Source organism: Nocardia aurea (genome assembly GCF_003123685.1).
Taxonomy (GTDB): Bacteria; Actinomycetota; Actinomycetes; order Mycobacteriales; family Mycobacteriaceae; genus Nocardia; species Nocardia aurea.
This window is the reverse complement of record NZ_QCYJ01000137.1, coordinates 55,737-112,061: the sequence shown is the minus strand read 5'-3', so window position 1 is coordinate 112,061 and position 56,325 is coordinate 55,737. Positions and strand designations below refer to the sequence as shown.

Annotated in this window: 56 protein-coding genes and 1 pseudogene (2 of these 57 running past the window's edge); 37 read left to right on the top strand and 20 right to left on the bottom strand. The window is 66.8% G+C overall.

Annotated elements, in window-relative coordinates; all coding sequences use genetic code 11:
* The 8 genes from DAT37_RS36600 to DAT37_RS36565 form a co-directional block, all read left to right on the top strand.
* A protein-coding gene (locus DAT37_RS36600) for an acetyl-CoA acetyltransferase (protein ID WP_109529524.1) crosses the window boundary here: on the top strand, positions 1-1,341 show its 3' portion. 147 nt of this gene lie to the left of the window's left edge; the window shows 1,341 of its 1,488 coding nt (coding positions 148-1,488); its start codon lies off the left edge, out of view; the stop codon is at positions 1,339-1,341.
* 127 nt (positions 1,342-1,468) lie between these two features.
* Positions 1,469-1,783, top strand: a complete 315-nt coding sequence (locus tag DAT37_RS36595) for a hypothetical protein (RefSeq protein ID WP_109529523.1) — start codon at positions 1,469-1,471, stop codon at positions 1,781-1,783.
* Positions 1,780-2,235, top strand: a complete 456-nt coding sequence (locus DAT37_RS36590) for a Zn-ribbon domain-containing OB-fold protein (RefSeq protein ID WP_109529522.1) — start codon at positions 1,780-1,782, stop codon at positions 2,233-2,235. Before DAT37_RS36595 ends, DAT37_RS36590 begins: the two co-directional genes overlap by 4 nt.
* Positions 2,232-3,413, top strand: coding sequence for a thiolase C-terminal domain-containing protein (locus DAT37_RS36585; RefSeq protein WP_109529521.1), 1,182 nt, complete (start codon positions 2,232-2,234; stop codon positions 3,411-3,413). Before DAT37_RS36590 ends, DAT37_RS36585 begins: the two co-directional genes overlap by 4 nt.
* A 15-nt stretch (positions 3,414-3,428) precedes the next feature.
* Positions 3,429-4,877, top strand: a complete 1,449-nt coding sequence (locus tag DAT37_RS36580; protein WP_109529520.1) for an aldehyde dehydrogenase — start codon at positions 3,429-3,431, stop codon at positions 4,875-4,877.
* A 31-nt stretch (positions 4,878-4,908) separates the two neighbouring features.
* Positions 4,909-7,323, top strand: a complete 2,415-nt coding sequence (locus tag DAT37_RS36575; protein WP_198654616.1) for a CaiB/BaiF CoA transferase family protein — start codon at positions 4,909-4,911, stop codon at positions 7,321-7,323.
* A 478-nt stretch (positions 7,324-7,801) separates the two neighbouring features.
* Positions 7,802-8,626, top strand: coding sequence for a mycofactocin-coupled SDR family oxidoreductase (locus DAT37_RS36570; protein WP_109529518.1), 825 nt, complete (start codon positions 7,802-7,804; stop codon positions 8,624-8,626).
* Between the two features lie 13 nt (positions 8,627-8,639).
* Positions 8,640-10,127 (top strand): aldehyde dehydrogenase, encoded by a 1,488-nt coding sequence (locus DAT37_RS36565; protein ID WP_109529517.1) that lies wholly within the window; start codon positions 8,640-8,642, stop codon positions 10,125-10,127.
* Between the two features lie 72 nt (positions 10,128-10,199).
* On the opposite strand, the gene DAT37_RS36560 is transcribed toward DAT37_RS36565, so the two are convergent.
* The 9 genes and pseudogenes from DAT37_RS36560 to DAT37_RS36520 form a co-directional block, all read right to left on the bottom strand.
* Complete coding sequence (locus DAT37_RS36560) at positions 10,200-10,850, bottom strand: TetR family transcriptional regulator (protein ID WP_109529516.1); 651 nt, start codon at positions 10,848-10,850, stop codon at positions 10,200-10,202.
* Positions 10,851-10,886: 36 nt separating this feature from the next.
* Positions 10,887-11,798: an alpha/beta fold hydrolase gene (locus DAT37_RS36555; protein WP_109529515.1), complete on the bottom strand. Its 912-nt coding sequence runs from the start codon at positions 11,796-11,798 to the stop codon at positions 10,887-10,889.
* 21 nt (positions 11,799-11,819) lie between these two features.
* The gene (locus DAT37_RS36550; RefSeq protein WP_109529514.1) at positions 11,820-12,608 is read right to left on the bottom strand and encodes an SDR family NAD(P)-dependent oxidoreductase; all 789 of its coding nucleotides are present in this window, start codon (positions 12,606-12,608) and stop codon (positions 11,820-11,822) included.
* 116 nt (positions 12,609-12,724) lie between these two features.
* Positions 12,725-13,509: pseudogene (locus DAT37_RS36545) on the bottom strand (enoyl-CoA hydratase-related protein).
* 197 nt (positions 13,510-13,706) lie between these two features.
* The gene (locus tag DAT37_RS36540; protein ID WP_109529513.1) at positions 13,707-14,303 is read right to left on the bottom strand and encodes a TetR/AcrR family transcriptional regulator; all 597 of its coding nucleotides are present in this window, start codon (positions 14,301-14,303) and stop codon (positions 13,707-13,709) included.
* Positions 14,304-14,410: 107 nt separating this feature from the next.
* Positions 14,411-15,019 carry a TetR/AcrR family transcriptional regulator gene (locus DAT37_RS36535; protein WP_109529512.1) on the bottom strand — a complete coding sequence of 203 codons (609 nt, stop codon included), beginning with the start codon at positions 15,017-15,019 and terminating at the stop codon, positions 14,411-14,413.
* 188 nt (positions 15,020-15,207) lie between these two features.
* Positions 15,208-16,440: a cytochrome P450 gene (locus DAT37_RS36530; RefSeq protein WP_109529511.1), complete on the bottom strand. Its 1,233-nt coding sequence runs from the start codon at positions 16,438-16,440 to the stop codon at positions 15,208-15,210.
* On the bottom strand, positions 16,437-16,679 hold the full coding sequence (locus DAT37_RS36525; RefSeq protein WP_109529510.1) for a ferredoxin: 243 nt from the start codon (positions 16,677-16,679) through the stop codon (positions 16,437-16,439). The genes DAT37_RS36530 and DAT37_RS36525 overlap by 4 nt, the downstream gene beginning before the upstream one ends.
* Position 16,680: 1 nt before the next feature.
* A complete protein-coding gene (locus tag DAT37_RS36520; RefSeq protein WP_109529509.1) occupies positions 16,681-17,547 on the bottom strand; it encodes an SDR family NAD(P)-dependent oxidoreductase in 867 nt (288 codons plus the stop codon).
* Positions 17,548-17,874: 327 nt separating this feature from the next.
* Here DAT37_RS36520 and DAT37_RS36515 point away from each other — a divergent pair, with 327 nt between their 5' ends.
* The 5 genes from DAT37_RS36515 to DAT37_RS36495 all read left to right on the top strand — a co-directional run bounded on the left by DAT37_RS36515 (position 17,875) and on the right by DAT37_RS36495 (position 21,593).
* Positions 17,875-18,234 (top strand): hypothetical protein, encoded by a 360-nt coding sequence (locus DAT37_RS36515; RefSeq protein ID WP_157978875.1) that lies wholly within the window; start codon positions 17,875-17,877, stop codon positions 18,232-18,234.
* A gap of 154 nt (positions 18,235-18,388) precedes the next feature.
* The gene (locus tag DAT37_RS36510; protein ID WP_109529507.1) at positions 18,389-19,153 is read left to right on the top strand and encodes a crotonase/enoyl-CoA hydratase family protein; all 765 of its coding nucleotides are present in this window, start codon (positions 18,389-18,391) and stop codon (positions 19,151-19,153) included.
* Positions 19,154-19,161: 8 nt separating this feature from the next.
* On the top strand, positions 19,162-20,133 hold the full coding sequence (locus DAT37_RS36505; RefSeq protein ID WP_109529550.1) for an NAD(P)H-dependent flavin oxidoreductase: 972 nt from the start codon (positions 19,162-19,164) through the stop codon (positions 20,131-20,133).
* Between the two features lie 19 nt (positions 20,134-20,152).
* Positions 20,153-20,914 carry a 3-hydroxyacyl-CoA dehydrogenase gene (locus tag DAT37_RS36500; RefSeq protein ID WP_109529506.1) on the top strand — a complete coding sequence of 254 codons (762 nt, stop codon included), beginning with the start codon at positions 20,153-20,155 and terminating at the stop codon, positions 20,912-20,914.
* 46 nt (positions 20,915-20,960) lie between these two features.
* On the top strand, positions 20,961-21,593 hold the full coding sequence (locus DAT37_RS36495; protein WP_109529505.1) for a TetR/AcrR family transcriptional regulator: 633 nt from the start codon (positions 20,961-20,963) through the stop codon (positions 21,591-21,593).
* 61 nt (positions 21,594-21,654) lie between these two features.
* Here DAT37_RS36495 and DAT37_RS36490 read toward each other — a convergent pair whose 3' ends face one another.
* From DAT37_RS36490 to DAT37_RS36480, 3 genes are all read right to left on the bottom strand, one after another.
* Positions 21,655-22,821, bottom strand: a complete 1,167-nt coding sequence (locus tag DAT37_RS36490) for a thiolase family protein (protein ID WP_109529504.1) — start codon at positions 22,819-22,821, stop codon at positions 21,655-21,657.
* 97 nt (positions 22,822-22,918) lie between these two features.
* Entirely contained in the window at positions 22,919-24,070 is a 1,152-nt protein-coding gene (locus tag DAT37_RS36485; RefSeq protein WP_109529503.1) for an acyl-CoA dehydrogenase family protein, read from the bottom strand.
* A 43-nt stretch (positions 24,071-24,113) separates the two neighbouring features.
* A complete protein-coding gene (locus DAT37_RS36480) occupies positions 24,114-25,283 on the bottom strand; it encodes an aromatic ring-hydroxylating oxygenase subunit alpha (protein ID WP_109529502.1) in 1,170 nt (389 codons plus the stop codon).
* A 146-nt stretch (positions 25,284-25,429) separates the two neighbouring features.
* Between DAT37_RS36480 and DAT37_RS36475 the strand changes: the two genes are divergently transcribed.
* The 13 genes from DAT37_RS36475 to DAT37_RS36415 all read left to right on the top strand — a co-directional run bounded on the left by DAT37_RS36475 (position 25,430) and on the right by DAT37_RS36415 (position 39,035).
* The gene (locus DAT37_RS36475) at positions 25,430-26,428 is read left to right on the top strand and encodes a GNAT family N-acetyltransferase (RefSeq protein WP_109529501.1); all 999 of its coding nucleotides are present in this window, start codon (positions 25,430-25,432) and stop codon (positions 26,426-26,428) included.
* A 147-nt stretch (positions 26,429-26,575) separates the two neighbouring features.
* Positions 26,576-27,538, top strand: coding sequence for a PDR/VanB family oxidoreductase (locus DAT37_RS36470; protein ID WP_232840220.1), 963 nt, complete (start codon positions 26,576-26,578; stop codon positions 27,536-27,538).
* Between the two features lie 102 nt (positions 27,539-27,640).
* A complete protein-coding gene (locus DAT37_RS36465; protein WP_109529548.1) occupies positions 27,641-29,158 on the top strand; it encodes a class I adenylate-forming enzyme family protein in 1,518 nt (505 codons plus the stop codon).
* On the top strand, positions 29,155-30,018 hold the full coding sequence (locus DAT37_RS36460; RefSeq protein WP_109529500.1) for an enoyl-CoA hydratase-related protein: 864 nt from the start codon (positions 29,155-29,157) through the stop codon (positions 30,016-30,018). The genes DAT37_RS36465 and DAT37_RS36460 overlap by 4 nt, the downstream gene beginning before the upstream one ends.
* 569 nt (positions 30,019-30,587) lie before the next feature.
* On the top strand, positions 30,588-31,277 hold the full coding sequence (locus DAT37_RS36455) for an ABC transporter permease (RefSeq protein ID WP_232840219.1): 690 nt from the start codon (positions 30,588-30,590) through the stop codon (positions 31,275-31,277).
* Between the two features lie 2 nt (positions 31,278-31,279).
* The gene (locus DAT37_RS36450; protein WP_109529499.1) at positions 31,280-32,155 is read left to right on the top strand and encodes an MlaE family ABC transporter permease; all 876 of its coding nucleotides are present in this window, start codon (positions 31,280-31,282) and stop codon (positions 32,153-32,155) included.
* Positions 32,156-32,159: 4 nt separating this feature from the next.
* A complete protein-coding gene (locus tag DAT37_RS36445) occupies positions 32,160-33,248 on the top strand; it encodes an MlaD family protein (RefSeq protein WP_109529498.1) in 1,089 nt (362 codons plus the stop codon).
* Positions 33,245-34,264: an MlaD family protein gene (locus DAT37_RS36440; RefSeq protein WP_109529497.1), complete on the top strand. Its 1,020-nt coding sequence runs from the start codon at positions 33,245-33,247 to the stop codon at positions 34,262-34,264. Before DAT37_RS36445 ends, DAT37_RS36440 begins: the two co-directional genes overlap by 4 nt.
* Positions 34,246-35,271: an MlaD family protein gene (locus DAT37_RS36435; RefSeq protein WP_232840218.1), complete on the top strand. Its 1,026-nt coding sequence runs from the start codon at positions 34,246-34,248 to the stop codon at positions 35,269-35,271. Before DAT37_RS36440 ends, DAT37_RS36435 begins: the two co-directional genes overlap by 19 nt.
* A 1-nt stretch (position 35,272) precedes the next feature.
* On the top strand, positions 35,273-36,367 hold the full coding sequence (locus tag DAT37_RS36430) for an MlaD family protein (protein WP_109529496.1): 1,095 nt from the start codon (positions 35,273-35,275) through the stop codon (positions 36,365-36,367).
* Positions 36,367-37,377, top strand: coding sequence for an MlaD family protein (locus DAT37_RS36425; RefSeq protein ID WP_109529495.1), 1,011 nt, complete (start codon positions 36,367-36,369; stop codon positions 37,375-37,377). Before DAT37_RS36430 ends, DAT37_RS36425 begins: the two co-directional genes overlap by 1 nt.
* On the top strand, positions 37,374-38,333 hold the full coding sequence (locus tag DAT37_RS36420) for an MlaD family protein (RefSeq protein WP_109529494.1): 960 nt from the start codon (positions 37,374-37,376) through the stop codon (positions 38,331-38,333). Before DAT37_RS36425 ends, DAT37_RS36420 begins: the two co-directional genes overlap by 4 nt.
* Positions 38,334-38,387: 54 nt before the next feature.
* Entirely contained in the window at positions 38,388-39,035 is a 648-nt protein-coding gene (locus DAT37_RS36415) for a hypothetical protein (protein ID WP_109529493.1), read from the top strand.
* Positions 39,036-39,396: 361 nt separating this feature from the next.
* Here the strand turns inward: DAT37_RS36415 and DAT37_RS46305 are convergent, their stop codons facing one another.
* The 4 genes from DAT37_RS46305 to DAT37_RS36395 are packed head-to-tail and all read right to left on the bottom strand — an operon-like array spanning position 39,397 to position 42,638.
* A complete protein-coding gene (locus DAT37_RS46305) occupies positions 39,397-39,525 on the bottom strand; it encodes a hypothetical protein (protein WP_332873384.1) in 129 nt (42 codons plus the stop codon).
* A complete protein-coding gene (locus DAT37_RS36405; protein ID WP_109529492.1) occupies positions 39,506-39,886 on the bottom strand; it encodes a DUF742 domain-containing protein in 381 nt (126 codons plus the stop codon). The genes DAT37_RS46305 and DAT37_RS36405 overlap by 20 nt, the downstream gene beginning before the upstream one ends.
* Positions 39,883-40,320 carry a roadblock/LC7 domain-containing protein gene (locus tag DAT37_RS36400; RefSeq protein ID WP_109529491.1) on the bottom strand — a complete coding sequence of 146 codons (438 nt, stop codon included), beginning with the start codon at positions 40,318-40,320 and terminating at the stop codon, positions 39,883-39,885. Before DAT37_RS36400 ends, DAT37_RS36405 begins: the two co-directional genes overlap by 4 nt.
* A complete protein-coding gene (locus tag DAT37_RS36395; RefSeq protein ID WP_198654615.1) occupies positions 40,317-42,638 on the bottom strand; it encodes a sensor histidine kinase in 2,322 nt (773 codons plus the stop codon). Before DAT37_RS36395 ends, DAT37_RS36400 begins: the two co-directional genes overlap by 4 nt.
* Positions 42,639-43,413: 775 nt before the next feature.
* Here DAT37_RS36395 and DAT37_RS36390 point away from each other — a divergent pair.
* The 3 genes from DAT37_RS36390 to DAT37_RS36380 all read left to right on the top strand — a co-directional run bounded on the left by DAT37_RS36390 (position 43,414) and on the right by DAT37_RS36380 (position 48,101).
* Entirely contained in the window at positions 43,414-44,604 is a 1,191-nt protein-coding gene (locus DAT37_RS36390; RefSeq protein WP_109529489.1) for an ABC transporter substrate-binding protein, read from the top strand.
* Positions 44,605-44,674: 70 nt separating this feature from the next.
* Positions 44,675-45,397 (top strand): ABC transporter ATP-binding protein, encoded by a 723-nt coding sequence (locus DAT37_RS36385; protein WP_232840217.1) that lies wholly within the window; start codon positions 44,675-44,677, stop codon positions 45,395-45,397.
* A 1-nt stretch (position 45,398) separates the two neighbouring features.
* Positions 45,399-48,101 carry a branched-chain amino acid ABC transporter permease/ATP-binding protein gene (locus tag DAT37_RS36380; protein WP_109529488.1) on the top strand — a complete coding sequence of 901 codons (2,703 nt, stop codon included), beginning with the start codon at positions 45,399-45,401 and terminating at the stop codon, positions 48,099-48,101.
* A gap of 57 nt (positions 48,102-48,158) precedes the next feature.
* Here the strand turns inward: DAT37_RS36380 and DAT37_RS36375 are convergent, their stop codons facing one another.
* From DAT37_RS36375 to DAT37_RS36360, 4 genes are all read right to left on the bottom strand, one after another.
* The gene (locus DAT37_RS36375; RefSeq protein WP_109529487.1) at positions 48,159-48,476 is read right to left on the bottom strand and encodes a hypothetical protein; all 318 of its coding nucleotides are present in this window, start codon (positions 48,474-48,476) and stop codon (positions 48,159-48,161) included.
* 266 nt (positions 48,477-48,742) lie between these two features.
* Positions 48,743-49,621, bottom strand: coding sequence for an NAD(P)H-binding protein (locus DAT37_RS36370; RefSeq protein ID WP_109529486.1), 879 nt, complete (start codon positions 49,619-49,621; stop codon positions 48,743-48,745).
* A gap of 12 nt (positions 49,622-49,633) precedes the next feature.
* Positions 49,634-50,059, bottom strand: a complete 426-nt coding sequence (locus tag DAT37_RS36365; RefSeq protein ID WP_109529485.1) for a tautomerase family protein — start codon at positions 50,057-50,059, stop codon at positions 49,634-49,636.
* Positions 50,060-50,085: 26 nt separating this feature from the next.
* On the bottom strand, positions 50,086-50,787 hold the full coding sequence (locus tag DAT37_RS36360) for an SDR family oxidoreductase (RefSeq protein WP_109529484.1): 702 nt from the start codon (positions 50,785-50,787) through the stop codon (positions 50,086-50,088).
* A 93-nt stretch (positions 50,788-50,880) separates the two neighbouring features.
* Here DAT37_RS36360 and DAT37_RS36355 point away from each other — a divergent pair, with 93 nt between their 5' ends.
* The 8 genes from DAT37_RS36355 to DAT37_RS36320 form a co-directional block, all read left to right on the top strand.
* Positions 50,881-51,384, top strand: a complete 504-nt coding sequence (locus tag DAT37_RS36355; protein WP_109529483.1) for a winged helix-turn-helix transcriptional regulator — start codon at positions 50,881-50,883, stop codon at positions 51,382-51,384.
* Positions 51,385-51,703: 319 nt separating this feature from the next.
* Positions 51,704-52,141: an SRPBCC family protein gene (locus tag DAT37_RS36345; protein ID WP_109529544.1), complete on the top strand. Its 438-nt coding sequence runs from the start codon at positions 51,704-51,706 to the stop codon at positions 52,139-52,141.
* A gap of 423 nt (positions 52,142-52,564) precedes the next feature.
* Entirely contained in the window at positions 52,565-52,948 is a 384-nt protein-coding gene (locus DAT37_RS36340; protein WP_109529481.1) for a DUF6188 family protein, read from the top strand.
* A gap of 208 nt (positions 52,949-53,156) precedes the next feature.
* The gene (locus DAT37_RS36335) at positions 53,157-53,360 is read left to right on the top strand and encodes a zinc-ribbon domain-containing protein (protein ID WP_109529480.1); all 204 of its coding nucleotides are present in this window, start codon (positions 53,157-53,159) and stop codon (positions 53,358-53,360) included.
* A 197-nt stretch (positions 53,361-53,557) separates the two neighbouring features.
* The gene (locus DAT37_RS36330; protein ID WP_109529479.1) at positions 53,558-54,160 is read left to right on the top strand and encodes a hypothetical protein; all 603 of its coding nucleotides are present in this window, start codon (positions 53,558-53,560) and stop codon (positions 54,158-54,160) included.
* Positions 54,161-54,274: 114 nt separating this feature from the next.
* The gene (locus DAT37_RS44510; protein WP_157978874.1) at positions 54,275-54,424 is read left to right on the top strand and encodes a hypothetical protein; all 150 of its coding nucleotides are present in this window, start codon (positions 54,275-54,277) and stop codon (positions 54,422-54,424) included.
* A 500-nt stretch (positions 54,425-54,924) separates the two neighbouring features.
* Complete coding sequence (locus tag DAT37_RS36325) at positions 54,925-56,052, top strand: acyl-CoA dehydrogenase family protein (protein ID WP_109529478.1); 1,128 nt, start codon at positions 54,925-54,927, stop codon at positions 56,050-56,052.
* Positions 56,049-56,325 carry the start of an acyl-CoA dehydrogenase family protein gene (locus DAT37_RS36320; protein ID WP_109529477.1) on the top strand. The gene runs 983 nt beyond the window's last position, so the window shows 277 of its 1,260 coding nt (coding positions 1-277); its start codon is at positions 56,049-56,051; its stop codon lies beyond the right edge, outside the window. Before DAT37_RS36325 ends, DAT37_RS36320 begins: the two co-directional genes overlap by 4 nt.

Sequence of the window (56,325 nt, the reverse complement as noted above, 5' to 3'; positions counted from 1 at the left end):
GATTCGGTGCGACTCGTCGGCATGCTGTCCTGGCGCTACCGCGATCCCGGAGCGCTGGTCGGCGCGTTGGTCGGCGCGACGCCACGTCACACGGGATACACCGGCAGCGGTGGGAGCACCCCGCAGGTTCTGGTCAACGGGGCCTGCGAGGATATCGCGGCGGGCCGGGCCGAGGTCGTCCTGATCGGCGGCGCGGAATCCTGGCGTAGTCGGATGAAGTTGCGCGCCGAGGGCATTCGGCCCGACTGGACCATCCAGGACGAATCCGTCGCGAAGGCGCAGATGCTCGTCGACGAGGTGCCGATGCGATCGGTGACCGAGAAGCGGGCCCTGCTCGACCGTCCGGCGTATGTGTACCCGCTGTTCGAACAGGCGCTGCGGGTCAGCGCGGGCCGTTCGACGGACGAACACCGCGAGGTGATCGGCGCGCTGTGGTCGGGCTTCAGCAAGGTCGCCTCCACCAATCCGCACGCGTGGACCCGGCGCGAATACACCGCGTCCGAGATCGTCACGCCATCGCGGGACAACCGCTGGATCAGTTGGCCCTACACCAAACTGCTGAACTCGAACAATATGGTCGAACAGGGTGCCGCGCTGTTGCTGTGTTCGGTCGAGGTCGCCACCCGGCTCTGCATTCCACGCCAGAACTGGGTGTTCCCGCAGGCGGGCACCGAGGCGCACGACACCTACGACATCGCCGAACGCGCCGCATTGGACCGATCGCCCGCGATCCGCGTCGCCGGAGCGAGGGCGCTGGAATTATCCGGTATCGGCCTCGACGATCTCGCGCACGTCGACGTGTACTCCTGTTTCCCCTCCGCGGTACAGGTGGCCGCCGCCGAACTCGGATTGCCGCTCGACGATCCCGGACGTCGGCTCACCGTGACCGGTGGGCTGACGTTCGCCGGCGGCCCGTGGAACAACTACAGCACCCACGCGATCGCGACCCTCGCCACCCGATTGCGCGAATCGCCCGGCAGCTACGGCCTGCTCACCGCCAACGGCGGCTACCTGACCAAACACGCGTTCGGGGTCTACCGGACCGAGCCGCCGAGTGAGGGGTTCCGCCGGGAGAACGTGCAGCCGCTGGTCGACCGCGAATCCACGAGGGTGGCCCATCCGGAATTCGACGGCGCCGCGACGGTGGAGTCGTGGACGGTGGCGCACGACCGTCTCGGAGTCCCCGAGCGCGCGTTCGTCGCCGCCCGCACCCCCGACGGCGGCAGGACGCTGGCGACGACCGTCGAACCGGAAGCCCTGGCGCGCCTGGTGGAGGTCGATGTCGCGAGTGAGCCGATCGCGGTGACCACCAACGGGGAGTTCCGGTTCGCCCGGAGGTAGCGAAAAGTTCACCGGGTGGGCATTGCGCTATTCGGCATTGCTGTAAATAACCTAATGACATAAGGTTAAATGGGATCGATCCCGGGCGGTGGACGCCGCTCCGGGGTCGGGAAGAAGGAGTTTCGACATGTCCGCAGAGGACTTCCGCGAGGTGTACGAGCGGCACGTCGGCCATGTGGTGTCCGGCGATATGAAAGCCGCGCTGGCCGATATGGTCCAGGAGAATCTCGCCACGGTGTTCGACGGAGTGAGCGTCCCGCGCGGCGCGGTCGACGGTTTCGAGATCAAGGACGTCCGTGCCGAGGGCGACATCAGAATCGGCGAGACCGTCTACGCGACCCCCGAGGGCGTGATCGGTCTCCGTTCCATCTGGGAGTCGCGTGACGGGCAGTGGAAAGCCGCGCGCCTCGAGAACTTCCCGGCCACCGGAACGTCGGCATGAGCGACGACGCGGCCGCCGTGCTCGAACTCCCGTGGGGACCGGCCGAGGACGGCCTCGACCAGCCGTACTGGGACGGTCTGCGCGCCGGTGAACTGCGACTGCAACGTTGCACGCGGTGCCGCGAATGGATCTGGGGCCCGCAGTGGATCTGCGGCCACTGCCACACCTTCGACCCGGGCTGGGAACCGGTCGACCCGGTCGGCACCGTCTACAGCTGGTCGCGCAGCCACTACCCGTTCATCACCGAACTCGCCGAGCGGGTTCCGTACGTGACCGTCCTGGTCGCGCTGCCGAATGCCGGAAACCGCAGGGTGCTCGGCATCCTCACCGGCGAGGACACCGATCGGGTCCGCATCGGCGATCCGGTGACCGGACATATCGAACTCGACGAGGGCGCGACGTGGCCGCTGCTGCGCTGGCGCCGCGGCGCGGCACGAGGAGAACAGGTATGAGCATCGTCCTACGCGGCGCCGCCGCGGTCGTCGGCGTCTGTGAACTGCACTACCGGCGCGGCGAATCCCCGCACGGCGAACTGCGGATGACGTTGGAGGCCATCGTGGCGGCCTGTGCCGACGCGGGCGTCTCGCCGAGAGAACTCGACGGTTTCGTCTCCTACGCGGGCGGCGGCCACGACGGCGCGATCCTCGGCGGCGCGCTGATGGTCGAGGACGTGCGCTGGTCCACGATGATGTGGGGCGGCGGCGGCGGCGCCGTCGCGGCCGCGATCAACAACGCCGCGGTCGCGATCGCGACCGGGCAGGCCGAGACCGTCGTGGTGTACCGCTCGATGGCTCAGGAGAACACCGGACGCCTCGGCTACGCGAAGTACTTCTACGGGCCGCACTATCTCGCGCACGGCGTCGGCTCGCCCGCCCAGGTATGCGCGCTGCGCACCCAGCGGCTGCTCGAACACGACGGCGTGCCACGCGAGGCGATGCGCGCGCTGGTGCTCGCCGCCTACCGGCACGCCCAGAACAATCCCACCGCGGCGGGGTACGGCACGCCGCTGGACGAGGCGACCTACGAGGCCTCACGGCTGATCACCGAGCCGTTCCACCTCTTCGACTGCTCGCGCGAGAGCGACGGCGCGGTCGCGCTGGTACTGGTCTCGGCCGAGCGCGCCAAGAGTATGCGCCCGGACGCGGCCTACCTGCTGTCGGGAGCCCAGGGCGCGCCCGGCGGTTACTCCTCGATCATCGACAACGACGACCTCTACACCTCCGCCGGATTCTCCGGTCGCCCCGGGCGATCCGGGGTCGCGGACCGGCTCTGGGCGGGCGCGGGGCTCGGACCCGACGACATCGACGTCGTGCAGGTGTACGAGAACTTCAGCGGCCCCGCCGTCGCGGCGCTGATCGACCACGGTCTGGCCCAGCCCGGCCCCGCCGCGGGCGAGGTGCTCACCGTCGACAACCTAACGGCCGGAATCGGAAAACTGCCGGTCAACACCAGCGGCGGGAATATCGCCGACTCGTTCGTCAACGGTATGGGCCTCGCGGTCGAGGCGGTCCGACAGATCCGAGGCACCTCGACCAATCCCGTCGCGGGCGCGCGCACCTCGCTGTTCATCGGCGGGCCGATGGCGCCGTTGGTCAGCTCGACGCTCTTCGGCCACGAAGACACCCTCTGACAGCCAAGGACTGATATGCACACCAACACCCTCGACCGGCCGGAGTTGTTCATCGGTGGCGAGTGGACCGCCCCGGAACTCGCCGACGGATTCGACGTGATCGAGGCCGCCACCGAGAAGGTGCTCGGTCGTGCCGCGATGGCGGGCACCGCCGATATCGATGCCGCCGTCGCCGCGGCGGGGGCGGCGCTCGGCACCTGGCGGGCGTTGTCGCCCGCGCGGCGCGCCGACCACCTGGACCGGTTCGCGGCCGCGCTGAACGCTCGGGCCAAGCAGACCGCCGTACTCGCCAGCCGCGAGAACGGCATGCCGATCAAGCTGTCGGTCGGGGTCAACGGGTACGCGCCCGGTCTCATGGTCACGTATTACGCCGACCTGATCCGCCGTGCCGATGTCGACGATGTCCGCCCGAGCGCGTTCGGCGGCCGGACCGTGGTGCGGCGTGAACCGGTCGGCGTGGTCGCCGCGATCACGCCGTGGAACTATCCGCAATCCCTCGCCGCGATGAAGATCGCCCCCGCGCTGGCGGCGGGCTGCACCGTGGTGCTCAAGCCCTCACCCGAAACATCGCTCGACGCTTTCGTTTTCGCCGATGCGGCACTGGAGGCCGGTCTGCCCGCGGGTGTGCTCAACGTGGTGCCCGCAGGCCGAGAGGCCGGTGCGTACCTGGTCCGGCATCCCGGCGTGGCCAAGGTGGCCTTCACCGGATCCACCCCCGCGGGTCGCGCTATCGGCGAGGTGTGCGGTCGGCTGCTGCGTCCGGTGACGCTCGAACTCGGCGGCAAATCGGCGTCCATCGTGACCGCCGACGCCGATCTGGACCTGTTCGCCGCGAACCTGCTCGAGGTGTCGCTGGTCAACAACGGCCAGACCTGCCACGCGGGCACCAGGATCCTCGCGCCGCGCGAATCGTATTCGCGGGTGGTCGAATTGGTGACCGAGACGGTACGCGGCCTGGTGATCGGCGATCCGCTCGACCGGGCGACGCAGATCGGCCCGCTGGTCAGCGCGGCGCAACGGGAGCGGGTGCTCGGCTACGTCGAGGCCGGACGAGCCGCCGGCTATCGCGTCACGACCGGCGGCGGTGTACCCCCGGACCGAACCCTCGGGTGGTTCGTCGAACCGACCGTCTTCGCCGGAGTCGACAACGCGGCGCGGATCGCGCAGGAGGAGATCTTCGGCCCGGTACTGACCATCACCGAATACGGCGACGAGGACGAGGCCGTCGCGATCGCCAACGACTCCGAATACGGCCTGGGCGGCACCGTGTGGACCACCGACGAGGAACGCGGACTGGCGATCGCCGACCGGATTCACAGCGGCACCGTCGGAGTCAACCACTACGCGCTCGACTTGGCCGCGCCCTTCGGCGGCGTCAAGGCTTCCGGGCTCGGACGCGAACTCGGCCCGGAGGGACTGGCGCCCTACTACAGCGCCAAGTCCGTCTACTTCGCAACCCGCTGACAGCACACCGCACGATCACACGGAGCAGATGATGGCACTTCCGCTGAACGGGATCCGCGTTCTCGACCTGACCGACGGTCTCGGCGAATCCTGCGGCCGATACCTCGCGGACTTGGGGGCGGAGGTGATCCGCGTGGAGCCATCGGCCGGATCACGTTCGCGCACCGCGCAACCCGTCGTCGACGGGGTCAGCATCCCGTTCGCACTGCGCAATGCCAACAAACTGAGCATCACACTCGACATCGACGATGCCGAGGGACGTGACCGATTGCGCGCGCTCGCACTCGGCGCGGATATCGTCGTCGAATCCTTCGGACCGGGAGGGCTCGACGGCAGGGGAGTCGGCGCGGCCGATCTGCGTGCCCTCGCTCCCGCGCTGGTCTGGGTGTCGATCACCGGCTTCGGACAGACCGGCCCCTACCGGGACTGGGCCGCGAGCGAACAGGTGCTGTACGCGCTGTCGGGGGTGCTGTCCCGCTCGGGCGCTCCCGGCGCCGAGCCACTGCTGCCGCCGGTCGGCCTGGTCGAGGAAACGGTCGGCGCGCACGCCGCGTGGGCCGCGCTGCTCGCCTACTACCGTCGCCTGCGCACCGGTCGGGGAGAGACGGTCGACCTGTCGGCCTTCGAAGCGATGGTGCACGGATTCGACCCCGGATTCGGCACCCAGGGGTCGGCCGCCGCGGGGCGTTCGGAGGACTTTCCGCGCAACCGGCCCGATGCCGCGGATTTCTACCCGGTGTTCCCGTGCGGGGACGGCCACGTCCGTATCTGTCTGCTGGCCCGGCGCCAGTGGCGCGGCATGTTCGAATGGCTCGGTGAGCCTGCGGAATTCGCCGATCCGAAATACGACACGATTCCGGCCAGGTTCGCCGCGGCCGCCACGCTGCACCCGCTGATCGAGCGACTGTTCGCCGATCACACCCAGCGGGAGTTGGTCGCCGAGGGGGCGCGACGCGGTGTTCCGGTCGGCGGCGTGCACACCTTGACCGAAGTGCTCGAGGCCGAACATTTCGCCGCCTCCGGCTCACTGGTCGACGTGGAGATCGCCCCCGGTCACCGTGCGCGGGTGCCGTCGGGATATGTCTCGATCGACGGTGAACGCGCCGGATTCCGTCGCAGGGCACCCGAACTCGGCGAACACGACGATACCGTCGACCCCGCGCGCGAAACCGACGTCGCGGTGGGTGACATTGGCCCGGAACTCGCGCCGCTGGCCGGATTGCGGGTGCTCGATCTCGGCGTGATCGTATTCGGCGCCGAGTTGAGCCGACAGTTCGCGGACTACGGCGCCGACGTGATCAAGATCGAGAACGCGAATTTCCCGGACGGCCTGCGCCAGTCCAAACGAGGTGCGGCACTGGCCGCGTCGGTGGCCTGGGGGCATCGCAACAAACGCAGTCTCGGACTCGACCTGCGTAGTGCGCGGGGGGCCGACATCTTTCGCCGCCTGGTCGCGAACGCCGATGTGGTGCTGGCGAATTTCAAGCCGGGCACCCTGGCCTCGATGGGGCTGTCCTACGAGGCGCTGGCGCGGATCAATCCCGGCATCGTCGTCTCCGAGTCGAGCGCGTTCGGCGGCTCGGGCCCGTGGCGCACCCGGCTCGGCTACGGGCCGCTGGTGCGCGCGTCCTGCGGGGTCTCGGCGCTGTGGCGCTATCCCGACGACGCCGAACTGCTGTGTGACGGTTCCACCGTCTACCCCGATCACATCGCCGCCCACATCACCGCGACCGCCGTGCTCGCCACGCTTATCGGCCGTATTCGAACCGGTCGTGGCGCGAATATCGAGGTGGCGCAGGCGGATACGGCATTGGTGCAACTCGGCGTCCAACTCGTGACCGAGGGATTGCGTCCCGGCACGGTGACCGCGACCGGAAACGCCGACCCCTACACCGCGCCCGGCGGCGTGTATGCCTGCGCGGGCGAGGACGAGTGGTGCGTCGTCACCGTGGGTGACGACCGCGAGTGGACCGCCCTGTGCGGTGTGCTCGGTCGCGCGGATCTGGCGACCGACGCGCGATTCGCGACGACGGCCGGGCGTCTCGCCCACCGGGCCGAGCTCGATGCCGCCGTCGCCGCCTGGCTGCGCGAGCGCGACCCATTGGCCGCGTCGGCGATGTTGCAGGCGGCGGGTGTGCCCGCGGGGGCGATGCTGCGGTTGCCGCAGCTGCTCGATGATCCACACCTTTCCGAGCGCGGCACCTACACGACGGTCGAGCACGCATTGCTGCGCGCGGGGCTGCCCGCGACCGCGCGCGCCGCCGCCTTCGCCGAGATCGCGGACCCGCCCACCCGGCCCGCCCCGCTCGCGGGTGAGCAGACCCGGTCGATCTGCGCCGAACTGCTCGGCATGGGTGTCGAGGAGATCGACGACCTGGTTCGCGCCGGGGTGCTTCAGCCACCGGCCGACGATCCCGCGCTGCCGCGACCGGTGGTCGCCGGGTAGCGCGATCGGCCGATACGCCCACCGCGCGAAGCAGGGTGAGTCCACGAACTCAGCTGTCGGCGAACACTATTCGCCGGTGACGGGCGTTCCCGGAGCATGTCCGAGAACCGGAGCTTCCCGCGCGCGGACCGTTCGGATCCGTGCGTCCGGTGGGCACGGGTATTGCGGCGATAACCGAATGACATTAGATTAAATGTGTCGGTCGACCCGATGTCGGTGGCGACGCGACCCCCTCGGGCCGCGCGCGATCGAACATCCAACAAAAGACAAAGAACGAATATTGTTTTTCGTTGACGAGATGTAAGTCACTGCTATAGGGTCGAGTGGCCCGCCTCACAGAACAGTCGAGGCGCGAAAGCCGGAGCGCGAGAGATGCCGTACGGCACCCGCCCCTCGCTCCGGAAAGCCCCCCGCTGCTGCCATGCGTTTCCCGCACAGCGCCGCCGGGTGGAGTGGATCAACAAGCGAGAGGACAGTCATGGGACGAGTCGATGGCAAGGTCGCCTTCATCACGGGAGCAGCGCGCGGTCAGGGGCGCTCGCACGCGATCCGGCTGGCCGAGGAGGGCGCATCGATCGTCGCGATCGACATCTGCGAGCAGATCCCCTCGGTGTTCTACCCGATGGCCACCCCCGAGGATCTGGCCGAGACCGAGCGCCTGGTCAAGGAAGTCGGCGGCTCGATCGTCACCGTGGTCGGGGATGTGCGCAAGCGCGAGGACGTGCAGCGCGCCTACGACGCGGGCATCGAGCAGTTCGGCCACGTCGACACCGTGATCGCCAACGCCGGGATCATGCCCGTCATCGATCAGGGCGTCGAGCCGCAGGCTTGGCACGACGCGATCGACACCATGCTGACCGGTGTCTGGCACACGCTGGAGGTCACCGTCCCCGGCATGATCGAACGCGGTGCGGGCGGGTCCATCGCCATCACCAGTTCGGCGGCCGGATTGACGAGTATCGGACTGAACACCTTTCCGGGACAGGCGGGCTACTCCGCGGCCAAACACGGTGTCGTCGGCCTGATGCGCCTGTACTCCAAGCAACTCGCCAAACACTTCATCCGGGTCAACACCGTGCACCCGACCGGCGTCGACACCCCGATGGTCGCGAACGCCGAGTACGGCGCTTTCGTCAACGCCAACCCCGACGTCGCCAACGACGACGCCTACAAGAACCCCATGCCGGTCGAACTCGTCGAGGCGGTCGACATCAGCAACGCCATCCTGTTCCTCGCCTCCGACGAAGCCCGATACGTCACCGGCATCACCATGCCCGTCGACGCCGGCTACAACAACCGCTGAGAAGGGCCGACACATGAGCATCACCGACATCACGTCCACGGCGCCCCGGGTCGCCGACCGCGAGCAGGTCTTCATCGGCGGCCGCTGGGTCGAATCCAGCGGCGAGGACTGGATCGATCTGATCGACCCGTGGAGCGAACAGCGGGCCGCCCGGATTCGCAGCGCCACCGTCGAGGACGTCGCCAGGGCCGTCGCCGCCGCGCGCGCGTCGTTCGACGCGGGCGCGTGGGCGTCCAAGACGATGGCCGAGCGCGCCGACGTGCTCGACGAGATCGCCGACCGGCTCGAGCAGCGAGTCGAGGAACTGACGACGATCGGTGTGCTCGAGGTCGGCATTCCGGTCTCGGTGAGCGCGCCCACCCAGCAGATGACCGCGGGTCTGTTCCGCGCGGTCGCCGCCGAGGCCCGCGATTTCGAGGTCCGCGAGGATCGCACCCGCGCCGACGGCGGCATCTCGCGAATTCTCAAGGAGCCCAACGGCGTCGTCGCGGCGATCATTCCGTGGAACGGCCCGGTCGGCACCATCTCCTTCAAGGTGGCGCCCGCGCTGGCCGCCGGATGTTCGGTGATCCTCAAGGGCGCCCCGGACGCACCGCTGTCGCCCGCCGTGTTCGCCGATATCATCGCCGAACTCGTCGCCGAGGGCCGTATTCCCGAGGGCGTGGTCAGCGTCCTGATCGCCGATCGCGAGGTGTCCGAGACGCTGGTCGCCAACCCGGACGTCGACCACATCACCTTCACCGGCTCCACCGCCGCGGGCCGTCGCATCGCGGCGCTGGCCAGTGAGCGGATCGCGCGGGTCTCGCTGGAACTGGGCGGAAAATCCGCGGCCGTCATCCTCGACGACGCCGATCTGAACCACGTGCTGCAATCGTTGCCGATGGGCGGCTGCCTGCAATCGGGACAGGCCTGCATCGCGCTGACCAGGGTGCTGGTCTCCCGCAAGCGCCACGACGAAGTGGTCGCGGCGCTGGCGGCGGCCTATTCCGCGCTGCCGATCGGAAATCCGTGGGAGCCGACCAACTTCCTCGGCCCGCTCGCGGGTGAACGCCACCTCGATCGGGTCCTCGGCTACATCGCCGAGGCCGAGGCCGAGGGCGCGAAGGTCGTCGTCGGCGGCGGTCGCCCCGAGGGACTCGACCACGGCTATTTCGTCGCGCCCACCCTGATCGACGGCGTGCGCAACGATATGCGGATCGCCCAGGAAGAGGTCTTCGGTCCGGTCATCTCGGTGATCACCTACGAGGACGAGGACGAGGCCGTCGCGATCGCCAACGACTCCATCTACGGATTGTCCGGCGCGGTGTACACCGAGGATCTGGATCGCGGCTACGCCCTCGCGCAGCGGATCCGGACCGGTACGGTCAGCGTCAACGGCTCGGTCATCGATTTCACCCTGCCGTTCGGCGGATACAAGCAGTCCGGCGTCGGCCGCGAGGGCGGCGTGGAGGGACTGGAGGAGTTCTTCGAGATCAAGACCGTGCACATGCCCGCGCAATAACGGTCGGCGCACCGAACGCGTAACGTCCCCGGAGAATTCTCCGGGGGCGTTCTCGTGCCCGGCGTATTCCGATCAGACGGTGAGTTCGGCCGTCTCGGAAGCAGTTTCGGGTGTCTCGCGCATCACGCCGTGCAGGAAACTGCGAATCATCCCCTCGAACAGCTGTTTCGAGGTGAGTTCGTTCGCGCTGATCGCGCGGGTGAGCGTCGGCTGCAACTCGCGATCCACGTTCGGGAAGATCGCTCTGGTACCTGTCGGACGCATCGCCTCGGTCAGTGCGGCGCCGATGGTCAACCGTTCCATGCCGTCGAGGATCTGCACGTGCAGTCGGAGGGGGACACCCGACGCCTCCAGGAACTGGGCCGTCTCCTCGTAGGTGTCGATGAGCAGATCCCGGGGGAGATACCGCATGAGGATCGGGGCGGCATTGCGGTGGCGCAGGATCGACTTGCGCAGGTTGAGGCCCAGCGTCACGAAGTATTCGGGCCAATCGGGACCGGGGCGGCGGCGCGGCATCGGTCCGGCACCGGCGATCTGGCGGGCCACCGCGGCGAGGATCTCGGACTTGTCGGCGAAATGGTGATAGAGCGAAGGAGCCTGCACTCCCAGGTACTTGGCGAGCCTGGGCATGCTGAACGCATCGAGTCCTTCGGAGTCGATGATCTCGATGGACGCCGCGACCGTGGAGGCACGGCTGATCAGAGGCTTCGACGGTCGAGGCATGTCACGCTTTCGGTCGACAGTGCGCGCTCGGCCGGATTACCTAGCGCGGTGAGGTAAATCGTAGTCATCGCCGGGCGCGGTGGCGATCGGCGGCACGCAGTCGGCCAAGAAGTCGAGAAGTCCGGCGCCGAGGACATCGTTGTCGTCGCCGCTGACCATGTGCCCGGCCCCGGAGACTTCTATGTGGCGAGCGCCGGGAACGAGTGTCAGCAGGTCGTCGGCGCCCTGTGTGCTCACCACCTCCGATTGCGCGCCGCGGATCAGCAGGGTGGGAACCGTGATCGCTCGCGCGGCCGCGCGGGCGCGGATCTCGCTGGCCTCCGCCTGCTCGGGGCCGTTCTCGCGATGCTCGAGCAGCCGCGGGTCCCAGTGCCAGTACCACTTGCCGTCCCGCAGCCGCAGGTTCTTGCGCAACCCCTCCACGCGCGGCGCGCGCGTGCGGTTCGGGTTGTAGGCGACGACCGCGGCGAGAACGTCGGCGAGCGTGTCGAATCCCGCCAGCCCGCTCCGCATGAAGGCGTGGATCTTGGCCAGTCCCTCCGGCTCGGCCCGCGGAGTGATGTCGACGAGTATCAGCGCGCGGCCGAGGTGGGGGTCGGCGGCCTGGGCGAGCAGTGCGGCCATTCCGCCCATCGACGCGCCGACCAGAACCGGCGGCTCGTCGAGCGACGCGACGACGCGTGCGAGGTCGCGCGCGTGCGAGTCCGGACTGTAATCGCCGTCCGCGGCCCACTCGCTGTCGCCGTGGCCGCGCGCGTCGATCGCGAAGGCCCGCCAGCCGTTCTCCGCCACCCGCAGGCCGGTTCGCTGCCACGAATGGCGGGTCTGGCCGCCGCCGTGCAGCAGCAGGATCGTGCCTTTGCGCGTCGTGGTTTCGGGGTCCCATCGCTCCGCTGCCAGGGTCACCCCGTCACCGGGTAGTCGTAGGAGTGTGCTTGTGATCGTCACCGCTGGTTCACCTTCGCGCTGTCAGTGTCCGGAGGTGCCGCCGTCGACGGCGAGCGTGGATCCGGTGATGTAGCTGGCGGCCGCGCTCGCCAGGAAGACGACGGCGGCATCGATCTCGCGCTGGGTCGCGCTCCGCCCCAGTGGACAGCCTCGCAGGAATTCGGCGAGCGTCTCGGCGGGCATCTCGCCGATCATGTCGGTGTCCACGAAACCGGGTGCGATCGCGTTGACCCTGATGCCTTTTCGGCCCGACCACTGTTTCGACAGGTCCCGGGTGAGTCCGATGAGTCCGGCCTTGCTCGACGCGTAGGCCGCCTGCGGCAGCGCCGAGGAGATCAGGCCGAGCATGCTCGAGACGTTGACGATGCTCGACCCTTCGCCCATCACCCGGGCGCACGCCTGCGCGGCCCAGTAGGCGCCGAGCAGGTTCACCTCGATCACCGCCCGGAAGTCCTCGGGCTTCTCGCGGGTGGCGGGGGCGGCATGGGTCACGCCGGCGTTGTTGACCAGGATGTCCAGTCGACCGAACTCCGTGACCGCCGCGTCGGCGAGCGCGGCGCACTGCTCGGGGTCGGTGACATCGGTCGGCACGACCAGGCATCGGCGGCCGAGTTCGGTCACCGACGCGGCCACCGATTCGAGGGCGGCCCGGCGTCGGCCCGCGACCACGATATCCGCGCCCGCCTCAGCCAGAGCCCTGGCGAACCCGGCGCCCAGGCCGCTGCCCGCCCCGGTGACCACCGCGACGGAGCCGGTCAGGCGGAACAGGTCGAGGACGGATTCGGCCTCGGATCGTGTCGTCGTGCTCATGCCGGAATGCTCCACTCTCCGAATGTCGGTCGCAGGGGCGAGTGCGGGATATCCGCACTATTACCTAACAACATAAGGTATATAGACGGCAAATAGTTAATCTAACTACTTAAGGTTTATGCTTTCGTGAAGACCGGCTCGCGCTTCGCCTCGAACGCGGCCACCCCTTCGGCGAACTCGGTCCCGGCCAGAAGTTCGAGCTGGCCCGCGCGTTCACGGCCGAAAGCGGTGTCGAGTTGCCCGAGTGTCGCGTCGTTGATCGCGTCCTTGGTGGCGTGGAAGGCCTCGGCGGGGCCCGCGCCGAGTCGCGCGGCGACGGCATCGACCGCCGCGGTGAATTCGTCGTCGGGACAGACCTCGGCGATCAGGCCGATCGCCGCGGCTTCGCGAGCCGGGAGTTTCTCGGCGAGCAGCGCCATCTTCATGGCGCGCGCCCTGCCCACGGAGGCGGCGACCAGCGCGGTCGCGCCCGCGTCGGGCATCAATCCGATCCGGGTGAACGCGAGCAGGAAGTAACTCGATTCGGTGGCGACGACGAGTCGCACGCGAGCGCCAGCGACGCGCCCGCGCCCGCGGCGGGTCCGTTGACGGCCCCGATCACCGGGCGTGGGAAGGCCCGGATCGCGGCGACGGTGCGATTGGCGGCGTCGATCATGTCGGGCGACGGTGGACCGCTGAGCTCGCCGACGGTGGTCAGGTCGGCCCCGGTGCAGAAGGCCCGGCCCGTTCCGGTGAGCACGGCCACGCGCGCGCTCGGATCCGAGGCGTACTTCTCGAAGGTGTCCGCCATGCGGTCGAGGGTCTCGACGGTGACGGCGTTCATGCGTTCGGCGCGATCGATTCGCACCGTCAGTACGCCGTCCACGAGGGTGGTCTCGACGCCGGGGAGGTCGGTGGTCATGCGATATTCCTTCGTCTGTCGGGCGAGAACGCGCGCGCCGGCGGCGAAACGGGTTGTCGGAAGACCCATGTGGTCGCGCCCTCGGGGAATCGTCGCCGCGCGAGCGGCCGTACCGACGCGCGCCGACGCCACCATAATCTACACCGTTTAGATAAGTCCCGTGTGCGGCTCCGGTGGCGTCGTCACAGCCCGATCGCTCAGCGCGGCAGCAGTGCGGGAACGAAGAAACTGCGAATCTTCTCGCGGAATCGGTCGAACGCGCCGTCCTCGTCACCGAGCTGGCTGATGTACATCATCTCGATCTCGGCGATCCATTCGCACAACAGGCGCACGTCGATATCGGTCCGCATCCGACCGGACTCCTGTGCCTCGGTCAGGATCGGCCCCCAGAGTTCGTAGGTCAGCTCGATCGCCGCGCCCGAGGCGCTGAGCAGCCGGTTGGACAACGACATCTCCTCCGGTGAGACCAGGAGGTGAACCATGGGATCGCGGCGGCCCCGGCTGACGTTGTGGCAGATGCCTTCGACGATGCGTTCCTCGAAGGTGGGCCACTTGGCGATGTGCGCGCGCGCCGGCTCGATGTTCATCCGGGCGCGCCGGACGACCGACGCCATGATCAAACTTTCCCGGTCGGCGAAATAGCGGTAGACCGTAGCCCGGGACAGTCCGGCGGCTCTGGCGACGTCCTCCATGGTCGTCTTGGCGATCCCGAAGCGCTCGAAGCAGGTTTCCGCCGCGGTCAGGATCGCGGAGGCCGCGTCGGGATTCGTCTCGTTGCCGGTCTCTGCGCGCACCTCGGGGACGATACCGGTCGAGCGACGCCGGTCGGTGGGCGTCGTCGTCGACCGGCCGCGGGGTTGCCAGCTTTATCGATGACCTTTAGATTATCGATGCGATGGAATCAGGACGCGGGAACGAACGACGGCAGGACGAATGTCTCGAGCATCCGGCGGTGCGACGGGTCGGCGGGGTCGTCGTAGTCGAAACGTCCGACCAGGATGAGCTGGACCAGACCGAGCCATTCGCAGGCCTTCTCGTTGTCGATCTCGGCCCGCATCTCCCCGCGTTCGCGGGCCTGGTCGAGTATCGGCGCCCACATCTCGAGGGTGAGACTGCTCGCGAGCTGGGAGGTGCCGATCACCGCCGCGGCGAGGTCCATGTGCTCCGGGCTGACGATCAGGCGGATGAGCGGATCCTTGCGTCCGTGATCGACCAGATAGATGAGCCCGTCGATGAGTTGGTCCTTGAAATGCTCGCGTTCGAAGACGTACTTCGTCCCGCGTACGAAGAGTTTGCGCGCGCGGAGCCGGATCAATTCGGCGATGAGGGTGTCACGGTCGCGGAAGTACCGGTAGATCGTCGGCCGCGACACTCCCGCGGCCTTCGCGATATCGTCCATCGTCGTCTTGGCGACACCGAAATGGAGGAAGGTCGACTGAGCTGCCTCGAGTATCTGCCCGCGTGCTTCCTCGACGTCTCCGCTGAGCACGTTGCTGTTACGTCGAGCCATGTCTTGTCCTGCCCTCCACGGGATTGATTGCGGACCCAGCGCCCACTTGACGATACCCGTATTACATCGGACGTTCACCGTCCACCAAGACGGGGCGTCGTGTCGTGTGTCGGCCGTGGCCACCGGCCCGTGCCGCCGAAAGAGGCGCGACGAGATGGAATCGTCGCGCCTCCGGATGTCGTGCTGTATCAGCCTTCCGGCGTGAAGACGATCGGTAGCCGGGTGCATCCGCGGACCTGGCTGGAGTGCATCACCGGGGGATCGGATTCGACGAGGTCGTAGTCCGGGATGCGGCGGTGGATCTCCTCGAGCGCCAGCTTGAGTTCGATGCGCGCGAGATGGGATCCGATGCAGCGGTGCGCGCCCGCGCCGAACGAGAGATGGCGGTTCGGCAACCGGTAGAGATCGAGTTCCGCGGGATCCTCGAACTCCTCCGGATCTCGGTTGGCCGAGCAGAGCATGAGGATCAGCTGATCGCCCTCGGCTATCGGGAAGCCGCCCAATTCCGTTGCGCGAGTTGCTCTACGGCCGGGGACCACCGCGGCCTCGATCCGCAGGATCTCTTCGACGGCGGTCGGGATGACGCTGTCGTCGTCGATGATCTGCTGCCGCCGATCCGGGTTGTTCGCCAGATGGATGACGCTCCAGGCCAGCGAGCCTTGAACGGTGTGCAGCCCGGCGATGAGCAGCAGGAAGAACATCCGGTTGAGTTCTTCGTCGGTCAGCAGGCGCTTGCCGCCTTCGAGCTGGAACTCGGTGTGGATGAGCTGCGAGGTCACATCCGTGCCCGGGTTCTGTCGACGTTCGTTGATCATGTTCTGGAAGTAACCGAGCATCTTGAACGCGGCCTCGCCGCGCGCCCGGTTGGATTCCTCCTCGCTGGCGCCGGGAACGCCGGTGAGGATGACATCGGTCGCGTCGGTGAATACCGGCGCGTCCTCGATCGGCCAGTCCATCAGCGCCAGAAAGACCCGGGTGGGCAGTTCGTGCGCGAATTCGGAGATGAACTCCGCCTCACCCTTGCCCGCGAATCCATCGATGAGTTCGTTGATGACGCCGCGGATATCCTCCTCCAGCGCCTTCATGCGGGTCGGGCTGAACAGCGGTTGCAGCGCGAGACGGTAGCCGGTGTGTTCCGGCGGGTCGAGCTCGATCGGGATGAATTTGCCGAACCCGGCCGTCGTGGTCACGAGGTTGTTCGGATAGCTGGAGAACGTCTCGGAGTCGCGCAGGACCTCGTGGATCTCCTTGTACCTGGTCACGATCCAGTGGCCGCCGTGTGCGGTCGAATAGACCACGGGGCCTTTCGCGGCCAGTGCGGCGACATGTTCCTGGACGTTGTCGACCGGGAACGCGAGTGACGGGTCGTAGACATCGAAGTCGACGACGAGGTCGGGGGGTACTTCAGCGGCAGTGGTCATCGCGGTTGTTCCTCGAGATCGGAGAGTTGCGACGCGTGCGTCAGTGAGAGCGCGCGTTCGGGGCAGACGGAGACGGCGGTGTCGGCGTCGCCCAACTGTTCGGCGAATATCGGGTCGACGAGTACGACCGGATCGCCCTGCTCGTCGGGTTCGACGAGCGCCGGGGCGACCGCGTAGCACATGCCGTGACCGGCGCAGGCGTGACGGTCGACGACAAGACGAGCAGGATCGTCGGTCATGTCACAGATCTCCGGGTGAGCCTTTGTCCTCGGCGAACCACATACCCACGCGGGAGATGGTGCCGCCGTCGGTCGCGGGCAGAACCAGCCCGGAGATGTAGGCGGAGTCGTCCGAGGCAAGGAACAGTGCGACTTTGGCGTTGTCGACGAGTGTCGGCGGCCGGTCGAGTTTGAGGGGGATGGGAGAGATCGACGAGTCCCACGGCCCCGCGACCTGTTCGTAGGACTGGCCGACGACCGGCGAACCGGCGGGCATGAGGAAGTTCGGCGACATGCCGTGGGTCGGCGCGATCGCGTTCACACGAATCCCGTACTGCCCGAGATCCAGACTCAGGCCGCGCACGAGACCGTTCACGCCCGCCTTGGTCGCCGAGTACAGCGCGATGTTGTGGTAGGCGACAAGCGACGCGGCCGAGGAGGTGGCGAGGATGGTGCCGCCGCCGTTCGCGCGCATGGCCGGGACGGCGGCCTTGGCGGAGTAGAAGACGCCGCTGAGGTTGACGCCGAGCACGTGCTGCCAATCGGCGTCGGTGAGATCCTGGAAATCGACCTGTTCGCCACCGGCGACGGAAGGAACGCCGCCACGGGACACCACACCCGCGTTGGCGAACATGATGTCGAGCTTGCCGAATTCCTCCAGCGTGGCCGCGACGGCGGCCTGAACCTGGCTTTCGACGGCGACATCGGCGGTGAGCGCGATGGCGGTTCCGCCCTGTTCTTCGACCAGCTTGACGGTCTGTGCCGCGCGATCGGAATCGATGTCGACGACCGCGACCTTCGCCCCTTCGGAGGCGAAGAGCTGGGAACACTGACGACCGAAACCGGATCCGGCTCCGGTGATGATGGCGACTTTGCCTTCGAGCTTCATGGGTTGTTACTCCGCTGTCGAGGGAATTGATACGACCGGTCCCGCGGGATCGTCGCTGGGGGAAAGACGCAGCAGTCGGGTCCGAGATGGCGCGCCCGGGCCGGGGCGGGATCCATCGCTGAGCGGATGGCGAGAGTGCTGTGCCTCACAGTCGAACGTACGGCACTGGACGTGTGACGTCAATCGTAATTTGTCAGCAGCTCTCGGTGCGAGACAACTGACGCTTCCTGTTATTCGTCACTACTCTGGGGTTGATCGGGGCATGGTTGCCCTGGTCCCGCCGCTTCCCACGTCCCGGCGGGCTCCCACGCCTCGGAGGCGATTCACGTGAGCACAGTCATGCAGTCGGTGTGCGCGACACGACCGTCCGCGCTGACCGTTCGCACCGCGCACCGCATCATGCAGCGGCACGCCCACTGGAGGGGTTCCGCGTGCGCCCAACGGGCCGCGGCGCTGGAATTCCTCGTCGCGGTCGGCCGGTATGTGCTGGATTCGCGCCGCTGCCACCTGCGGGTGATGTTCAAATCGACGGGCATGATGCTCGACTTCCAGTGCGATCGGTCAGCGGCCGAGGCGTTCGCGCATCGCATGCGCGCCCGCGGCGATTCGGAGATAGTCATCGACCGCGACGTCCATCCGGATATGCCGCCGCTGCCGTGCGCGCGGCTCTGGTCGGTCCGAGGCTGAGCCGCGCGACCATCAACCTAACAGTTATAGATAATTGGACGGAATGGCCCGTCTGTATTTACTTATCGCTCGCTAAGTGGATAACCTGACGTCGGGCCCACGACCGTGCCGCGATTCCAGTGCGCGGCGCGGCGACGGCACAAGGAGGAAACGCATGACAGACACGGTTCTGACCGAATTCGGTGACGGCGTCGCGGTGATCACGATCAACCGCCCCGAGGCGCGCAACGCGATCGATCGAGCGACGGCCGAGGGCATCGCGGCAGCGGTGGACGAACTGGAGAGCCGATCCGATCTGGTGATCGGCATCCTGACCGGAGCCGGTGGAACGTTCTGCTCCGGAATGGATCTGAAGGCCTTCGTTCGAGGCGAGAATCCGATGATCCGTGGGCGGGGTTTCGGTGGTCTGGTCGAACGGCCGCCGAGCAAGCCGTTGATCGCCGCGGTGGAGGGTTGGGCGCTCGCGGGCGGTTTCGAACTCGCCCTGAGCGCCGATCTGATCGTCGCCTCGCGTACCGCGAAGTTCGGAATCCCCGAGGTCAAGCGCGGTCTCGTCGCGGCGGCTGGAGGACTGCTGCGCCTGCCGAAGACGCTGCCCTACCAGCTGGCGATGCAGATCGCGCTGACCGGTGAGCCGTTGAGCGCCGAGGACGCGCACCGCCACGGCCTGGTCAATATCGTCTCCGAACCGGGCGCCGCGCTGTCGGACGCGCGTGACCTGGCCGCGCAGATCGCCCGGAACGCGCCGCTCGCGGTGCGGGCGACCAAGCAGATCATCGCGGGCGCGGTGCGGTGGACCGACGCCGAGGCATTCACCGCGCAGGGAGAGGCTGTCGCCAAGGTCTTGGCCTCGCAGGACGCGCAGGAAGGCGCTCGCGCGTTCGCCGAGAAACGTGCTCCGCAGTGGCAGGGACGGTGACGACGGGCATGATCCGGACCCGATTCTGCGACGTCTTCGGCGTCGAACACCCCATCGTGCAGGGCGGCATGCAGTGGGTCGGCCGTGCCGAGCTGGTGTCGGCGGTCGCGAACGCGGGCGGGCTGGGATTCCTCACCGCGTTGACCCAGCCGACCCCCGACGATCTCGTCCGCGAGATCGCGCGCTGCCGTGAGATGACCGACCGGCCGTTCGGGGTGAACCTGACGATCCTGCCGTCGATCAACCCACCGCCGTACGCCGAATACCGTGACGCCGTCATCGATTCCGGCATCACGGTGGTCGAGACGGCGGGGTTCAACCCGGCCGAACACCTGCCGGCGTTCCACGCGGGCGGGGTCAAGGTTCTGCACAAGTGCACCAGTGTGCGGCACGCGGTCAAGGCGCAGCAGCTCGGTGTCGACGGCATCTCGATCGACGGTTTCGAATGCGCGGGCCACCCCGGCGAAGACGATATCCCCGGCCTGGTGCTGATTCCCGCCGCCGCCGAACAGATCACCATCCCGATGGTCGCCTCCGGCGGCTTCGGCGATGCCCGCGGTCTGGTCGCCGCGCTGGCCCTGGGCGCGGACGGCATCAACATGGGCACCAGATTCCTGGCCACCCGGGAAGCGCCGGTGCACGCGAATGTCAAGCGGCGCTTGGTCGAGGCCACCGAACGCGATACCGATCTGATCTTCCGCTCGCTGCGCAATACCGCGCGGGTCGCGCGCAACTCGGTCAGCCGGGAGGTCGTCGAGACCCTCGGCGCGGGCGGCGATTTCGACGCCGTGCGCGAACTGGTCGCCGGGGCGCGGGGGCGCAAGGTCTTCGAGGTCGGCGATCTCGAACTCGGTATCTGGACCGCGGGCATCGTCCAGGGTCTGATCCACGACGTACCCACCGTTGCCGAGCTGATCACTCGGATCGTCACGCAGGCAGCGGAACTCATCAACGGCCGCCTCGCGGCCGCGGTGCGATAACCACAGAAGGGATTCAACAGTGAAGATCGAGAACGCGGTCGCGGTGGTGACCGGCGGTGCATCGGGACTCGGCCTCGCCACCGTGCGCGAATTGCACGGCCAGGGTGCGAAGGTCGTGATCGTCGACCTGCCTTCCTCCTCGGGCGAGACGGTCGCGAAGGAACTCGGCGACGGCGCGGTATTCGCCGCCGCCGACGTCACCGACGAAGCGCAGATCACCGCCGCGCTCGACCAGGCCTCGGCGCTGGGGGACCTGCGCATCGCGGTGAACTGCGCGGGAATCGGCAACGCGATCAAGACCGTCGGCAAGCAGGGCGCCTTCCCGCTCGCCGATTTCAGCCGGGTGATCAACGTCAATCTCCTCGGCACCTTCAACGTGATCCGGCTCGCCGCCGAGCGCATCTCGAAGACCGAGCCGCTCGGCGAGGAACGCGGTGTCATCATCAACACCGCGTCGGTCGCGGCCTTCGACGGCCAGATCGGGCAGGCGGCCTACTCGGCGTCCAAGGGCGGTATCGTCGGCCTGACCTTGCCGGTCGCGCGCGATCTGGCGAGCCTGCGGATCCGTGTCGTGACGATCGCGCCGGGACTGTTCCACACCCCGTTGTTCGCCACCGCCTCCGACGAGGTCGTCGCGTCGCTCGGCGCGCAGGTTCCGCACCCGTCGCGGCTCGGCGATCCGGTCGAGTACGGCGCGCTGGCGCGCCATATCGTCGAGAACCCGATGCTCAACGGTGAGACGATCCGCCTGGACGGCGCCATCCGTATGGCGCCGCGCTGAGCCGGTATCGTCGCGCTGTCCGCACTCCGATGCGATAGGTAGTTTCATGGGTCGACGCAGTGACGATGTCGTGGAGCAGCAGTGGCGCAGGGTCGGCGATCTCGATCTGAGCCCGATCCTGTCCGCGGCCCTCGACGTGTTCTGTGAACACGGCTTCTACGGCACGACGGTGCGCGAGATCGCCCGCCGGGTCGGGCAGACCGTTCCCGCCCTGTACTACCACCACGACAGCAAAGAGGGCATGCTGGTCGCTCTGCTCGAACTGAGCACGAGCGATCTGCACCGACGGGTGCGTGCCGCGGCCGAGGGCGCGGGTGACGCGCCCGCGGCACGGCTGGCCTGCGTCGTCGAGGCGATCGTGCTGCACATGACGGTACGCAGCAAGATGGCCGCGCTGGACCCGGAGACGCGCCATCTGTCCGCGGACAACCGCAAACGGTATGCCGCCCGGCGCAAGGATATCGAGTCGCTGATGGTCGAGATCATCGAAAGCGGTGTGCGGCGGGGCGAATTCGTCGCGCCCGAGCCGGACGAGACCGCGCGTGCGTTGCTGGGCATGTGTCAGTCGATCGGTCGGTGGTATCGCCCCGAGGGAACGCTGCGGCCGCGTGAGTTGGCGGATCGGTACGCGGGCATCGCGCTGCGCGCCGTCGGCGCCGAACATCGCGTCGGCGAATAGCCGAGAAGACAGTGCGAGCCCGAGACGGTGTATCCGACTCGGGCTCGCACGGTTTCGTGCTCTAGAGCCGTTCGATCAGCGTGGCGTTGGCCATTCCGCCGCCCTCGCACATGGTTTGGAGCCCGTAGCGGCCATCGGTGGCCTCCAGGTGATTCAGCAGGGTGGTCAGCAGGCGGGTGCCCGAGCCGCCGAGGGGGTGACCGAGGGCGATCGCGCCGCCGCGCGGGTTGAGGCGCTCGGGATCGGCGCCGAATTCGTGCTGCCACACCAGCGGCACCGGCGCGAACGCCTCGTTGACCTCGTAGGCGTCGATGTCATCGATCGCCAGTCCGGACTTGGCGAGCAGTTTCCGCGTCGCCGGGATGACGCCGGTGAGCATCAACAGGGGATCGCTGCCGGTGACGGCGAAGGTGTGGAAACGGGCGCGCGGGCGCAGGCCGAGCGCCTGTGCCTTCTCCTCGCTCATGATGAGCACGGCCGACGCGCCGTCGGTGAGCGGGGACGAGTTTCCCGGGGTGATCTTCCATTCGATCTCGGGGAACCGCGCGGCGATCTCCTCGGAGTAGAACGACGGCTTCAGCCCGCCCAGGCCTTCGGCGGTCGTGCTCGGTCGCACGGTCTCGTCGCCGGTGGCCTGCCCGCCGTCGATATCGATCGGCAGGATCTCGCTCGAGAAGTCGGCGGCCGCGGCGCGGGCGTGCGATCGGGCGGAGAACTCGTCGAGGGTGGCGCGGTCGAATTTCCAACGCGCCGAGATGAGTTCGGCCGAGACGCCCTGGTTCACGAGCCCTTCGGGGTAGCGGGCGGCCACGGCGGGCCCGAACGCGTTCCGGCCGAGGGTGGCCGTCCCCATCGGGACACGGCTCATCGATTCGACACCGCACGCGATGGCGATGTCGTAGGCGCCGGCGACGATTCCCTGCGCGGCGAAATGCGCGGCCTGCTGACTCGATCCGCACTGGCGGTCGATCGTGGTGGCGGGCACGGCTTCCGGGAATCCGGCCCCGAGCACGGCGCTGCGAGTGATGTTGAGTGCCTGCTCGCCCGCCTGGCCGACGCAACCGCCGATGACGTCGTCGACCAGTGCGGGGTCGAGGCCGGTCCGTTCGATCAGTCCGGCCAGCACGGTCGAGAGCAACTGTGCCGGATGGATACCCGACAGTTGCCCACCCGGCTTGCCCTTTCCGGACGCGGTCCGGATCGCGTCGACGATGACTGCGGTGGTCATGAAATCTTCCTCTCCACAATAACGGGTGATATGCGCGGACGGCGGCGCGGGCGATACCCGTGCCGCCGTCGCGGTCGAGGTTCAGGAACGTCGAGGTTCAGGAACGCAGCAGGTCCCGGTGGATGATCTGCTTCATGATCTCGTTGGTGCCGCCGTAGATGCGCTGGATGCGAGCGTCGATGTAGGCCTTGGCGACGGGGTACTCCATCATGTAGCCGTAGCCGCCGTGCATCTGGACGCCCGCGTCGATCACCCGGCCCTGCAACTCGGTCGCCGAGAGTTTCGCCTTGGCGGCGTCGACGGCGGTGAGGGTGCCCGCGTTGAACTCGCGTACGCACCGGTCGAGGTAGGCGCGTGAGACTTCCACGGCGGTCTGCAATTCCGCGAGAGTGAAGCCGAGTCCCTGGAATTCGCCGATGTGCTTGCCGAAGGCGGTCCGCTCACGCACGTAGTCCAGCGTCCAGCCGAGTACGGCCTCGGCCGACACCTGCGCGGCGATGCCGATGCCGAGTCGTTCCAGCGGCAGGCTCTGCATCAGGTAGCCGAAGCCCTGACCGAGTTCACCGAGCAGGTTGGCGGCGGGAACGCGGACGTTGTCGAAGAACAATTCGGCGGTGTCCTGGGCGTGCAGACCGACCTTGTCGAGTTTGCGTCCGCGGCCGAAGCCCGGCGTACCGTCCTCCACGACGAACAGGCTGAACCCGCGCGAACCCGCTTCGCGGTCGGTGACCGCGAAGACGATGACCAGATCGGCCAGGATTCCACTGGTGATGAAGGTCTTGGAACCGTTGATCACCCAGGAATCGCCGTCGGCGACCGCCGTGGTCTGGATCGCGCGTAGATCGCTGCCCGCGGCCGGTTCGGTCATCGCGATCGCGCCGATGGTCTCACCGGTGACGAAGCCGGGCAGCCACCGCCGACGCTGCTCGGCATTCGCGTGTCGAAGCAGGTAGTTGAGCACGATGTCGTCGTTGGTCGAGAACCCGGACTGCAACGCCGACGCGCCGACACGGGCGATCTCGGACTGGATGACCACCCGGAAGCGGTAGTCGGTCTCGCCCGCGCCGCCGTATTCCTCGGGAACCGAGAGCCCGAGCAGACCCTGTTCGCCCGCCGCGCGCCAGGTCTCGCGGTCGATCAGGCGCTCGGAATCCCACTTCTCCATCTTCGGCACGACGTGGCGCTCGACGAATCCGCGTACGGTCGCGGCGAAGAGTTCGTGGTCGGCCTCGAAAAGGTCTGTCTTCAACGTAATCCTTCCCGTATCGGGTTCTCGTTCCCGATACGTCGTGTCACTGCTGGGTCAGCAGCTTCTGGGTTTCGCGCCGGAACACCTGATTGGCGATCTCGTTCTGGCCGAGCACCATTCGGCCCGCACTGGCGCTGGTCATGCCGCGCTGCGAATCACGCAGCAGCGGGAAATCCTCCGCGTGCAGCACATCGAGCAGGATCTGCCAGTTCTTGTCCCACAACCGGGTCCATCGCTCCTGGGTCAGCTGCGTCTGTTCGACCGGGGGAACGATCAGCCGCATCTCCATCCGGCAGCGCTGCGGATCGGTCGGGTGCGGGCGGAAGGTGAGCAACTGGAAGTGATCGGGCTGGCGCAGCAGCGTGCTGTTGGGCAGGAGGAAATGCGTTTCGGTGACCTCGTCGGCGAGGCTGCGATCGCCGGGGTCCTCCTCGATCCACCGGTCGATCGACTTGCGCGGCGCGATGAATCGGCAGTGCCGCCCGAAATCGTCGAAGGCCATCACATTCGTGTGGATGTGTTTGGCGGCGGTATTCGGGTGCGCGTACTGGATGTGGTAGCCGTCGAGGAAGGCGTCCTGCATGATCTTCCAGTTGACCGGCTCGTCGAAACCCTCGGATTTCACGCAGACCTTCGGTCCCAGGTCGTAGGACTCGAGGATGGCGTCCATGTCCGGGCCGAGCCACGCCGCGACATCGATGGTGGCGTCCGCGTCGTCGACCACCCAGATGAAGCCGTGGCGTTCCTCGGTCGGCAACTCGACGAGTCCCAGGTTCGCGCGATCGGCCTCGCCGAAGGTGTTGTCCCTGGTGATGGTGCGCAGACTGCCGTCGGTGTCGTAGGACCACCGGTGATACGGGCACGAGAACAGCCGGCAGCGGCCCTTCTCCTCCTTCTCCAACAACGCCCCCCGATGGCGGCACAGGTTCACGAGCGCTTTGACCCCGCCGTCGCGCTGCCGCACGACGATGATGTTGTTGCGCGGCATCTGCAGGGTGAAGAAATCGCCGGGTCGGGGGACCTCGGAGCCGTGCGCGACGATCGACGGCGACCTGCCGAAGATGAGATCGCGTTCGCGCTTGGCGATCGCCGGGTCGGTGAACTCCTCGGGCTCGAACCAGGTGATGTGCTCGTACTCGTCGGTCGTGTCGTTGCGCAGATGCGTCAGCGCACGGCGAATGCGTTCCTCGCGGGGAGCCCCGACCTCGGTCATGGCTTTCCTCCAATATCTTTCGGCGCGCCCGGTGTCGCTGTTCGGCTGGCGAGACGACCACCTGGCTGAGCTGTTGAGATTCCTTTCTAAATCTAACTCATGTAGATTTATGTGTAAACGGGAGGACCGAGGAGGACTGCTGCGAGATGATCACTCACACCTGGTGCGAGCGCCTCGACGACGGCGATGTGGCCGAAGCGTCGACGCTGGTCGCGGAGGCGGCCCGCTACGACGAGGAGGCGGGTTTCACCGCGATCGAGCCGCGTGAGGTGCTCCCGGAATCGGCCGGACCCGACGAGGTGGTATGGCACCTGCCGATCAAGGCCCGCCGCGATCTGAGTACGCGCGACGACGCGCCCGTGGTGATGGTCGCCTACCTGCGCCTCTCGATCGATCGCCACGGTCAGGGGACGGTGGCGATGGTGGTCCATCCCCGATATCGGTCGCGCGGCATCTCGACCACCTTGGTCGAGGAACTGGGCCTGGACGTGTCGGCGTCGGGCGGCTGGTGTGGAACAGGTGCCAGGTCGCTGCGCGGCTGGGCCTACGGCAGCCATCCCGCTTCCGAACGGCTGGCGCGGCGATTCGGGGTGGCACCGGTCGCACGGCTGTGGACCGTGCTGCGCCACCTGTCCGGTCCCTTCGCGCTGCCGCTGGCAGCGGCCGAGGTGCCCGACAGCGCGGTGATCGTCGAGTTGCCCGATCTCGCCGACCCGGGCGTGGCCGCGCGGGTGCGCGAGGTCGTCGAGCGTGCTGACCTTGCCCACTCGCACGTCGAACAGTTCGTCGCCGAATGCGCCGGTGCCACCGGACGGGTGCTGATGGCGTCGGACCTGTCGGGGCGCGACCTGGGATTCGTGTGGTTCGACCCGCGGCTGCGCGAGCACATGGAGCTGCGGACCGCTTCCGTGCGCGCGCTGATGCTCGCCGCGGATGCGCGGGGCGCGGGTCTCGGGGTGGCGTTGCTGACCCGTGCGCTCGGACGCCTCGCGGACGGCGGCGCGCAACTGGCGCGGATGCGGGTCGATCCGGAGGACGAAGGCGCGGTTCGTATGTTGCGCCTGCTCTCGTTCGAGCAGGAGGAAGCCCACGCCTGTTACCAGGTCGGCGCCTGGATCGATCCGCCCGTGTATCGGCGCGAATAGCCGAGGCGGCATACCGATCGTGTCGATCACGCGGTCGCGGTCCCGGACTCCTCGGTGAGGCCGCAGGGGTGGACCTTGCCGCAAATTAAACTAATGGCATAAGATTTAGCAGCATTTCGATAGGTCGATCGTGTTGGGAGTGACCGGATGAGTGAGGCCACGGCCGGACAGGCGTCGCGGCGGATGCGGGTGGTCGCCAAGAGCGATATCGCCGACGGCGTCGTGGCGCTGCGACTGGTCGACGCCGACGGCGGCGCCGTGCCGACATGGGAGCCCGGCGCGCATATCGACCTCGAACTCGAATCCGATCTGGTGCGTCAGTATTCGCTGTGCGGCGATCGCGCCGATACCGGTTCGCTGATGGTCGCGGTGCTCAGGGAGGCGTCCGGGCGCGGCGGATCGATATATGTGCACGACAAACTGGAGGAAGGCGATCTTCTCGAGGTCGGTGGCCCGCGCAATCGCTTCGCCCTCATCGACGCGCCGTCCTACCTGTTCGTCGCGGGCGGTATCGGCATCACCCCGCTGCTGCCCATGTTGCGACAGGTCGAGCGGCGCGGCGTCGCGTGGCGACTGCTCTACGGCGGCCGAACCCGTCCTGGCATGGCCTTCGCCGATGAATTGGTCGCCGCGCACCCCGGTGAGGTGGACATCCGTCCGCAGGACGAGTTCGGGCTGCTCGACATCGCGGGTGCGCTCGACGCCGCGGGGGAAGGCGTCGCCGTCTACTGCTGCGGTCCCGAGCCGTTGTTGCTGGCGGTGGAGGCGGCCGGGCGGGAGCGCGGGCTCGACGTCCATGTCGAGAGGTTCGCGCCCAAAGCCGTCGCCGAGGATGCCGTCGACGCGGCGTTCGACGTCGAGCTGAGCCGCACCGGCACGACCGTCGAGGTCGGCGCGTCCGAGACCATCATCGACGCGCTGGAGCGCGCCGGGGTCTCGGTCGAGTTCTCCTGTCGGGAGGGAACCTGCGGGACCTGCGAAGTCGCCGTCCTCGGGGGCGAGCCCGACCATCGGGATTCGGTCCTCACGGACGAGGAACAGGCGGCCGGGGACGCGATGATGATCTGCGTGTCGCGCTGTCGAGGATCCAAGCTGGTGCTCGACCTATGACTCGTTTAAACTACGGCCATTAGATAAATGGTGATGGGCGTCACGTACGGCTCGGTGGGCCGGTCACGCGCCGGATACCGCAACAAGGAAGTCGAGGAGAACATGGCAGCGACTATCGGATCTGCCCTGGGCTGGTGGGCCCGTTCCAAGGGCGATCGGACCGCGATCGTCGTGGGTGACGAGGCGCTGACCTACCGCGAGCTCCAGAACTGGTCGAGCCGCATCGCGCGCTCACTCGCCGATCGCGGCATCGCGCGCGGCGATCGGGTCGGTGTGCTCGGACCCAACTCGCTGGCGTGGCCGGTCATCGCCCTCGGCGCGATGAAGGCGGGGACCGTCCTGGTGCCGCTCAACCCCAGGCTCAAGCCCGCCGAACTGCGCAAGGTCATCGATGACGCGGGGATCACCACCGTGGTGTTCCCCGGCGAATTCGCGGCGTCGGTCGAGGCGACGAGGACACTCGGTGACGGGTTCGCCGGTATCGAATTCGGCGAGTTCACCGCGTTGCGTGACGGCGGGATCGATGACTTCCGCGTCGACCTGGAACCCGATGAGCCTGCCGCGTTGCTGTTCACCAGCGGTTCGACCGGGCTGTCCAAGGGCGTCATCTGCACCAACCGCACGCTTCTGAGCATCGTGTTCGAGGCCTCGCTCGTCGAGGAGGGGCTGCGGCCCGGAACCACGACGCTGCTCGTGCTTCCGCTGGTTTTCACACCCGGCCTGGTCTGGGGCCTGCTCATGACGATCGTGCTGGGCGGCAAGATCGTCATCGAGCCGGACTTCGTTCCCGGCAAAGCGGCGACGTTGCTGGCAGAACACGATGTGCAGGCGCTCTTCGGCGTCCCGCTGATCTTCGAGGCCATCTCGCGGTCGGCCGAATTCGAGGAGACCGACCTGGGTTCGCTGCGCACCGCCATCGTCGGCGGCGCCGCGGTGCCGGTATCGCTGTTGGAGCGCTGGGCCAAGAAGGGTGTCGCGCTGCGTCAGATCTACGGCATGACCGAGGCGGGCGGTGTCGCCACCGCGACCCTGGTCCAGGAAGCCGCCGACCATCCGGACTCCTGCGGTACGGGGTCGATCTTCACCGAGGTGAAGGTGATCGCAGAGGACGGAAGTCCCGCCGAACCGGGCGCGGAGGGCGAGATCCTGCTGCGCGGCCCCGGGGTGACCCCCGGGTACTGGAACGACGAGGAGTCGACGGCCGCCGCGTTGCGTGACGGCTGGCTGCACAGCGGCGACCTGGGCAAACGCGACGAGGAGGGTCGGTTGCAGTTCGTCGATCGGCTCAAGGATCTGATCATCACCGGCGGCATCAACATCTCCCCGGTCGAATTGGAGCGGGTGATCGGCGGGATCGACGGTGTCGAGGAGGTCGCGGTGATCGCGGCCACCGACGCCCGATTCGGCGAGACCCCCGCCGCCATCGTGAAAGTCAGCGGCGACGTCGACGAAGCCGTGATCATCGAACACTGCGATCGGCTCGTCGCCGACTACAAGGTGCCCCGATACGTGATCATCAGGGACGAGCCGCTGCCGCGACTGCCGAGCGGAAAACTGTCCAAGACCGCGATCCGCGCCGAATATCGTGACGTCGCAGACCGTTTCGAGAAACTGCGATGACGGCCGCGCCGACACGCCCTGCCCGGGCAGACGAGGCGCAGCGCGTGGTGCGAGTGGAACGCGACGGCGCGATCGCGGTGGTGCGGTTGCATCGTCCGGATCGGCTCAACGCGTTCAATCAGCAGATGCGCGACGAGCTCCTGGCCGCGTTCGACGAATGCGACGGTGACGACGCCATCCGCGCCGTCGTCATGACCGGTTCCGGCCGCGCGTACTGCGCGGGGGCCGATCTCGCCGACGGCCCCGACACCTTCGTCGTGGAGGCGGGCGACGCCGGTGAGATTCCGCCCGATGTCGGCGGTGAGGTCTCGATGCGGATCTACCGATCGCGCAAACCGGTCGTCGTCGCCGTCAACGGGCCCGCCGTCGGCGTCGGCGTCACCAGCACCCTGCCCGCCGACGTCCGAATCGCCTCCGACACAGCGCGATTCGGCTTCGTCTTCACCCGTCGCGGCCTGATCCCCGAAGCTTGTTCGTCGTGGTTCCTGCCCAGGATCGTCGGCATCGCCACGGCCTTGGAATGGACACTGAGCGGTCGCATGGTGTCCGCGTCGGAAGCACTGGAACGCGGGCTCGTGAGCGAAGTGCTCGCCCCCGACGAACTGCTTCCCAGAGCGATGGAGATCGCGCGATCGTTCGCGCGGGGGACGGCACCGGTGTCGGTCGCGCTGACACGGGAACTGTTGTGGCGCGTGCTCGGAGCCGAGGGGCCCGAGGTCGCGCACCGTGCGGAGTCCAAAGGTATCTTCGTGCGTTCCAGGTCGGCGGACCTGCGCGAAGGTGTCGATGCCTTCCTGACCAAACGTGACCCGGAATTCATCGATTCCGTGGCGGACGGACTGCCCTCACTGTTCGACTGACCGGCTGATCGACGCGCCACGCGGCTGTCCGGACCTACACCGTGGGTCCGGACAGTCGCGTTTCGCATTTCTGCCCTCGGCACGTCTGCGGATCGAGCACGAGCTGGCAACAGCATTACAAATGACGATTGACGTCACACGTAATGTGAAGTACCGTCCTGTGAGGCGCGACACTATTCCCCCGTGCAGGCGATGCGCATCACCGCGCGTCGCGGATGCGGGACGCACGGGCGGTCGTGGTTTTCCTCGCGCTCGTCCGTTGTTCGGACCGAGGCGCGGTCATCGTGGAAATACGGAGTAGCCAAACAATGAAGTTCGAAGGCAATGCTGCCGCAGCGGCCGATCGATCGACGAGCGTTCCCCAGATTTCCCCCACCGATCATTTCGAGCGCACAGAACTTTCCACCGAACCACAGTCCAGTGGTGACGAGTCGAGGCAGCGGATCGCACCCGCACACCGTGTCGCGGAATACCTTTCGCAAGCACCCGCGAAAAGCTTGGCGACATTGGGCAGGTCGGCCCAGTTGACCGGGGCCGTGGTCCGCTATGCGGTCATCGATACCGTCAGAATGCGAATGCCTGTCCAGGAATTGGTCGACCAGATGTGGTCGCTGTTGAAAGTGACCGCGCTGCCCGCTTTGCTGATGGCGATTCCGATCGGTGCCGAAGTATCGGTCCAGGTCGGCGGAATCATGAACCAGGTGGGGGCGAATTCGCTGGCCGGTGCCGCCAGCGGTCTCGGCGTCGTGGGTCAGGGCGCGCCGATGGCCGCGGGGCTGTTGATGAGCGGCGCCGCCGCGTCGGCCATCGCGTCGGATCTCGGAGCACGGGCGATCCGGGAGGAGATCGACGCGATGCGGGTGATGGGCGTCGATCCGGTGGAGCGCCTGGTCATGCCGCGGTTCCTGGCGATGATCGCGATCGCGCCGATTCTGTGCATCATCATCATCTTCGCCGGTGTTTTCGCCGGGCTCCTGATCTCGGCCAACGTCAACAACGTGGTGCCGGGCAGCTTCTGGCAGTCCTTCGGGGCATTCGCGACACCGACCGACCTGGCCTTCTCGGTCCTGAAGGCGCTGCTGTTCGCGGCCATCGTCGTCCTCATCGCGAGTCTGCGCGGCTTGGAAGCGAAAGGCGGGCCGAAAGGCGTGGCGAACGCGGTGAACGCCTCGGTCGTCCTGAGCGTCTTCTGCATCTTCATTACGAACCTGCTTGTCAGCCAATTGCAGATGATGTTCTTCCCGGCGCGGTTGGCGTGATGATGACCGATAAACCCGCCGAATACCGCTACATCCGGATACCGTTCTTGCTCGCGCCGTTGCACGCGGTCGGTCGCGGCGTGACCGGTTTCGTCGGTGAGATCGGCCAGATCACCGTATTCACCGTCAAGACGATCTACCTGTTGCCGACGACGGCCCGGAACTATCGGAAGCAGACCGTCAAGGTCATGAACAACATGGCCTGGGGGAGCGGATCGCTGATCGTCGACGGCGGCGTGGTCAGTTTGATGTTCTTTCTCGGCGTCGCCGTCGGCGCCGTGGTCGCGATCGAGGCATTCATGGCCTTGAATCTGCTCGGCTTCGGCGCGTTGACCGGAATCATCGGCTCCTTCGGCAATATCCGGGTGATCGCCCCGATCATCACCGGAATCGGATTCGCCGCCCAGGCGGGTTGCCGCATGACGGCCGAGATCGGCGCCATGAGAATCTCCGAGGAAATCGACGCGACGGAATCGATGGGATTACAAGCGATTCCGTTCGTGGTCGGCACGAGGTTGATCGGTGGAATGCTCGTCGTCCTGCCCGGATATCTGATGGGGCTTGTGGTCAGTTTCTTCACCGGCGGGATCATCGTCAAGGTATTCCATCGACAACCCGAGGGAACCTACGACCACTACTTCGCACAATTCCTCAGCGTGCCCGACCTGGCTGCCTCGGTCGTCAAAGCGGTTACCTTCTGTGCGGTCGTCACGATCATCCACTGCTACTACGGATATTTCGCCACCGGTGGTCCCGCAGGCGTCGGCGCGGCGTCGGGCCGAGCGATCCGGGCGAGTCTCGTCGTCATCGTTGTCCTGAATTTCGCCATGACGGTTGCCATCTGGGGTCTGAGCCCCCTTCTGATCTTCAAAGGATAGGTCGATGGGAAAGACAAGGAACCAGGATTTTCTCCGAGGCTCCGATCGTCAGCAGTCCAGAGTCGTCACCGGCGCGGCGGCGGCCGTGCTCGCGGTCGCGACGGCGGTCGCGGTCGGCGCGGTGTGGATCTACCCACACTACGACGAACCCGAAGGACTCGCGGTCGCTATCGACGTCCCCTACGTCGGACCCGGGGTCGCCACGGGGACGAAGGTGATCCTGCACGGCGCCGAAGTCGGCGAGGTCACCGAACTGGTCAAGACCAGGCCCGATACCGTCCGTATGACGGTGACACTGGTGCCGGATGAGATCGGTGGCCTGACCGACTCGTTCGATCTGGACTTCCGCCCGCAGAACTACTTCGGGATCACCGCGGTGAACCTGATCGATCGTCCCGGCGGCGGCGCACTGACCTCCGGGCGCACCCTCGCCCGTGTGCCCGCGGGCGACTTCACCATGTCGACGATGCTGGAGAGGGGTTCGGTCGCCATCGACGGCACGTTGACCACGCCGATGGTTCGAGCGCTCGACAAGGTCGTTCGATACACCGATGGACTGACCCCGCTGATCCAGTCGGGAATCGTGTTCGCCGACCGTGTCGCGGCCACCCAGCAGGCCCTACCGACCGAACTGCTGCGATACGTGAACGACATCCTCGCGGTAATGCCCGCGTTCAGCGCCCAGGCGATCGACAGCCTCGCCTACGTCTACGACAGCGTCTACAACCGCAGACCCGACGGCTCGGTCGGCGTCGACGACGCGTTCATGGATTACAGCGACGTGGGCCTCGGGCTCGCCGCCAACAGCCTCTTCGGCAAGGCGGGCAGCCTGCTCGCCTCGCACGGCTCCGAACTGACGCCGGTGACCCTGCTGGTCAAGGCACTCACCGACGCGATGCCACAGGGGCTCGACGGCGGCGCTGCCCCGGCGAAATTGCGGGAACTGATCGATCGCTACAACGCGGCGTTCACCGGACCCGCGGACGGGAAGACGCTGAATCTGCGGATCGTCCTGGACGATCTGCCGATGATCGCCGCGCCGCTCGCGCAGACCGGACTGCCGCAGACTCCTTCGCAGGAGGGACCGCGATGAGTCCTCGGGTCACGATGTTCGTCACCCTCGCCAAACTGGCTGTGGCCGTTGTCGTCTCGATCGCGCTGTTCGCGATCGTGTTGAGCGCCATCAGGAATCCGGTGGAAGGGGAAACCTCTTTCTACACGGCGGAATTCACCGATGTCTCGGGACTGCACGTCAACGGTGACGTCCGCACGAAGGGGGTGCGGATCGGGAAGGTGCGCTCGATCGAGCTGAACCGCAGGGACGGTCGGAGCGTGGCCGAAGTCGAGTTCTCGCTGGAGAAGCCGTACCGGCTGTTCGACAATACCGTTCTGGCGGTGAAGTACCAGAACCTCACCGGTGTTCGGTTCATCGACCTCGATGCCCCGGAGCGAACGGGTATCGAGGTGCGCCGACTTCCTGTCGCCGCGACCCGGTCGTCGTTCGACATCACCGAACTGTTCAACGGCTTGCAGCCGGTGCTGAACACGATGAGCACCGAGGAGATCAACACCTTCATGGAGAACGCGATTACCCTGTTGCAGGGCGACGGGACCGGTCTGGCGCCGATGCTCGACAGTATCCAACGACTCGCCGACCTGGCCCACGACCGCGAACAGGTGATCTCGACCCTGGTCACCAACATGTCGCGTATCGCCGACAGCATGGGCGGCAGATCGCCGCAGGTGGTCCAGTTCCTGCACTCACTGAGTTTCCCGATAGCCAAGGCGATGACGGTGTTGGAGGAATTTCCCAAGACCGCGGCCTTCGGCCCCGAATTCCTGACCCCGGTCCACCGTCTGCTCACCCAACTCGGCCTCGATCGCGACCTGGATATCGACCAACTGCTCGAACGGGCCTTCGCCTCGATTCCGTCGGCGGCCGAAGCGCTGCGCTTGCTGCCCGTCGCTTTCGCGGGCCTGCAACTGCCGCAGTTGACGACCCCGGCGGCGGGTGCGATGAACTGCGCCAACGGGGTGGCGCGACTTCCTACGGAAGTCCGTGTGCTGCTGAATGGGAGTGAGGTAGTGGTATGCAACGGGCCTCGATGAACCCGCAGGGCGGACAGTCGCTGCTGCGGCGGCTCACACACCGCGTCACACACGACGAGATGCTGCTCGGGGCGGCGGTCGTGCTGATCGCCGTCCTCGCCCTGGTGACGACGACCGTGCTCTACGCGCGGCCGGTCGGCCAGCGAACGATCGCCTTCGAGACCACCGACGCCTCGGCACTCGCACCCGGCCTGGAAGTGCGCATCGCCGGTATCACCGTCGGCAAGGTCACCTCGATCGCACTGCGCCCGAACACGGTTCGGGTACAGGCACGGATCTCCGACGATGCCTTCGTCGGAGACGACTCACGGGTCGAGGTACGTATGCTGACCCCGGTCGGCGGATACGCGGTGACCCTCATCCCCCTCGGCGACACACCACTCGGGGACTCGGTGATCCCACACGAGCACGTCACCGCGCCCTATTCGATCGGTGACGTCCTCCAGGCCGCACCGCATGTCACCGACAAGGTGGAAGGCGCCGCCATCGATGCCGATATCGACCAGGTCGCCACCGCACTCCAGCACAATTCGACGTCGGTCGGTTCGCTGATCGCCGGTATGAACAGCATCGCCACCGTCATGGACCACCAGCGCGAACAGGTCCGGCGGATCGCCGATCTCGCCTCGGAGTACCTCGAATCCTTCAACGCCGACCGAGAATTCGTCTTCGACCTGATCCGTCAGGTAGACATCGTCGTCACGACCTACAACAACACCCACGTCGGATTCAACGAGGCCTATCGCCTGCTCGGTGACGTACTCGCCAGGGTGCAGCCGCTCGAGAAGTACTACCTCGACCACAGGGACGAAGCGCGCGCCGCCATCGATCAGGTCCGGCACTCCATCGAGGACTTCCGGACGAACATGGGGCCCGCCATCGATCAGTTGCAGAATCTGCGGGACCGCCTGGCGGCCTGGCTGACTCCGGAAGGTCTCGCTGCGATCAGTGGCGGAACCGTGTCGGCGACACAGATCTGTGTACCCCTTCCCGGACGGACCTGCTGACATGAAGAAGAACAGAACTCGGCTCGTCGGGATCCTGGTGATCGTCGGTGTCGCGGCGGCGGGCGGAATCGGTGTCGCCGCCACCGACGGAGGCCAGGAATCCACCGACGGATTCTGTGTCCGGATGCCGGATTCGGTGGGACTCTACGAGGGAAACCCGGTGACCCAGATGGGATTCCAGGTCGGCAAGGTCGACCGGATCCGGCCCGTCGGCGACCACGTCGAAATCGGTTTCACGCTCGCGGGCGGACGCCGGTTCCCCGCCGATGTGCTGGCGGTCACCCGATCGAAGTCGATCCTGGCCGACCGCAGTCTGGAACTGGTCGGCAACTACGACGCCGGACCGGAACTGACGGCGGGGAAGTGTATCCCGCTCGAGCACAGCTACACCCCGAAAAGTATCTCCGAAATCGCCGGATCCGCAGCGGATTTCATTGACGAGCTCAGTCCGAGCGACGGCAGGCAGAGTTTGCGGAACGCCGTCGCGGGATTCGAGGAGGCACTGCGCGGCCAAGGTCAGAACGCGCGCGCGATGATGCTGCACGCCTCCGCCGCCGCGAACAGTCCCGATCAGCTGATCGCCGATATCGGCTCGATCATCCTCGATATGGCGCCGCTCACCGATGACGCCCTGCGACAGTGGTCGAGCATCCAGTCGATCCTCGATCAGATGCCCGCTGTCGTCGCCGCGGGCATCGGACTGTGGCCGGGAACCGTCGACGTGTGCGTCGGCGTCGGATGGCTGGTGAATGTCCTGCACGACGTGCACACCGAGTACGGCGATCAACTCTGGCCGATGCTGCGCGGTCCGGTCGCCGAGGCGATCCACCTCGCGGCGGGCCGGTCGGGGGATATCGCGAGCCTGTTGGCATCGATCCCGTCGGTCGCGGCGATGCTGCGTCAGCAGAGCGACGGCGACGCCGCGATGGCGGTCGCCTACCAGCCGCCGATGGTCAGGATCGACACGGCGGACTCCGCGACGGTATGCGACGCGCTCAACCAACTCGCGCCCGGCACCTGCACCCCGTCCGCCACGGGGCAGGCCCAGATTCCCGCCACGACCCTGCTCGACCTCGTCCTCGCGAAAGGCCGATGATGACAACGAATTTCGAGCTTCTGCGGAATGGGGCCGCCGCGGTGGCGATGTGCTGCGGCCTCCTCGCGACCGGCGGCTGCTCGCTGGGGCCCGACGATCTGCCGTCGGTTCGAGGCGGTGTCGGCAACGGGTACACCGTCGGGATCGAATTCGTCAGTGTGATGAATCTGCCCAACGGCGCCGACGTCATGATGGACGGCCTGCGCGTGGGTGAGGTCCGCGATGTCACGGTGCTCGACGACGCGGTGAAAGTGACCGTCCAGTTGAAACAAGGCAGCGAGGTCCCCGTGGACGTACGCGCGGTGATCCGTCAGAACACCCTGCTCGGCGACACCTACATCGCCCTCGACCACGACCGGGTCGGGGCCGACGCGCAATTCCTGCGGCCCGGCGACGCGGTGACCGCCGACCACACCAGTTCACCGCCACAACTCGAGGACACCATGGCGGTCCTGGCCTATTTCGTCAACGGCGGCAGCATCCAGCGGATCCAGGACGCGATGCGCCGGATCAACACGGTGATGCCCGCGACCCCGGACGTGGCCCGCTTGGCATCGGTCGTCGCCGTCGACCTGCGCGACCTGGCGGGCGACACCGGCGAGATCGACCGCATGCTCGACGGATTCGACGCCACCGCGGTGGCGCTGAACGAGAAATCCCAGACCCTCGCCACGCTGTTCGCGCCGCAAGCCGAGCACTACTGGCGGCGGGTCGCGGTCAATATCGTCTCCTACATCAGCCAGATCCTGCCCTCGGTCGGCAGCGTGTACCAGGGTGGTCTGTGGCTGGTGCCGATGCTGAACTCACTCGCCGACTCCGGTGACCTCATCGGGAGCATCTGGGACAAGGCACCCGCCGACACCGTGAAACTGTCGGATTTCCTCCGCACGACAGTACTACCCTTCGCGCGGCACCCCTCGCTGAACATCCGCTCGATCGAATCCGCGCAGGGGCAACAGATCGTCACCGATGTCGAGAATCTCCTGCGGATGCTGGGGGCCGTGAAATGAACCTCAAAACACCACTGTCCGTGCTCGGCATGGTCGCTCTCGCGGTGTCCTCGCTGCTGTATCTCGACAGCCTCGGCCTCGAACACGACGCCTTCGCCGACGTGAAGACAGCCAGCCTGTCGATCCCGGACACCAACGGACTCGTCGTCGGATCACGAGTGTTGATACGAGGAGTCGCTATCGGACACGTGACGCGAGTCCATTCCTCCGCCGCGGGCATCGACGTCGAATGGAGCTACGACAGCGATTACCGGATCCCGACCGACAGCCGATTCCGAGTCGACAACCTGTCCGCCCTCGGCGAGACGTACCTGGCCGTGATCCCCACGGTCGCCGCCGGGCCGTATCTGGCCGAGGACGCCGTCATCCCGGCCGACCGAGTCGTCGTCCCGACCACCTTCAAGGAACTGTCGCAACGATTGACGACTTTGCTCGAACAGATCGAGCCCGAGCGGATCCGGGAGATCTTCGCGACCGTGGACCTCGCGTTGCCCGACGATCCGTGGGTGCTCGGCGACCTGTCCCGCGCGGGGGAACTTCTCGCGGGCACGCTGACTCGGCAGTCGGCGAATCTGACCACGCTGCTGTCGAGTATCCAGCCGATATTGCTGAGAACCGGAACCGTTCCCGGTGATCTGGCGGGCGCGACGCCGATCCTCGGTGATTTCGGTTCGGGGTTCAGCGATGTGCTGGCCGGCATCCATTTCGCCGCGTCGTTCGGCCCCTTGAAGGACGGGATCGAGTTCGGCGCCGGACCCCTGCTCGATCAGTTGCAGGCTTTCCTCCATGACACCTCCGCCGATCTGCACACTCTCGGCGTCGACCTGCTACCGGGTATACGGGCCGGAACCGCCGCGATGGCGACGGTGAACGTCGGGCAACTACTCGATACCGCCATCGCCGCGACGTCCTCGGGCGACGCGGTCACCGTCCGCGTCGGTCCACCGGGAAGGTGAGATCGCGATCGTCCCCGCCCGAGCTGTGATCACCCATTTTCAGAGGAAGACATCATGACCCAGTCAACCGACCTGCCTCCCGCCCGCGAGGACGCCGATACCGTCGCCGCCCAACCCACGCGATCCGCTCCCGCATGGACCGGAATCCTGCGCCGTGGACGTGACGCGGGCGATTCCGCGATCAAACTCAAAACCCTGGTGTCCGGAGTGGTCGTGCTCGCGATGGCGGCCACCATCGGCGTGCTGGGGTGGCAGCTGCACCGTGAGTCGGGTGACCTGGACGCGATACACGCCGCGGCGGCCGATTCGGCCCGTGCCGAGCAGGTCGCGCTCGATTACGCCACGGCGGCGGCGGAAATGAACTTCCAGGATCTGTCGACCTGGCGAACGCGTCTGACCAAGGGGACCAGCCAGGAACTGTCGGGGCGTCTCACCCAGGCCGCGACGTCGATGGAGCAGATCATCATTCCGCTGCAATGGGTTTCGACCGCGAAGCCGATCGCGGCCAAGGTGCGTTCGGTGGACGACGGGGTGTATTCGGTCGACTGTTTCGTCAGCATTCTGACCAAGAACAGCCAGGCTCCCGAGGGAATCCAGTCCACGGCCACCTATCAACTGAGCCTCGACAGCGCGAACAACTGGACCATCTCCGATATCGGCGGAATCGGCCCGGCCTTCGGCCCCACCGATCCACCCCGCTAGAACTCGGGGTACGCGCTCGGCAGGGGGCGCGACGGCGTGACGCCGACGGAGGTCATGAGGTGTTCGATCAGGTGGATCAGGACCTGTTTGGCCGATTCGCGGTCGCGGACATCGCGGAGGGGGATCGAGACATCGTCGGCAGATCGAGGGCTCGACGAATTTCGTCTTCGTCGTAGATGTCGGCGTCATCGAAGCAGTTGACGGCTGTCCGGGTGTGCCGAACAGGTAGAGCACCAGGTGGGGGCTAAGCGTGATGCGGCCGAAGTCCAGCGCGACGGTGGTGGTGGTCTTGCTTTGCACGCCTGTAAGGTCGTCGAGGGATGCCCCGATGGCCGTCAGTTTTCCGCGGTGCGCAGCGGTGTTATCTCGCGCTGACCGTGGTGACCAGAGTCGTTTTCCCGACGCCGAATCCGCCCGCGATGAGGATCTCGAGCGCGTCGACCGCGCAGAGTTTGATGGGATCGACGTAGTCAGATTCTGCGTATGCCATCGAGTACCGCCTGCAGGAGTCGGGGGTCGGCGCGATCGGTGGGTGGGGTGGGGGACCGATATATGACGTGCCCGGAATGGATCAGGTCGCTGACGAGGACTTTGACGGCGGCGAGCAACAGGTTGAGGTGGGCGGCGAGTTCGGCGATCGACAGCGGCCTGCCTTGGCACAACCGCACGATCTCGCCGTACTCCCGGTCGAGAGTGGCCGCCTCGTGTTCGGTGCGGACGGCCACGACCAGGGTGAGGATGTCGAGGGTGTGCAGGTCGCGTCCGGCTCGGCCGCGGGTGACGGCGAAGGGACGGACCAATGGTCCCGGGTCGTCGCCGAATTCCCAGCCCTGCTCGCCGTAGCGGGTCACGGTTTCAGAGGGACGCGCAGTGTGCCCGAGTGGGTGCGGGGTAGGGCGGTGAGGTGGTCGCGGACCTGCCCGATGATGACGTTCATCTCGTAGGCGATCAGACCGAGGTCGGCCTCGATGGTGGCCAGTAGCGCCAGACACGCCCCCTGCCCCGCCTCGGTGACCACGAGATAGCCCTCGGCGAGTTCGACCACGGTCTGGTGCAGCGCGCCTTTGTCGAATCGGCTGCCGACTCCGCGGGCGAGGCTGTGTAGGGCGGAGGCCATGGCCGCGAGATGTTCGGCGTCCTCGCGGTGCAGGGTGCGGGTGCGGGCCAGTGGCAGGCCGTCGGCGGACAGGACGATGGCGTGTTCGGAGCCGGGTGTGCGTTCGACCAAGCCGTCGAGGAGCCAGTCGAGTGTGTCGCGGGCGTTGGTCGCCGTGGTGTTGTTCATGTCGCGGGTCCGTTTCCAGCTTCTCGGTTCGGGTTCGTGGTGGACGTGCGTGCTTGGCGTGTGCCCTTCTGGAAGGACGCCATCGACCGGCGGACCTCGGTCGCCGGGCGGCGCTGGTCGGGGGATTGCCACACGATCTCGGGTGGCTCCTCGTCCACGCGTAGCTCCGGTGCGAGGTGGGACTGTTTGCGCCGCTTCGGAAGTGGTGCACGCCGATGAGGGCCGGTGCGCGCGGTGACGTCGGCCGGCGCGATCCCCGGCTCGTCGCCGGAACTCGTTCGCTGATGTTCGCGGGCGAGGCCGTCGGGGGAACGGTCTTCGTGGGACCGGTTGTCGGGCCACGGTGGCACCTGCGGGGAGATGAGTGCGGACAGTCGCGGAACCTGTTCTGTTCGGTTCCGCGTCGGTTGATCGAGTGCGCGACGCGCGCGTGTGGACACCGCGGGGACGGGATCGGCGTCGCCGTCGCCGATTTCGAGCAGCGCCGTCGGGATCAGGACGATGGCTTTGACGCCACCGTAGGCCGATTCTTGGAGGTTGACGGTGAGGGCGTGGCGTTTGGCGAGTCTGCTGACGACGAAGAGGCCGAGGTGGCGTTGTCCCGCGAGTGCCAGTTCCTGAAAGTCCTGCGGTTCACGGAGCAGATCGTTGAGGCGTTCGCGTTCGTCGAATCGGATGCCGAGTCCTTGGTCCTCGACTTCGATGACCACGCCGCGGCCGACGAGGTTGCCGTGGATGGACACCAGCGATTGCGGTGGTGAGAACAGTGCCGCGTTGTCGATCAGCTCGGCGAGCAGGTGGATGAGGTCGGCGACGGCGTTGCCCAGGACGTGGGTCGTCGGAAGCCGGATCGCGCTGACGCGGGTGAGGTCGTCGGTTTCCGATACCGCGCTGCGGACGATCTGTTCGAGTGCGACGGGGTCTCGCCAGCGGCGTCCGGGTTGGCCGCCGCCGAGGATGAGCAGGTTCTCGGCGTTACGGCGCGCCCGGGTGGCGAGGTGGTCGAGTTGGAAGAGTAGTTCGAGGTGTTCGGGGTCGTCTTGTTTGGATTCGGCGATGTCGAGGACGTCGAGTTGGCGTCGGACGACGACCTGGCTGCGGTGGGCGATGTCGAGGAAGACTTTGTTGAATCCCTCGCGGGTGCGTGCTTCGGAGGCGGCGGCGGTCATGGCGGTGCGTTGGGCGGTGCCGAATGCCGCTGCTACCTGGCCGATTTCGTCGAGTCCGTGGTCGAGGATCGTGGTTTCGGCCGCTACATCGACGGCTTGTCCGTCGTGCAGGCGTTCGATGATCGACGGCAAGGTCTCGTTCGCCAGTTCCAGTGTCCGCGAGCGCAGCGAGCGCAGGCGAGCGACCAGGCGGTTGGCCAGCAGCAGTGCCAGTACGAACGCGCTGATCGCGGTGGCGGCCACGCCGATGCCCGCCCAGATGACTCGCTCGAGTGAACGATCGGCGGCGGCGGTGGCCAATGTGTTCGCGTAGAGCGCGTGGTCGCGGAACAGGCCGACGAGTTCGACATCGATCGCCCGCTCCGCGGCGAGAAACTCGGCATGGGGGACCGGAAGAACGCCGCGCTCGGCGAGCGCGTCCTCCGCTGTTGTCGCGGTACGCCATTCGGCGCTGCCGGTGAGCCGGGCCAGTCGCTGACGACCGTCGTCGGTCAGCCGTGCGCCCAGCGCGTCCAGTTGGTGCCGGTACGCACCGACGAGCTCGGTGACTGTGCGCCGTTCGTCGAACCCGAGCGGGCTGCCGGACTCGGTGACCGCCGCCGCGATGGCCGCCGCACGGGAATGGAGTTCGGCCGTCTCGACCAGGTTCCCGGCGGTCATCTCCTCGGTGGCGGTCAACGGGTCGGGGGTATAGCGCGCCAGATCCTCCAGCCCGGGGCCGACGGTTCCGGCGAGTGCTCGGTAGAAATCGTCCACCGCCGCAATATCGGCCTGACCCATATCCACCGAGTGTCTGACGACCGGTGTTCTGGCGGCCAGTTCGACGAAGGCAGGAGTGGATCGCGCGACAGCCTGCGGATTGAGTCGCAGCATTTCCACGCCCATCCGACCGAGCGCGGCCAGTGCCGCGTCGGTTTTCGCCCGATGGGTCGCCAATCCCGATGCCGCTCGCGGGTCGGCGTTCATCGCGAACAGACTCTGTAGGCGTTCCTCCTGGACGGCGGTGACGAAAGTAGCCAGCGGGTCGACCTGTTCGTCGAGGTACACCGACCAGCGGTTCGTCGCTCTGGCGTCCTTCGTCAGGACCAGGATGATGATCGTTCCCGTGCCGAGCAGTGCCACACAGGGCACGAGCGCGATGGCCAGCACCCGCGTTCGTATGCTCTTCCCGCGCGGTACACGCCACCGGTCGGCGCCGGAATCCGCCGGTCGTCCTATCGAAATCCGCATGACCCGCAACCGTTCTCCACCCCTGCCGAATGCGTGGGCGCGCCCGGCCGGGCAGGACGTGTCGATGCGCGGGCGACCGGCGCGGGACTTCCGGTATCACGTGGTGTGTTCGTCGGTGGCACTGGGCATTTCGAGAAGTGTCGAATCAAGGAGGTTCCCGGTGATAGGCGAGTTCGCTGAATATGTTTCTGGCGGAATCTTCGGTGGGCAGGCGAGGTGGTTGTCCGCTTTAACCTTCGAACATTAGATTATTCTGCGGGCGACCGTAGAGTAGTTCCGGCGACGCTGTCAACGTGTGGCACCGTGTCGCTGCGGGTTTCATCGATGCCCCTGTGCGGTGTCGGTGTCGAGGTCGAACCGGGTGGCGTGATCATCGCCGATGGCCGACCGGAGGCCGTTGGGGTCGATGTGGCCCGCGTCTGCCCGACGACGACACGATCTCGTATATAGCTGACAGCTATGAAATCGGTCGGCGACGTTCGAGGTGACTTCGTCCGATACCCGGGCGGATCAGCGTCGGTCCGTCTCTGTATGCGTGGCCATATATTGCCTGATGAACAGTATTTCAACGCTCAATTTACCTAAAGCCTTGCGGTTTATGACCTATAGACTTTAGGCTATCGCCACTCGATCGAAAAGTGGTTCAGGTCACGTTCAGTGCCCTTCCGCTACACACGACAGGAGTTGGACCAACATGCCTTCGACCACCTCGAGACTGCGATATATCGCGGGCGGGACGATCGTGCTGCTCACACTGGCCGCATGCGGAAGCAATTCCGACGGCGAAACCACCGGCGGCGCACGAAATTTTACCGGTGACCCGGTCACGGTCATGACGCTCGCGCCGGTCAAATCCGCGGCGATGAACACACCCGAGGTGATCACCGCCGCGGAGGCTGCCGTCGAAACCATCAACGCCGCGGGCGGACTCGGTGGGCACGAGGTGAAACTCATCGCCTGCAACGACGGGAACAACGCCAATCAGGCGGGTGATTGCGCACGCCGGGCGGTCGACGCCAAGGCGGTGGCGGTGTTGGGCGGATTCACCACCAACGGCAGCACGATCATCCCGATCCTGGAGAAGGCGGGCATTCCGTGGATCGGCGCCCCCGCTTTCTCGGCCGAGGAACTCTCCAGCAAGGTGTCCTATCCGCTGGTGTCGGGCGCGGCGGCATTCGCGGGTATCGGCGCGCGCGCCGCACGCGACGGTTGCGCGTCGACCTCGATGGTCCTCTACGACGTGCCGACGGCGGAGAAGGCGGCGCAGTTGATCAACCTCGGCATCTCCAGTGCCAAGGGACAGCAGGCCGGCCACATCAAGGTGCCCACGACCACCACCGACTTCAGCAGCGTCGCGAAGTCGGCGGGCAATTCCGATTGCGCCATCGTCGGCCTCCCCAACGATCAGGTGGTCGCACTGGCGACCGCCAGCCGGACACTCGGTGAGAAGACCAGGTACTACGCCCTGCAGGGCGCACTCAACGATCAGGTGCTCCGCGGGGCGAAGGACGCGCTCGAAGGCGCGACGTCCGCGGTGAACTTCGTGGTCGCCACCGATCCCGCGTGGGACGCCGCCGAGGCGGCGTCGTCGAAGGTCGACTGGACCTATCCGTACAACCAGAACACCTGGGCTTCCTACCAGGTATTGGTCGAGGCACTCGCAGGCGTCACCGATATCTCGGCGGCGTCGGTGATCGTGGGACTGGACAAGACCAGTAGCGCGAAGGCCGGAGGCGTGACGGCGCCGATCGACTTCACCAAGCAATTCCCGGTTCCTGGTCTCGATCGCGTCTTCAACCCGAACATCACCTTCGTGAAGGCCAAGGACGGCACGGTCGTGCAGGACGGTGGCTTCGAGAACCTCACCGCGTTGTTCGCGGGCTGATCGACACTGTGCCGCACCGAGATTCGGGCGGCACAGCTCGAGTCCGTCCGATCGGCAAGGAAGAATTCAGATGAGTGTCATGTCACCACCGGTAGGCCGCATCGGCGAATCCGTCATTCGCGCGAAGGGGCTCACCGCCGGGTACGCGGGAACACCCGCGGTCATGGACGTCGACCTGACCGTCGACGCGGGCGAGGTCGTCGCGCTGCTGGGTGCCAACGGCGCGGGCAAGTCGACCACCCTGCTCGCCCTCGCCGGAGAGCTGGCGCCGATGGGCGGAACGGTCGAGGTACTCGGCCTCGGTGTCCGCCGCCGCCTCGATCACCGGGCGCGACACGGTCTGGGATACCTGACCGAGGGCCGGTGCGTGTTCATGGATCTGACCGGCTGGGAGAATCTGCGACTCGGACGCGGCGCAGCGAAACGGGCGATCGAGTTCTTTCCCGAACTCGAACCGCACCTCGGCAAGAAAGCCGGACTGCTCTCTGGCGGCCAGCAGCAGATGCTTGCCCTGGGCCGCATTCTCGCCGCCGAACCACGATTGATCCTGGCCGATGAACTCTCATTGGGTCTGGCGCCGATCGTGGTGCGCCGGCTGTTGTCGGTGCTGCGGTCGGCCGCCGATCGGGGTACGGCCGTCGTACTCGTCGAACAGCACGTCCATCAGGCACTCGAGATCGCCGACCGCGCGTATGTGCTGCATCGCGGCCGCGTGGTGATGTCGGGATCCGGCGCCGAACTCCGCGCGCGAGCCGACGACATCGCCGCCCACTACATCTCAGGGGAGGCCTGACATGGATGTATTGACCTTCGCTCTCATCGGTCTCGGAACCGGCGCTATCAACGTCCTGTTGGCGCTGGGACTCGTGCTGATCTACCGCGGATCGGGTGTCATCAATTTCGCCCACGGCGGATTCGCCTTGCTCGGGGCCTTCATCGTGATGGATCTGCGCACCGAGCACGATGTCTCCTGGCCGGTCGCTTTCGGAGTGGCGGTGCTCGGCACCGCCGCGGCCGGACTTCTCGTGCAGGTCCTGGTGATGCGGCCACTCCGGACCGCGAGTCCGCTGGCCCGGGTGATCGCGACACTCGGGGTGCTCACCGTCCTGATCCAGGCCATCCTGCTCGAGTTCGGCGCCGAACAGCGCACCGTGCCGTTGCCGGTGCCGTCCGGTCCCGTCCGGATCGCCTCGGATGTGATCGTCGGCAAACAGAACTTTTACCTGGTCGGCATCGCGGTCGTGATCGCGGTGGCGTTGTCGATCGCCACCTTCCGAACCCGAATCGGCAACGCGCTCACCGCGTCCGCCGAGAATTCCCGCGCCGCCGCGGCGCTGGGGTGGTCACCGAATCTGCTCGCCGCGCTGACCTGGGGGCTGGGCGGAGCGCTGGCCGGTGTGGCCGGAGCCCTGTTCCCGGCGACGTCGACCGGGTTCATCTCGATCGCCCAGATGAGCGTGCTGATCGTCGGTGGATTGGCGACCGCGCTACTCGCGCAATTCCGTTCGTATCACCTGGCCCTCGCCGGTGGTTTGGCGATCGGCATCGTCCAGGCGCTCACCACCCGCTATGTCGACCAGACCGGCGTGGCCGACGCCGTGCCGTTCCTCGTCATCGTCATCGTGTTGGTCGTGCGCGGCAAAGGGTTGCCCGTGCGTGGCACCGCCGCCGATCGTCTGCCGCGTGTCGGGACCGGCCGCGCCCACCCCGCCATCGTCGTACCGATCGCGGTGGCGATCGTGGCGCTGCTGCGCTACGCGGCGCCCAGCGACTGGTACCCCGCCCTGATCGTGTCCCTGTGCTTCGCCATCATCGGGCTCTCGACAGTGGTGCTCACGGGCTACGCGGGGCAGCTGTCCCTCGCGCAATTCGCGCTGGGCGGTGCGGGCGCGTACGTGGCCGGGCGCTTGGCGGCCGCGCGAGACTGGCCGTTCGAGCTCGCCCTGCTCGCCGGAGTGGTCGGAGCGATGCTGCTCGGACTGCTCTTCGGTCTGCCCGCGTTGCGCACCCGGGGTGTCAACCTCGCGGTGGTGACCTTCGGTCTCGGCTTCGCGCTGCACCAGATCCTGTTCAGCAACGGTGAATACACCGGCGGGGAGTTCCAAACGAAGATCTCCTCGTTGCGTTTCCTCGGGGTCGATGTCGACCCGATCACGCACGCGGACAACTACAGCCTGCTGTGCGCCGCGTGGTTCCTGGTTCTCGCCGCCGTGGTCGCGACGATCAGACGCGGACGAGTCGGGCGACGTCTGCTCGCGGTGCGTACCAACGAGCGTGCCGCCGCGGCGATCGGGGTGAGCGTATTCCAGAACAAGCTCTATGCGTTCGTGCTGTCGGCCGGCATCGCGGGCGTGGGCGGTGTGCTGTTCGGCTTCAGCTATCCCACCGTTCTCTATCAGCAGTTGTTCGTCCCGGATATGTCGATCACGGTCCTGGTCATCACGGTGATCGGCGGCGTCGGATACATCGGTGGTCCGCTCGTCGGTTCACTGCTGGTACCCGGAGGTGTCGCGGTTCTGCTGTTCGACACCTCCTCCGCCGCGACCTCCTCGGACGAGGGTTTCGTGAAGTACGTGCCGCTGATCACCGGCATCGTGCTGGTGATCACGCTGATCGCGAACCAGAACGGAGTGCTCGACCAGGTGATGGAACCGGTCCGCCGTCTCCGGTCCCGATGGGCGCGCGACGAACCGCCCACCATCGTCGCGGGACCTCGCTCACCGGTCGCGCCCAAGTCACTCGAAGTACGCGGGGTGACCCAGACTTTCGGCGCTTTCACCGCGCTCGCGGAAGTGAGTGTGACGATCGCGCCCGGACAGGTCGTCGGGGTGCTCGGCCCCAACGGCGCGGGCAAGACGACGCTCATCGATGCCATCACCGGATACAACCGTCCGAGTTCGGGCGCGATCGTTCTCGACGGCCGCGACGTCACGGCATGGCCCCCGCATCGCCGGGCGCGCGCCGGACTGGTCCGTTCGTTCCAGTCGCTGGAATTGTTCGACGATCTCACGGTGCGGGAGAATCTGCTCGCCTCGTCGGAGGAACAAGACCGTCTGGCCTATCTCACCGGTTTGTTCCATGCGGGGACCCCGCGGGTCACCGACACCGTTTCCGCCGCTGTCGAGGAACTCGATCTCATCGACGTGTTGCATCAGCGGCCCGAGGAATTGTCCTACGCACGCCGCAGATTGGTCGCGATCGCGCGTGCCATCGCCGCTCGGCCATCGGTACTGCTGCTCGATGAACCCGCGGCGGGCCTCGACGAATACGAGAGTGCGGAATTGGGTCGTCTCATCCGACGCCTGGCCGATGACTGGGGCATCGGTGTTCTGCTGATCGAGCACGATGTCAAGCTGGTGCTGGACAACAGTGACCGCGTGGTTGTCTTGGACTTCGGACGCGTGATCGCCGAAGGAACCCCCGCCGACATCCGGCAGAGCGACGCGGTCCGTCGCGCTTATATCGGCGAGAGTCTCGTTGCCGAGGTGGTGCCGTGACAGCAGCGAGAGGGTCGCTTTTCTCGTAGGCGGAGTCGCCTACGGTCCGGCCTCGGCTCAGAGGACTGTGACAGCGAGGTTTTCGAGGGCCGTGGGGCCTTCCCGATGGTCGGTGGTCGGTCCGATGCTGCCGATCGAACTGCCGAGTGCTTCGCCGAACGCGGCGGCGCCGGCGCCGATGGCGCCGAGCAGGATGATTCCGCCGACGACTATCCACAGCCAGGTCGGAATCTTCGACCGTGAGCGATGTGCCCGGTTCGGGTCCTGGACAGGACGCGGTTCGTAGTCGGGCGGGTAGGTCGGAGCGGGTGTCTGAGCGAGGAACGGCTGGGTGAAGGGGGCGGTGGGTGGCGTATGTGGCGACGAGTTGGTCACGTGCTCCCCTGTCGTGTCGTTGCTGTCGGGGATTTCATCGGTCTGGCAGGCAGCACGTTACGTGTCACGAGTGGCGAGTCCAACTGTTTGCGTGTGGGTCGGGTGGGCGCCATTGTCGTAGGGCTCGACTGGTGGTGGCGAGTTCTCTGAACAGTTCGCGTTCGTGACCGAGGGCGGTTGCGGCGTCGCGAAGTCCGTCGTGTTGCGAGGCGGGTTGCTGAAGGTGAGCACGGCGACGCGGTCGTGGTGCTCGAGAGTCCATGTGTTCATGCGGGGGCCGCGGTGAAGGCCGCCAGCCGCTCGGCCAGGACGGTCCGTGCGTCGGTGGCGGGGCGGTGCAGGAGTTTTTCGACGGTGTCGGTGAGGGGCGCGTGCAGTCCGGCTTGCACGCTGCGGTCTATGCCGAGAGCGACTTCGGTGTAGTAGTCGGGGACTCCGCGTCGGGCCATGGCCTCGCGCATGGTTTCGGCGGTGGTCGGTATGTAGGAGATTTCGCGGTCGAGCAGGTCGGTCAGAATGGTGGCGACGTCCGGGAGGGTGAGGGCCGCGGGTCCGGTCAGTTCGTAGGTGCGCCCACGTAGGGTCGGGTCGCCCATGATGGCTGCGGCGACTGCCGAGACGTCGGTAGGGGCGATCATGGCGATGGCCCCGGTCGGGGAGGTGCCGAACCAGCGTCCGGTGGCGGCGACCGAGGGCGCGGCGGTGCGGAGCAGGTTGGTGGTGAAGTAGGCGGGGCGCAGGATGGTGTGCGCGATGCCGCTTTCGGTGAGGTGCTGTTCGATCTCGGCATGCCATCGTCCGACCGGGTTCGGCGAATCCGGCGCGGAGTCGATGGTGGAGAGTTTGATGAGATGGGGCAGTTCCGCTGTCGCCGCGGCGTCGATGAATCCCTTCTCCAACTCGGTTTGACGCGGGTCGGTTCCGACCGAAAGGAACGCGAGTTCGATGCCGTCGAAAGCGGCGGAGAGCAGGTCGGGGTCGTCGAGCGCTCCGACGGCCAACTCGATTCCGTCGAGGCTGCTCAACGCGGACTCCGCGCGTGCGCGGTCGCGGGCCAACGCCCGCACCGGCACCTGGGCCGCGCGCAGGTGCGCGGCCAGGCCGGAGGCCACCTGCCCGGTGATGGCAGGGATCAGCACGGTCATCTCTACCTCCTTTCAGTAGGCGGATGTCGCATTCTGTTCCGCCCAGGTCTTTTCGGCGTCGGATCCACCCGGTGGCGGCGCGATTCCATTGATCATCCAGAGATCGGCGCTGGTTTCGTCGACGTGGAATTCCCAGTGCAGATCGGTGTGCTGTTGCAGGTGAGGTGTGAGGATGTCGTTGATCCAGCGGGCGGTGCGGCGGCGGGCCTGTTGGTCGGGGTTGTGTCGGGCGATGTGGTCGATGGTGATGCGGACCCCGACCGGGGTGGGTTGTCCGCCGACGTAGAAGTCCTCGGGTGGGGTCTGGTGGAACAGTGTGATGACGTAGAACCGGGGGAGTCCGACCTGTTCGTAGTGGTCGGCGATACGGGAGGCGAGCCGGTGTTTGTCGTCGTCGGTGAAGATCGCGGGGGAGTGGTGGATCGTCCACAGCGGCATGATGTTTCGATGCTCCTCGGGTGATCTCAGCGGGCGGTGGAGAAGGTCAGGTGTTCGACGGGGCCCGACAGCGCCGCTTTGACGGTGACGGTGACCTCGTCGGCCAGTACTTCGGTCTGTCCGGCCTGTAGCCCGTCGAGGATGCGCGTGGCGATGTCCGACGGTGCGGCCTTGGGACGGTCGATGGCCGAGACCATGTCGGTGTCGATGAAACCCGCGTGCACGCCGAGGACCTGGGTGTGCTGGGCGGCAAGTTCGAGTCGCAGCGAGTTGGTCAGTGACCACGCGGCTGCCTTGGAGACGCCGTAGGCGCCGCTCCCAGCCAGCCAGGACAGTACCGAATGCATATTCACCAATGCCCCGCCACCGTTGGCGGCCAGGATGGGCGCGAAGGCGCGGGTCACCCGCAGTGGGCCGAAGACGTTCACGTCGAACGTCTCGGTGACCTCGGCGAGATCGCCGGTGAGCAATGCCGCGGGTAACAGGGTGCCCGCGTTGTTGAACACGATCTCGGCGTCGGCGGCGATCCGGGCGAGAGCGGCGACCGACTCGGTCGAGCGCACATCGAGTTCGGCGGTGACCACCCGCGGCCTGTCGTCGGAATAGGCGGTCCGCGCGGTCGAGTACACCTTGCGCGCCCCGCGGGCCAGCAGTTCGTCGACCAGGGCCGCGCCGAGGCCGCGTCGGCCTCCGGTCACTACGGCCACTTTGTCCGCTACGGAAACCACAGCACACCTCCATCTGAGTAACGATGTCGTTAGTTAGATGCAACCACGATCCAGCTGGATAACGCAAGCGTTAGTTACAATGGGGAGGTGGTGATGGAGTTCGAGGAGCGATTGCGTGACCGGGATGCCTGGTCGGCCGGTGACGGCTGCTCCGCGCAGCGGGTGCTGAACCTGCTCGGCACCAAGACCGTGCTTCTCGTGGTTCGCGAATGCTTCTACGGCACAACCAGATTCGAAGATTTCGCGGCCCGTGTCGGCACCTCCGCGCCCGCGGTGTCACGAGCGCTCAAACAGCTCGAAGTCGCAGGTGTCCTCACGCGCGTCCCCTACCGGGAACCGGGCAGCCGTGCCCGCGACGAGTACCACCTCACCGACGCGGGTGAGGACCTGCTGCCGGTATTCCTCTCGCTGATGCAGTGGGGAGACAAATACCTGCAGAACGGCCGCCCGCCGCTGTCGTTCATCGACAGCGACACCGGTCAACCCGTGCGCGTGCGTGTCACCGCGGATGCGCGGCCGGAAAAGTCCTCCGACGGAATCCGCATCACCGTGAACCCGGCCTGGCGCCGTGGCCGAGATGCCGACTCGGATCGGTGAACCGGGCCGACGAGTGAATTACTCTCTGTCGGAGTCGGTCTCGTATCGCGGTTGGGAAGTCGTCGAAATCGTCGGGGTGGATGTTGTGCCCGGTACCCGCCACGACACGCACGATGTGCCCGCGCGAGATCAACGCGGCTACCGATTCGGGTCCGACGGCCGGCAGTTCACAGACCAGGCACTCACGCACCCGCAGGTGGGCAGCGCTTCCTGGTGAAACGGAAGCTCGGGTGAGTCGATCTCCGAGGGAAGCGTTCGGAAAAGCCGATACCAAGGCGTCTTCCCTGTGATCGTGCGACGCGCACCCCAGGATGAGGGGATGACACCGACGCTGCGCGACCGGCGCTGGACCGTGCACCGCCACATCCCGGTCCCGCCGGATCTGGTGTGGCAACTGCTCACCGATCTCACGGCCTGGCCGCGGTGGGGTCCCACCGTCAGTGCCGCTACCTTCGACGACGACGACGCTGCGCTGACCGCGGGTACGCGCGGCGCCGTGAAGACCTTGTTCGGGGTGAGTCTGCCGTTCGTCATCACCGACTTCGTCCCGGGACGCCGCTGGGCGTGGACAGTTGCCGGAATCCCCGCCACCGTCCACGAAGTCGAACCGGCCGAGGACGGATGCCGGGCGTCGATGTCGGCACCGCTGTGGGCACCGGCCTACGTGCCCGTACTCGAGATCGCCCTTGCCCGCATCGACCGTATGGCCCGGCACAGACATCAGGCATCGCGCTTGCGAGAACCGCCCGATGAATAGACAGCTCGAGGATTGCCGTGAATGCGTCTCGACGAATTCGGTTGCGCCAGTGCCTACCCCACCCCCAGCCGCATGACAAGAGAATTCGACCGCCCGGTCCGCCGACACCACCGACATCGAAGTGGGAATCACCCACCGACAGCCCCGTGAAGGGTCGCCGATCCGGTCGACATCCGAAGCCGGATCGCACCCGACCCGGCGAGCGCCCGATCAGCGCGAAAGGCACCTCGGCGCGGGGATCCGGCCGCCGTGTCGCGGTATCGGCGTTCGCTGCCGGCACCCCACAGTTCCTCCACGCACCCCGCAAGTGCCCGGCAACAACCTGACCCATCACATTCGTGCGGATCTCCTTGCCGTCTCACGAACCCTGGGCACGCAGCAATCCGATGGCGGTCACGCGCACCTTCCTGCACTCTCGTTGTCATGGGTGAGTTCGATGCATTGATCGGCCTCGAGGTCGAACAGGTATGGGTCTGGTCGTCGCTGCGCTTGATGTTCGACCTCGGTCCACCCGGGGAGTTGGGAATTTTCGTCGACCTGACCGACTTTCGATTCACCGACGAGGCAGGCGGCGAATCCGACGTCCGGGTCGAAGACGATCCGCTCTCTGCGGGTCCGGTCCTCGGCCTCCTGCGCCGTCGAGTCACCGATGTACAGATTCGGGACTGGGAACTGACCATCGGCTTCGACAACGGCGCACGCGCCGTATGCCGCCCACACCCACGGTATGAGGCATGGGCCGTCAGCCTTCCCGATGCGGCGTGGTACTTCTGCCCGCTCGGCGGCGGACCGGACAGCCCGGCGTGACTCACTGTCGTCTGACGCCTCGCCGTGGTGTCGATCGACAGTTACGAGTGCCACCTCAGTCCACTACCAGCAGCTTCTGTCGCCGGAGGGGCCGAGGCCGTCACCGACCCGTCCGCTCCGATATGAGCGGCACCACCTCTCGGTCTGGATCGAGCACACATACCCGCGGGCCGCGAGCGCTGCCCGCGTCCCGGCTACGCTGAGAGGGGTGTTTCTCCTCTTCGGATACGGCCGCAAGCAGAAGCCCCTCGGCCCGGGCGGGACCCGGACCTGCCCGCGTTGCCACAACACCACGCAGTGGACCCGGCTGTGCGAGTACACCCAGCTCACGATCTTCCTCATCCCGGTGCTGCGCTGGGGCCGCAAGCAGTTCGAGTCCTGCGGGATCTGTGGCGCCGCCATCGCCGTCTGAAGCACCCGGATCGGCGGCGGCACCGGCGGAAGGGTAGCGGAATCGGCGAGTGGGACATCGTGGCGACTTCAGGACTCGACCATGCCGCCGATCCGTAACCCCATACTTTCTGGCTACACTCCTGCACTACGCCGACGACCGTTCGCGGTCCGACTCGATCCGCCTATCAGAGTTACCTGAGTAGAGGGGTTCGACGAATGAAGTTCGGAAAGACGACCGCTGCTGTTCTCGTGACAGCCTCGGCCATGGCCGTCACGATGGCGACCGCCCAGGCGGGACCCGCCGCGTCGAACGAAACAGGCCGGGAAGCAACAATTTCGGGCGTCGACAACGGGATCGGCTACCGGATCACCGTTTCGCCGGTGGACGAGGTCGTCACCGCCACCGTGGAGAACGGCAGCTTCGAACTCGCGGGTAACGGCGCGGTGATGCTCGAGACGGGCGACGGAGCGGCGGTCCTGGAAGTGCCGCGGTCGTACTCGGCCGACGGCCGCTCGATCACGATGGCGCACCACATCGCCGCCGACGGCCGTACCTTGACGCTGACGCCGCCCGTGGAAGGTGTCGCGCAAGCGAAAGACATCAGCTCCTACGACCGACTCGTGGAGCAGATCAACAAGAACATGCCCGGTGTCGTCGGCGGCGCCATCGTGGGTGGCCTTCTCGGAGCATGTCTGGTCCTGATCTGGGGCGTCAGCATCCCCGTGGGTGTGCTGGTCGGCGGAACCGTCGGCGGTTCGATCATGGGCGGTCCGGAGTTCTTCAACGCTGTACAGGCGTTCGTCACCGGTCAGCCCTGACCAACCGTCTGTCGCCGCCTCGGGAGGCAGTGCGGCCTGCGTGGATGGGCGGAATCCCCTCCACGACAATGCTTCCGACGCCCCTGTCACGATGCCCGCGGCGAGGGCTGGACGGTGAACCACAAGAAGGTCCAACGCTCGATTATCGCCGACCGACTCATCGACGAACTCGACCGCGGTGCCTCGATGAACATGCGCCTGCACACCGGGCCGCGCAGGTGCGGCCACCACCGGCCCACCGAATCGGCCACCGCGCCGTCGTAGTCGCCGCGTACCGGATGCGGGCACGGATCGATTCCGGCGACGTATGGCACGGATCGCCGTGCGGACGCAGTTCGAGCATGCGGATCGAGGTGGTCGGCGACGACCGACGTCCGGTGTTCGCGCGCCGAGCCGGCCGGGTGAGAAACCGGGCCGGATCCATGTCTCTTGACAAGTTCGGACGATCTGCCGTAAATGTTGAGCGTTCGATTAATCAAGGGTGATCAACCGCGTGGAGATGCCGGTGCGTCGTGTGCCGGTGCGACTCCGTTCATTCTGCCTCCACCGTCGATGGGAACCCTGGTACCGACATGTCCAGATCAGACCACCCTTCCGGGGGCCGTGACACCCGGACGGCTCGCAGCGAGCGGTCTCGCGGCCGACGTGCGCGGCAGAGATCCGGTACCGCCACCGACCGGTCGTGTCGGGATGGTCCGCATCGACGCGTGCGGTGTCGAGGTCGAAGTTTCAGATGCCGGATCCGTACAGGAACGAGTTGACCGATGCTATTGGATGCGACGTCCGACCAGAACTTCTTCCGGTCGACCACCGCGCAATACCTCACCACCCACGTCCCCGTCACCGTGATCCGCGCGTTGCGTGAGCATCCGGATGGATACGACGAGGACTACTGGCGTCGCGGCGCCGACCTGGGCTGGACCTCGTTGCTGGCCGAGGACGACGGCCAAGGCGTCAGCGGACGCCCGCTGGTCGACCTCACCCTGCTCGCCTACGAGTTCGGCCGTCACAGCGCGCCGGGTCCGCTGGTCCCGGTCAACGTCGTCGCGGCCGCCTTGCACGAGACCGCCTCGCATCCGGATGTGCTCGAGGAGTTGCGATCGGGATCGGCGATCGCGACCTGGTGTTACGCGGAACCGCCGCCCCATCACACGCTCGGCGCACACGGCCTGCGCATTCGGGTCGACGGTTCGGATCTGGTGATCGACGGCGTGAAACGTCCGGTCGAATCGGCGCAGTCGGCGCAGTACTTCCTGGTGAGCGGGCAGAGCGAGGACGGGCTCACCCAGGTCTTGGTGCCCGCGCACACGCCGGGGATCTCGGTCACGCCGCTGCGCTCGATCGATCTGGTCCGCCGTTTCGGCACGGTGGTGTTCGACAACGTGCGCGTTCCCGGCGGCGCGGCGGTCGGCGAGCTCGGCGGCGCGGCCGAGCGGATCGAACGCCAACTACAGGTGGCGTTGGTCGTCCAGTGCGCCGAAGCAGTGGGAGCCATGCAGGTCGGTTTCGACATGACGGTGGGGTGGGCCGCCGATCGTTACGCGTTCGGTCGTCCGCTGAATTCCTACCAGGCGTTGAAACACCGTTTCGCGGATATGACGTCGTGGCTGGAAGCCTCGCACGCCATCGCCGACACCGCCGCCGCCGCTGTGGCCGATCGGCGCCCGGACGCGGATTCGCTGGCGAGTGCGGCCCAGGCCTATATCGGTCAACACAGTGTCGAACTGCTCCAGGACTGCGTCCAGTTGCACGGCGGCATCGGGTTGACCTTCGAGCACGATCTGCACCTGTTCCTGCGCCGAGCCACGATGAATCGGATGCTGCACGGCACCCCGTCCGAACATCGTCGGCGGATCGCGAACCGTGTCGTGGAAGAAAGGATTTCGGCATGAGCGACCAGGTCGAGTCCGTCGAGGACTTCCGCACACGCGCGCGGAAATGGATCCGGGCCGAACTCGGAAAGTACCGCGGCGAGACCGCGGCCGGACTGCGCAGCGTGGACAGGGACGCGGAACTGGCGGCCGTGGCCTACGACCGCCGGTTGCAGAACAAGTTCTACGAGGCCGGTTTCGCCGGTATCGCCGTTCCCACCCGGTACGGGGGACAGGGACTGACCGGCGCGCACCAGAAGGCGTTCAACGAGGAACTGCTCGGCTACGAGTATC

Excerpts from the sequence above, each read along its gene's own strand:
- DAT37_RS36595 (WP_109529523.1), top strand. The coding sequence starts at position 1,469 with ATGTCCGCAGAGGACTTCCGCGAGGTGTACGAGCGGCACGTCGGCCAT.
- DAT37_RS36590 (WP_109529522.1), top strand. The coding sequence starts at position 1,780 with ATGAGCGACGACGCGGCCGCCGTGCTCGAACTCCCGTGGGGACCGGCC.
- DAT37_RS36585 (WP_109529521.1), top strand. The coding sequence starts at position 2,232 with ATGAGCATCGTCCTACGCGGCGCCGCCGCGGTCGTCGGCGTCTGTGAA.
- DAT37_RS36580 (WP_109529520.1), top strand. The coding sequence starts at position 3,429 with ATGCACACCAACACCCTCGACCGGCCGGAGTTGTTCATCGGTGGCGAG.
- DAT37_RS36575 (WP_198654616.1), top strand. The coding sequence starts at position 4,909 with ATGGCACTTCCGCTGAACGGGATCCGCGTTCTCGACCTGACCGACGGT.
- DAT37_RS36570 (WP_109529518.1), top strand. The coding sequence starts at position 7,802 with ATGGGACGAGTCGATGGCAAGGTCGCCTTCATCACGGGAGCAGCGCGC.
- DAT37_RS36565 (WP_109529517.1), top strand. The coding sequence starts at position 8,640 with ATGAGCATCACCGACATCACGTCCACGGCGCCCCGGGTCGCCGACCGC.
- DAT37_RS36560 (WP_109529516.1), bottom strand. The coding sequence starts at position 10,850 with ATGCCTCGACCGTCGAAGCCTCTGATCAGCCGTGCCTCCACGGTCGCG.
- DAT37_RS36550 (WP_109529514.1), bottom strand. The coding sequence starts at position 12,608 with ATGAGCACGACGACACGATCCGAGGCCGAATCCGTCCTCGACCTGTTC.
- DAT37_RS36535 (WP_109529512.1), bottom strand. The coding sequence starts at position 15,019 with ATGGCTCGACGTAACAGCAACGTGCTCAGCGGAGACGTCGAGGAAGCA.
- DAT37_RS36530 (WP_109529511.1), bottom strand. The coding sequence starts at position 16,440 with ATGACCACTGCCGCTGAAGTACCCCCCGACCTCGTCGTCGACTTCGAT.
- DAT37_RS36525 (WP_109529510.1), bottom strand. The coding sequence starts at position 16,679 with ATGACCGACGATCCTGCTCGTCTTGTCGTCGACCGTCACGCCTGCGCC.
- DAT37_RS36520 (WP_109529509.1), bottom strand. The coding sequence starts at position 17,547 with ATGAAGCTCGAAGGCAAAGTCGCCATCATCACCGGAGCCGGATCCGGT.
- DAT37_RS36510 (WP_109529507.1), top strand. The coding sequence starts at position 18,389 with ATGACAGACACGGTTCTGACCGAATTCGGTGACGGCGTCGCGGTGATC.
- DAT37_RS36505 (WP_109529550.1), top strand. The coding sequence starts at position 19,162 with ATGATCCGGACCCGATTCTGCGACGTCTTCGGCGTCGAACACCCCATC.
- DAT37_RS36495 (WP_109529505.1), top strand. The coding sequence starts at position 20,961 with ATGGGTCGACGCAGTGACGATGTCGTGGAGCAGCAGTGGCGCAGGGTC.
- DAT37_RS36490 (WP_109529504.1), bottom strand. The coding sequence starts at position 22,821 with ATGACCACCGCAGTCATCGTCGACGCGATCCGGACCGCGTCCGGAAAG.
- DAT37_RS36480 (WP_109529502.1), bottom strand. The coding sequence starts at position 25,283 with ATGACCGAGGTCGGGGCTCCCCGCGAGGAACGCATTCGCCGTGCGCTG.
- DAT37_RS36475 (WP_109529501.1), top strand. The coding sequence starts at position 25,430 with ATGATCACTCACACCTGGTGCGAGCGCCTCGACGACGGCGATGTGGCC.
- DAT37_RS36470 (WP_232840220.1), top strand. The coding sequence starts at position 26,576 with ATGAGTGAGGCCACGGCCGGACAGGCGTCGCGGCGGATGCGGGTGGTC.
- DAT37_RS36465 (WP_109529548.1), top strand. The coding sequence starts at position 27,641 with ATGGCAGCGACTATCGGATCTGCCCTGGGCTGGTGGGCCCGTTCCAAG.
- DAT37_RS36460 (WP_109529500.1), top strand. The coding sequence starts at position 29,155 with ATGACGGCCGCGCCGACACGCCCTGCCCGGGCAGACGAGGCGCAGCGC.
- DAT37_RS36455 (WP_232840219.1), top strand. The coding sequence starts at position 30,588 with ATGCGAATGCCTGTCCAGGAATTGGTCGACCAGATGTGGTCGCTGTTG.
- DAT37_RS36450 (WP_109529499.1), top strand. The coding sequence starts at position 31,280 with ATGACCGATAAACCCGCCGAATACCGCTACATCCGGATACCGTTCTTG.
- DAT37_RS36445 (WP_109529498.1), top strand. The coding sequence starts at position 32,160 with ATGGGAAAGACAAGGAACCAGGATTTTCTCCGAGGCTCCGATCGTCAG.
- DAT37_RS36440 (WP_109529497.1), top strand. The coding sequence starts at position 33,245 with ATGAGTCCTCGGGTCACGATGTTCGTCACCCTCGCCAAACTGGCTGTG.
- DAT37_RS36435 (WP_232840218.1), top strand. The coding sequence starts at position 34,246 with ATGCAACGGGCCTCGATGAACCCGCAGGGCGGACAGTCGCTGCTGCGG.
- DAT37_RS36430 (WP_109529496.1), top strand. The coding sequence starts at position 35,273 with ATGAAGAAGAACAGAACTCGGCTCGTCGGGATCCTGGTGATCGTCGGT.
- DAT37_RS36425 (WP_109529495.1), top strand. The coding sequence starts at position 36,367 with ATGACAACGAATTTCGAGCTTCTGCGGAATGGGGCCGCCGCGGTGGCG.
- DAT37_RS36420 (WP_109529494.1), top strand. The coding sequence starts at position 37,374 with ATGAACCTCAAAACACCACTGTCCGTGCTCGGCATGGTCGCTCTCGCG.
- DAT37_RS36415 (WP_109529493.1), top strand. The coding sequence starts at position 38,388 with ATGACCCAGTCAACCGACCTGCCTCCCGCCCGCGAGGACGCCGATACC.
- DAT37_RS46305 (WP_332873384.1), bottom strand. The coding sequence starts at position 39,525 with ATGGCATACGCAGAATCTGACTACGTCGATCCCATCAAACTCTGCGCG.
- DAT37_RS36400 (WP_109529491.1), bottom strand. The coding sequence starts at position 40,320 with ATGAACAACACCACGGCGACCAACGCCCGCGACACACTCGACTGGCTC.
- DAT37_RS36390 (WP_109529489.1), top strand. The coding sequence starts at position 43,414 with ATGCCTTCGACCACCTCGAGACTGCGATATATCGCGGGCGGGACGATC.
- DAT37_RS36385 (WP_232840217.1), top strand. The coding sequence starts at position 44,675 with ATGAGTGTCATGTCACCACCGGTAGGCCGCATCGGCGAATCCGTCATT.
- DAT37_RS36380 (WP_109529488.1), top strand. The coding sequence starts at position 45,399 with ATGGATGTATTGACCTTCGCTCTCATCGGTCTCGGAACCGGCGCTATC.
- DAT37_RS36370 (WP_109529486.1), bottom strand. The coding sequence starts at position 49,621 with ATGACCGTGCTGATCCCTGCCATCACCGGGCAGGTGGCCTCCGGCCTG.
- DAT37_RS36365 (WP_109529485.1), bottom strand. The coding sequence starts at position 50,059 with ATGCCGCTGTGGACGATCCACCACTCCCCCGCGATCTTCACCGACGAC.
- DAT37_RS36355 (WP_109529483.1), top strand. The coding sequence starts at position 50,881 with ATGGAGTTCGAGGAGCGATTGCGTGACCGGGATGCCTGGTCGGCCGGT.
- DAT37_RS36345 (WP_109529544.1), top strand. The coding sequence starts at position 51,704 with ATGACACCGACGCTGCGCGACCGGCGCTGGACCGTGCACCGCCACATC.
- DAT37_RS36340 (WP_109529481.1), top strand. The coding sequence starts at position 52,565 with ATGGGTGAGTTCGATGCATTGATCGGCCTCGAGGTCGAACAGGTATGG.
- DAT37_RS36330 (WP_109529479.1), top strand. The coding sequence starts at position 53,558 with ATGAAGTTCGGAAAGACGACCGCTGCTGTTCTCGTGACAGCCTCGGCC.
- DAT37_RS36325 (WP_109529478.1), top strand. The coding sequence starts at position 54,925 with ATGCTATTGGATGCGACGTCCGACCAGAACTTCTTCCGGTCGACCACC.